This is a genomic window from Bacillus sp. MYb78, assembly GCF_002975115.1.
Taxonomy (GTDB): domain Bacteria; phylum Bacillota; class Bacilli; order Bacillales; family Bacillaceae_G; genus Bacillus_A; species Bacillus_A cereus.
In genome coordinates this window covers 444927-497930 of the sequence record NZ_PCOB01000003.1, presented here as the reverse complement: position 1 = coordinate 497930, position 53004 = coordinate 444927, and the positions used below count along the sequence as shown (strand labels likewise).

Sequence of the window (53004 nt, the reverse complement as noted above, 5' to 3'; positions counted from 1 at the left end):
TGAAAATGAATTCGCTAATTCATGATTTGAGTTTTGTTACGGCACTTGCATTATTAATGGAGACAGAATCAATTACTATTTCTTATGCAAACCCAGAGTTTTTAGAATTATTAAAGACATCATTTGATGAATTTGGAATAACAATAGAAGTGCAGGTTAATGACTAAAATTATTGCATGTGGAATAGACCAAGGTTTGGCGAACTTGGGATATGCATTTATTGAATATGATATAGATACAAATCAATACATGAAACTTGATACAGGAACGCTAAAAACAAAATCCAGTGAATTGTTAGAAGATAGACTACTTACCATCTATGAAATGATAAAAACTTACAATCTTAAATATAATACAGATATCATAGCTTGTGAAAAGCTATTTTATAATCCCAAACAAAAAAATGACAATAGAAATAAATCTGCATCAATTATGACGACAAATATGGTTACTGGTGTTGTATTTCTTGTAGCAGGAGAATTAGGTTTATGGATTAAAGATTTTGTTCCAGGTACAGTGAAAAAACACGTTGCAGGGTATGGGCGAGCAACAAAAGAAGACCTGCAAAAAGCGATAGAAGATTTTTGTGAACAACATGGGATAAAAGCCAAAACAAATCATGAAACGGATGCGATTGGTATAGCTTTAACAGCCATTAAAGCATATATCGAAGAATTTGTAAAAAAAGGAGCGTGAAAGTATGGATAGAACAAAAATGAAATATTTATTTCAAAAGCATAAAGATAAATTACTTGTAGGATTAAGTATAGCTGTAACGATTGGGATTGGAACTGGTGTGTATTTTGTTTTCTTTCATGACAATGAAACTAAAAGTAAAAATGAAACACTCTTTGATAAACATATTAAACTGGCAGATACAATTGTCACAGGAGACAAAAATGGGAAGGTGTCTTTATTGGATACAAAGAGTGGAGATGAATTAGACAATGTTTCTTTAGGAGATGGGAAAGGGAATGAATTTAAATTTGCAAGAAGTAAAAATTTAGAATCTGTGTATGCATACAATCAGAAAAATCACACGTTCTATGAAATCACAGTAAATGAAAAGCAGTTACATAATAAAGAGATTGTATCTGTTTCAGATGCTTTAGTGGATTTTGATTCATTCCAATCAGATGGAAAGAATATTGTATTCTTGTCAAAAGATAAAAAAGAATTAACGCATGTCAAAGATAAATCAACGTATAAAAAATATGCATCTACTGAAGAAGTAAGTGACTTTTTAGTTGATAAAGGACAGTTGGTATTTGCTACAAATAGTTTCATTCATAGTGTTGATTTAAAAGATGAGAAAGAAAAGAAAATTGAAATTGGTGATAGTACAACAGGTTTATTTGCAGTTAAAAACGAGATTATTGCCTATAACAAATTCGGAAATGGAAAAGAAGACTCCATTGTGTTACGTTTACGAGCAGATGACTTATATGTAAAAGAGATGCATAAATTTGAGTCTAATCGTGTAGAACCATTAGTCCCAGATGGAGATGATGAAACACTTATTTATTCGCAAAAAGTAAATGAGAAAACACATCCAAAACAACTCATCCAAGTTTTAAATAATAAGGATAAGTTTAAGAAAGATGTACGACCATTCCAGACTCCTAATAATCGTAAGATTGTTGATTATGAAAAAAGTAACAGTGTTGCTTCAAAGGGATATGTGTATTCTAAAAAAGGAACTCGTTTAGAAATTACAGATATTCGTGGCGAGAAAATTGCATATACATTAGATGTTCCAAAAGAATTTGCAATGCCTATCATTCAATAGTAACAAGGAAGACAAGTAGAATATATCGCTTGTCTTTTTTATTGACTTTAGTCAAAAAGTGATTTATCATTAACTTTAGTTATAAAAAACTTATAGATAAAATACAATACATATAAGTATATAAATTAGGTATTTTTATAAAATCAAATAAAATCTGAGGAGTGTTATTTATTATGGCAGAGAGAAAATATTATTCATTCGTATCATTTCGAAATACTGAGGAAAACAAAGCGTTTGGTGCAATTGAAGGTTACATTACAAAACCTGTGGAATTAGAGGATACTACTAATGGCAAGAAGGTAGCTAAAGTTTCAATGGTTTCTCAAAATGTAACGAAGAAAATTGGTAAAGCTTTAAAAGTCGAAGTACAAGAAAAAGACAGCGAATTTATCAACATTACAGGTTGGGAACAATTAGGTGAACGTATGTCTAAAGCAGTTCAAAAAGGTGACACTGTAATCTTTACTGGTGATTTAAAAAGTCGAGAATATAATGGCAACAAATATTTCGATTTAACAGCTTGGGATTTCACGATTAAACGTAAAGGTAACGGAAATCAAAGTTCTAATGAAGAGCCATCGGATAATAATATTGGTCAGCCGATTGATATTGCTGATGACGACTTACCATTCTAAGTAAAAGGGATGTACAAAGGAAAGAGAGTAAGGACAAGTCCCTTGCTCTTTTCTTTTGCATAATTTAAACAGGAAACGTTAAGGAGAGGTAATTATTATGAAAATGAATAGAGAAGAATTTATTGAAGAAGTTATTGCGAAGGTGAAACAACTTCCTATTTCAAGTGTGATGGAAACTCGCATTGATGTAGTGAGACGTGGACATTCATTTCAAGCCAAATGTCCATTTCATAATGACAATAAATTAGGTTCCTTTTCAATTAGTAATAAAAAAGGAATATTCAAATGCTTCTCCTGTGATGAAGGAGGAGATGCGGTAAAATTCATTGCGAAGTATGATAAGATTTCATTTGGTGCATCAGCAATTAAAATTGCACTGGAATTTGGTTTGATTACAAATGAAGAATATAAAGAAGCGTTTGGTGATAAAGCAGAGGTAGATGTTGCTGAAACAGTAAGAAAAACTTACATTGCATCTATGGATAAAGTGGATTATGAAGAAGAAAGAGCGGATATTGAAGTTCTTCATAATGTATTTTCTGTATTTAGCAAAGGGATTTCTTTATGTGAAGGACATGATAAGTTAACGGAAGAACATAAAGCTTATTTGAAAGGAAGAGGCTTATCGGATAAGGATATTGAAGAAGATGGTTACTTTTCATTCCCTGGAAGACATTCTGCTTTCTTGACAAACTTTTATAATACAATGTATGAAGAGTTTGGTTATACGCCAGAAATTTTGAAGGATATCCCAGGTTTCTTCTGTACAGAAAACTGTAAGATGGACTTTCAAACGAAGGATGGAGAAATTACAGTTCCGATATATGCATATAGAAGACAAGAAGGTATCTGTATCCCAATGAAGAATGCAAAAGGTCAAATTGCAGGAATTCAAATTCGTTTAGATGAAGTGAAAGATAGTTCCAGACGTTATATTTGGTTCTCATCTACATTTGCAGATGCAGAAGATAGAAGTAACATGTACATCAATGGAACAGGTGCAGGGGCTCCTTTAGATGTTGTTTATCCAGAAAAGATAAAGCATACAACATTATTTATTACAGAAGGACGCTTCAAAGCAAGAAAGATAGCAAGTACATATGGATGTATTGCTATTTCTGTTCAAGGTATTGGTAACTGGAGAAATATCGAAAAAGAAATCAAAGATATTGAGGAAAGAACGGGATATGATATTAAACATATTTGCATTGCTTATGATGCTGACATGTCATATAACATAAACGTCTATAATCAATTCAAAAAAATGACAGATAAATTAAAAGAAGAGTTTGATAAAAACATATATGTTTGTATGTGGGCAACTGAATTAGGAAAAGGGATTGATGATATTCTTGAGAATGATAAAGGGAATATGATTGATAAAATGGAAAAAACTCAATTTGACAGTTACTATGCTCAATATGTGAAGATGGTAACTGACAAAGAAGGGAAGAAGGCTTTTAAGGAAAAACCCAAGCCATTATTAAAAGCCTACTTTGATAGAGAAGTCCTACCTAAATTCAACAAATACAAAGATATTGTGTAGACCGCTAATATAATGCGGTCTTTTTTTTATTTAAAATATTATGTTTATAAAATGAAAATACTTTTCATTTTATATTGTTTTTCATATTAAATATAAAATTATAGATTTGTGAAATGTTATATAGATAACATTATTTTAATAAAATAAGAGGAATATATAAAACAGGTAAATGATGAATTTTAACTTAGGAGGTTAGTTTTCTTAGCAGGTTGTATTAAACAACAGGTATTCAATCAATTCTTGAAAATCCATCAATTTCAAGAGAATTTAAACAATTAAAAAGGGGAATTTTATTTTGATTAATGTAAATACGAAAGTAAAAGAACTAATTGTAATTACTCTAAAGGAAGAAAAAGATATGATTTTAGATAGAGTGAAAGGATATAGTCATACTATTAGTTCTCACGTATTACGTAAAATAGTTGCAGTTAATCCTTGTGTATTAAATGGGATTAATTACTTCATTAACACACATATTCATATGAATTAAAGTGATGTGCAAGACTATAAATTTATTATAGTCTTGTTTCTTTAGAAAGATATTTATAGTGTATAATAATAAAATCAGCAGGTATAAAGGAGTCAGTTATTATGAGTAATCTTGGTCATGCTTGGTTCGAAAAAAACAGTAATTCTACAATTGTTGAAAAAGACTTTATTCCATTAAAAACAATTTGTTCTATAGAAGAAAAAAATAGAGTACAAGAAATTGTGAAATTGGAAGTTCCTTTGTTTGATGAGGTTATTGAAGTTTGTGATGAATTCGGAATTAACCCTGAAAACATGTATGTTTGCAAGAATATTGCAGAACCCTTTTGGTATTGGGATGGTATTGTATTTGTTTCTGTAGTTCAAATAAGCGAACAGGCATTTATAATGATGGATATGGAAAAGAGAGTTAAAGCGAAAGAAAATTTGGTAAAAGAGGCATATAAGACAAAGGACTTTTATAAGGTTTTTAGCTTTACAGAAGACTTTTTAAAGCCATACATACTAAATAAGATTTATAGAGAAATCCCTTGTGAAGAGAGATATAAATTGTTTCGTGAAATATATACTTATATAAATTATAGTCATAAGGTCATAAAAAAAGAAGTAATAGATGAGGCTATTTCTTGTCAAACAGAAGAATTTAAAAAAGAATTAATGCTGAAATTAAATTCGTTAAGCAATAATGATTTCGTTGTTGTATATAGAGGAGAAGGTACATTCTCTGTTTCTCATGAAACTGCAATGAGTTGGACTACAAATATTCAAGTGGCCAGAAAGTTTGCAGTAAAAGGTAGTGTTTATAAAGGGGAAGTATTAAAGGAAAATGTAATTGATTATATAGAAGATAGGAATGAATCTGAAATACTTGTTTACCCATCTAATGTTATGAACATAACTGAAATCACAAAGAAAAAAGAGCTTGATGTAATGAAAGAATTAAATCTATTGCAAGACGAAGGGTACGTTGATGAATTTGCTACATATAGAGACACATTCATTTTGGATGAATATTATCATAACCCAACAAGTGTTCATGGTCCATTACATGTGAAAAGAGTGTTGCTTCTCGTATTATCTTTATCTCGAACTTTGAAGTTATCAAGTGTGGAAAGAGCAATATTGGCAAATGTAGCTATTTTTCATGATATTGGTAGGGAGCACGATGGCTATTGTACGAAGCATGGTGAATGGAGTATAGAAAAACATGAAGAATTAGTTGCTATTCCGTTTGTTGGCGTAAATTATGTTACACCTCGAACAAAAGGTCGTTTTGATTATGATTTGGAGTTTCTAACAGACGAAAATATAGAAATTATTAAATTCATTATAGAGTATCATTGTAAAGATGATGAATCAGCGAAAAAGCATTTAGAGAAATCTAAAGCTATTTCAAAGGGTACGAAAGAAATGACTTGGAATCTTTATGAATGTTTTAAAGATTGTGATGCTTTAGATAGAGTTAGACTTGGAGATTTAGATGTGAGTTATTTAAGGAAAGAAGAATCAAAAGAAAGAGTTGCATTAGCCCATCAGTTATTAACAGGTATTAGTTAAGAGAGATATTTCATCTCTCTTTTTTTATGTCCTCGAACAAAAATGATATTGAAGGGAGAGGGGGGATGTGTTATTTTTGACTAAAGTCAATGAAAAAATAGTGATTGAGAGTGGTGGAATTAAATGTGGCCTTTTAGAAAACAAGAAAATTCTCAAGTTCAATGGAAAGAACGAGTTAATATTAAAGACGATGAAGTAGATGAGTATGAAGAAGAAGAAGATGATGATAAAGAAACATTGTCTTTCCTAATTCATTTCACGAAAAGTAGAGTGTATGTGTATGTTGCAGATGATGAGTTCTATGAAGATGGAGGAGTCATGAAGACATGTGGTAAGGATTACTGTGTGTATCGCTTTATGGGAGAATGTGTTTCCTTGCAAAAGAAAGTCTTGGTTTCAAGAACTGATACAATTAATGAAGTTTTAGATATGTATGATTTGAAAGAGTCAGGGAATACACCATATAAAATTATAGAAATTGAATGCGATTCGGAATAAAATTGGAAGTAGTAGAGAATACTGACTTTATGGTTGATATGCAATCCATGTCAACCTTACATCAAGAATCGACAGAAAAAAGAGACTGTAGCAAACTACGGTCTCTTTTGTTTATTTAATATAAGAGTGCATTTCCATCAATGTCATTTCTGTATTCGTTGTTCGATTTAAATAGACAAGTTCTGCATTTGTCCTGTTAACTTCCTTCATAATTTTCTCGTAAAATGTATGATTAAAGTAATGTGTATTTACAAACACATAGTCCATGTTTTTAATAAATGAAATACTCTTGTTTAAACTATCAACATCTATTACTCGAACGTGAGGTAAAGACTCTTTTATTTTTAGTTGCCAATTCGGATGACCACCAAATACAGCTATTTTAACTTTCTTTAATGAATGGATAACGTCATCAAGTTTTATAGTGTCTTGAGGGATGTCACTATTCATGCCATAAATAAAGCTTCTTAAAGAAGAGAGTTCTTTCTTTTCTTTAGACAACGTTTCAACCTCTGACTCCAGTCGAGCGTTTTGTTTCTCTAATTCTTTTACTTGTTTTTCCAGTGCTAAATGTTGCTCTTTCGCCTCTTTTAATTTAAATTCCGTTGTTTTCTTCAGCTTCTGTAAAGATTCTTCTTTTTCTTTTAGCTTTTTCTCTTTAATTCTATTAGCAAGGTACGTCTCCTCTTGCTTGTCCTCTAAATACATCTTTTTTAAGTCCTTATACATTTTGGCCATAGCCATCATGAATAGGTATGTAGGGATTAATAATTCGAATTTATCGGAAATTGTATCATTTTCAATATCTGCAATTAACACTTCTTGGAATACTAATTCCATTTCTTCTCTTGATAGAAAAACTTTATTTTGTATTTCTACAGGATCTAAATCTAAGGTTTCTATCCAGTTGCCAAGTAACATAAGGTAAGAATTCATTTCTTCTTCCTTTTTAGGCAATACTTTTCCTTCTTTTTCACTTATCCTTTGCAGGTAGTTTACCGTCAACCAGTGGAATAGAGATTGATTAGCATCTATCTTTGTCGTTCCGAATTGATTCATACACTCTTTTACACCCGATTTATTCTTTTCTAAAAAGAATTTTTTTGATTGGTAAGAATGAGGGCTGTTTAACATTTCATCATATGTGTTTAAGAATTCTTCAGGTATCAACGCTCGTTTTTTCCACACTGATGCTAAGTAAATGCAAATAGCAACGGAATAAATAAATTCAACAGTATGTGGATTTTTCCCTCCACTTTTCTTCTTTAGGTAATCTGTATATTCAATAAGATTGAATTCAGACCTTTCATTCACAAAGCGATAAGCCCTACTATACCCCTTCTTAATAATTGTTAATAGAGGCTCCATTTTTCTTTCTACAGGTATATTTCGACTGTCATTTTTGCAGTAGGCATATATTCCAATAAGTTTTCGTAATACAGTTTCTGTTTCAATTAGATATATCTTTAATAATGGTTCTTTTGAATACGGACTTTCCTTATAAGCCTGATAGTATTCCCATTCATTTTCTTTATATTTGGAATGAATCAAAGAATGAGCGTTTGGAGCAGAGGCTAAAGCAATGAACATAATGAAGTCAATATCCAGTTTATTTCGTTGCATATAATAATAATTATTTAGTAAGGGATTGGTTCCATCGTTTAAATTGATGTGCATATAATCATCTCCAGGCATTAGTCATAACCTCATTGTATGAAGAACTGAAAGGTTCGTCAAACCAAATACAAAGCTGTTAGCTACTGAGGACTAACAACTTTGTATTCATGTATAGAAGTATCAATATTCTTTGCAGTTTTATCTGTGATGTTATTTGTATGATTTGAATAATTAATGACTAAAAACATAGAGAATGCAATGATTAGAGAACTGATAATCATAGATTCGATTGAAACATAACCTTTTTTATTTTTTAATGGATTCATTTTATCACCACTCCTTTTATTGTTTATGTATTATATGCAATTTAATCGGAAAAAACAGGGATTTAGGATGAATATATTTCTATCATTAGTAGCTTACTAAACACACATTTAATTGACTATAGTTAATAAATTTAATACTATAATAGTATACTGTTGAAAGAAAGGAGGCGGTATAGATGAATCCGAATGTTGCTATTTTTGTTATGATTGGTTGCTGTATTGGTTCGTTATTAATGGGGCTTATTTTTGGCTATTTAATATGGGGATTTAAAGCAAGCGATTTAAAAGATGAATTAGAGGAAGAACAACGATTAGCGAAGATTGAAAGAGATAAACAAATTGCTGAAGTGGAACAATTAAAGAAATTGAAGCTTGAAGCTGAAGCGAAGATTGCTAACCAAATTGAAAAAATGAAAGACATGGAAAGTGAAATGAATAGATATGAGAAAGAATTAACAGAGTTAAAATCGCAAAATTTCGTATATGAAAAGTTATCACAACAAAATCAAAAATAGAGTGGCTACAGTTGTAGTCATTTTTTGTAAAGAGAGGTGTTAGAGATGAATAAACAAATGTCTATTAATCAAAAAAGAGATTTAGATTTAGTGAGGCGAATTCAATACCAATTAGAACTATATGGAATTCGAAAGGATATGTCTCCAGAAGAGCTGTCTGCATTGTTAGAGGAATTGGCAACATTGTCAGTAGATGTTGTTAGAGAGATGAAAGAGTTAACGGAATAGAATTTTTATATGGAGGAATGGATAAATGGTGAGGAACTCAAATGATACAGTGGAAGCAGGAATGATATTTTTCGCGTGTATGATAGTTTTTGCTTCAGTTATAGTTGGGTATCTTTTTTTAACGAAAGTGTTAGACGAAGAGAATAAGAAGATTGAATATAAGCATGAGCAATCCCATAAGAACGCTGAAATATCAGAGGATTTAATAGCGAAAGAACTAAATACAGAAAAGAAAAAGTTTATACTTTCTGATAGAGGGGGAGAGGTTTTAGGTGAGTCTTATTCAAGTTCTTGGATAAATAAAGATTTGTCTGCAAATGTAAAAACAGATGATAATAAATACATCGTGTATTTTGACACAGAGCAGATAAAAAAAGAAGATGTGGAGATGTACAAACCAGTGAAAATAAAAAAGATAGTGAAGGAGGGATAAAGTGGATGGAAAACTAAAAAAAACGCTAAAGAAGATACATAAAGTACATAAAAAAAGAAAGCGACGAAAAGAAAATCCGAACAGGTTTTGGAATAAGTATGAAGGGTCAATTCAATTCCTGGTTATTTTCTTTTTTACATTCATAGTGCCCTGCATTGTTGTTTATGGAGCTATTCATCTTATTGAATGGATTAAGAGCATAATACATTTCTAATGAGAATAATTTCCCTGCACGTTCAAAATCAAAAACCTTATAGTTGTGTATAAAAATAGACCATTGTTTTCACATGGTCTATTTTTTAATGTAAATAAAATTGACTATAGTTTATATTAAGTTGTATAATTGACTATAGTAAATGAGAATGTGAGGGATGGAAATGTTATACGACTCATTAATTTGTAAGAAATTTGTAGAAGTTAAAAAGAAATTGATAAATAGTCCTGATTTTAAACGATTTCCTTTTATGGTTGCATTTGAATTAATGAAGGATGGTTTCGTTTGTATTTCTGAAAAAGATGGTATGAAATATACCGTTTTGAATGGTTGTCTAAATAAACAAAATGAATTTGGTGCTTGGGAAGTTAGTTTGTTGTCCGTGTGGCAAGCAGATGGACTTTGGTATATAGAGCCAAAAGAGGATTTGACTGATGAACAAGAAGATAAAATTGAATCTCTCTTTTCTTCAAGGGAGCTGATTCGTCCTCATATTTCTGATGAATCAGAATTGGACGCTATGACATTAAAAGAATTAAAAAACAAATTAGCAGAGATGAAAATTCTGTTTGATAAAGGAAATTTAATGAATGCAACGGACTTTGTTTCTGTAAAAATGCAGAAAGAAATCATTGAGAAATTAATCTCCAATATAGAGAATGACAAAAACAAATGGGAACAAATCAAAAGAATTGCATAAAGGAAGAGGATGTATTATGAAAAACATTACGATTGAACAACTACATGAATTAAATGCTTATGATTATGCATGGTTTGCTATTAAATTCATGGGTCATAGGAATTATAGAAATCCAGAATCTATGGATAAACAAGTTTCTAAGGCATGTACACCGAAGAAAATGAAAGAATTCTTGGAAAGACAAGGTGTAGTTTTGTTTGAAGAGTCAGATGATATTCATGCTCTTTGGGAGAAAGTAAAAGAAACAATTAAACAATTAAATAAATAGAAGGTTTGTATATATGAAAAAATCGTCAAATATGGGTTCGAGTAAATATGAATATCATCCCGAAAAACTTGAAAAGGATGTTCTAAATAATCAAAAGAGATATGAGGGGAAATCACAGGAGATTAAAGAGGAGCTTAGTAGATTACTAAAAAATGAGCCTTCTCGAATGAACGAAACATTCTCCATGATGCTTCAATCCTTAAGAGAATTAAAGGAAGAATATCATTTATAAAAATAGAAAAGGTGGTTGTAACGATATGAATATTGAAGTGGTTATTAATGAGGTACCTCTTACAGTTGTTGCTGATTTTGAAGGTATAAAAAAAGACCTGGAATTAAAGAAGGCAGAAGTACAAGAGGCAGAAGAACTATTTATGAAATTACATGAAGTTGATGAATATGCAACGAAAGAAGAATCTTTACGTGATATTGAACAAATGCTGAAATTTGTAAATTCTCTTGAGCATAATGAAGACGCATTGATTGAACATGTTCGTGATGTTCGAAAAAAGAAAAACGGGAAGTTTTGGTTGAATTCAGGGACAACACTTTCTCGATTAGAGTGTGTAACAGAGTATTTTACAGATTATACAAATGCATGGAGCACACCGCAATTAAGACTCGAAGTAATTGATGCTGATACATGTGAATTAGTCTTTAGAAATCGAACGGAAACATTATAAAAATGGAGTGAGAATTCATGGAACAAGGACAATATAAACATGTAAATGCATTGGTTGTGGAACGTTGTTTAAATTGGACAAAAAGAACAGTTCCTAACAATGACCAAGGACTTCCTTATTATGCAGAGTTTTGGGTAGATGAAAAAGGTGACAAGATGGAGCCTACAAACTTCTGGGGTCCTGCCTCTAATGAAGGTGATGGTATAAAATTCGCATCCATGCTATTAGGTATGGGATACATGGTAAATACATACAGGATTAGGGAACATCATACCATTGTTGAAATAGTTGAGGATAGGGAAGGTGGACGGAAGTGGACAGCAGAAGCAACTGTTTGGCAATTAGCTTTGTGTTTATGTGCACTAAAAACGAAAAATGTAGATGTCTCCGCATGGGAAGATAAAGAAAAGAAAGGCATTGAATATGGGATTGGGTTTTGTCAGTAATGTATTAAAAGAAGAAAGGTACTTTTCCTAAGATGCAATAAAATAGAAACTTCTGCGAGATGAATAATAAGAACAGTAGCTTTCTTTATGTATATAAAAGGAGCAAAGAATCATGAGAGGGAATAAGAAAAATACAATTTATCACTCTGTTTTTTATTTTGATAAAAAAGAAGAGTATGGAGTAGAAGTTAGCTTTGAACCATATGGACTTATCTATAGGGTTCTTTTAAAAACATGTAATGTCTTCAATAAAGAAGATAAATCACATCATTTTTACTTACTACGAAATCCATTTTCTTCTCAAATATTTACAGAGAGAATTCAAAAAAAAGTAAGTTTGCATCTAAGGAAACTTCATTCGCATTATAAAAAATGGGGGGTTCCAGAAGATATAGTTGGGTTTCCGTGGAAGCAAGAAGAAGAGAATTAAAGAGGTGGAAGTTATGAAGATAACAACAACATTCAAGGAGAAACGATTCAATTGTAAGTTTTGTGATAGAGAAGTGAATGTCAATGATAGAACATATAGAATCAACCCATTCTGCTCTCACTGTTACGAAGAGAGATTAGTTGCTTCAGGTGCTATAGACTTACGGGGGAATCATCAATCTCTACAAATGGATGTTGATTATTCAGAAGTGGTTCCAGTAGATAAAGAAAAAACATGGTGTAAGAAAGAATGAGTTACGTATGACAAAGAAAAAGACACATGAAGAATTTGTTAAAGAGGTTAAAACCTTTGTAGGAAATGATTATGTTGTTATAGGAACTTATAAGGGAAGTAAAGAAAAAATAAGAATAAAACACTTACTTTGTAATCATGAATGGGATGTATTTCCGTATCAATTTTTGCATAGGAGTAAATGTTCTCACTGTGGAAAAGGTAGAAAGACAAAAGAGCAATTCCAAAAAGATGTTTTAAATCAGTGGGGCGATGAGTATGTTGTTATCGGAGAATATATTAATAATCGCACAAAAGTAAAAATGAAACACTTGGTTTGTGGCAGGGAGTGGGCATTTACACCTTTGAATTTAAAAAAATGCAAGGGATGTACAACTTGTAATAGTAAACAAATCAAAAGATATAAAAAAACACATGCGGATTTCATAAAAGAAGTCTATGAAAATGTTAAAAATGAATATAAAGTTTTAGGAACTTATAAAAATAATAGAGAAAAGATATTAATGCAACACACTACATGTGGTAATGAGTGGTTAGTCACACCTAAGAACTTTTTAACAAATAATAGCAGATGTCCAGAATGCAATTCTAAACAAAAAGGGATAAAAGATTTTAAAAAGAAAGTAAATCAAATAGTTGGTGATGAATATATAGTTGTTGGTGAGTATATAAACAATAAGATAAAAATAAGAATGTTGCACAGAAAATGTGGTGAAATAGTTGAAATTGCACCTAATAATTTTTCAAAAGGTTGTCGTTGTTCTAAATGTTCATCTAAAAAGGCTAATATCAAAAAACGGAAAACACACGCAGAGTTTGTATCTGATATTTATCGGTTAGAAGGCGACAAATACAGTGTTATAGGTAAATATATTGATGTTAAAACTCATGTGTCTTTAAAACATAATGAATGCGGTCATATATGGGACAGTACACCTCATAATTTTTTTGCAGGTAGAAGATGCCCGAAATGTAGAGCAAGCAAAGGGGAAAAAGAGATAGAAAAATTCTTACAAGAGCATAATATCGTTTATGAATCCCAATATATTGCAGAAGGATGTAGATACAAAAGAGACTTGAGATTTGACTTTGGTATTTTCAGTAATAATAATCTTGTGGCCGTAATTGAATATGATGGGCAACAACATATTACGCCAGTCTCTATTTTTGGTGGGAAAAAAGCTTTTGAAACTTTGCAAAAACGAGATGAGATAAAAAATAATTATTGTAAGGTAAATGGGATTAGAATGTTTAGAATACCATTTTGGGATATAGAGGATATTAATAAAATTTTATTTGACCTATTTATACCTTTTATCAGAGAAACGGAACAAATAGCATAATGGTTATATATTTACATTGACTATAGTCAATGTAAATGAGAAGATGTTGCTAAGATACTTGTCATAAAATAAATAATAATTTTAGGAGAGATTTCATATGTTAGTAAAATTACCAGTTAATGTGACAGCAAATTTACCATTTAATGTGTTAGCAGATTTACCATTTCATTTATTAAAAGAACTACGAGTAAAACACTTTTCTCATAATGACTATGATGGGGTTGGTTGTGGCATTTTAACAAAATTAGCATTTAAGAACAGGAACGTTCGTTATTTAGATTATAAGCGAGTAGATGAGGAAGTTCAGACGTTTATTACCAATGGCTCTTACAAGAAATATGATGTTGTTTTTATCACAGATATTTTTATTAGTGAGGAGAACTGTAAGGCGTTAGATAAGTTACACAAGAATAAGGAAATCATTGTCATTTATATTGACCATCATTCAACAGAGAAGCGACCATGGATTCTTGAATACGAATGGGCTTTGATTGAATCAGCGACCTCTAAAACGAGCTTTTCTAAACCTGTAGATGAAAGAATGGACGCTAAAACATCTGCTACATCATTATTGTTTGAATACTTCATGTCTCAAAATGTAAAGTTCAATGCTAATCTAAAGGCTGTTAAGAAATTTGTTGAATCTGTTCGAAGATATGATACTTGGGAATGGCATAAAGTGTATGATGATATTGAGCCCAATAGATGGAATGCATTGCTATATTTATATGGTCGTAAGAAATTTGAGGGATTAGTATTGGAGAAACTACAAACAGAATATAAGTTTAATCAATTAGAATTAACAATTATTCAAATCGAAGAAAAACGAATTGAAAATTATATTAATGGTAAAGAACAAACAATCATTGAAAAGAATATTTTGGGACATTCAGCAGGAGTTATTTTTGCGGAACAGTATCATTCTGAATTAGGAAATGTTTTAGCTGAAAGAAGACCTGATTTGGATTTTATCATTATTATTAATCCATCTCGAACAATTAGTTATCGAGGTGTAAGAGATGATATCCATATTGGAAATGATATTGCTTATGTATTCCGTGGAGGTGGACATCCACAATCAGCAGGTTCTCCAATTGATAGATACTTGGTAAATACATTTATTGATATGCTATTTGGAGAGACGCAAAAAAGAGAGAATTATCCTTTATCGGAATAAGTAAAAATGCAGTAAATCTAAAAATAGATTAAAAATAAAAGAACTCTTTAGATATAAGGATTCTTGAGTATTTTTCGTGTTTTTATAAAAACATAACTAAGGATTCACTGCAAAAGTGTTCTGCAAAAGCTTATTATCATTGGCTTTTGTATAAGGGGTATAAAGGGAACTAAGTGTTATTAGAAAAACCGTTCTAATTAACTATGCTATTGAGATATGAAAGTATAAAGGGAACTAAGTGTTATTAGAAAAGCAATCCGATGGCATTGCAACAAGCTAAGGTACATACTTATATAAAAACTTCATGTTATCCTCACTAAATTAACTTTATATTTATACTAAGCATGAAAAAAGAAACAAATATAAATTAAAAAACTCACTGAATGATAGTGGGTTTTTATTTATGCTGAGTAGTTATAGCTTATTGGTTAGCAATCTAAAATAAAGAGACAGATTATAAAAGAGGTATTGAAAATCAATTATTTAAAAAGGGGAGTTTATAAAATGAATAACAAAATGTTTGATGTAAAAAAAATCAATACAATAGCTAAAGAAATAGGCATGGATGTAGAATTGAATTTGGATAATCATGGATTTTATTTCACGTTAAAAAATGGTGAGGTGCGAATTGTTTCTTATGAAGATGTTTTGATGGGTATAAATCTATTGCAAAAATTAAAAGAACTAAAAGAAGATGATAAGGCGTTAGAATTATTTGGTCCTATCACCTTACAAGAGCCATCTTATTTTAGATTTGTAAAGTATAAGGAGCAAGGGAAAATTTATATATGTGCAAATTACAAAAATGATAAGTTTGAAGAGTTCGAACAGTTTGATGAAATAGGAAAGAAATTAATGAAATGGATATTAGATATCTTTGAACTAAAAGAATGTTGTACATGCGAAAGATTGTATAGTAGAGCATGTATAGGTTATGAAGATAACTTATGCGAAGAATGTTATTGGGAAGAGCAAAAAATATTAGAGGGGATGGAAGGTGAAGAGGAATAAGAACGGAAAGTAATAGATATGTAATATTATTTTATTATTGATATAATAAGAGAAGATAAATAAAAAGGAGTTTTATTCTATGAAAAAAAGTAACCAAGAATTATTACATATATTAGACTATGTGTTTGAGCATTATATTGATGCGGATATTACTGATGAAACAAGAGAAGAAGTTAAATCAGGATATAAGCAAATTAAGGGTATGATAGAACAGGCGGATAAACAGGAGTTTCTGCGAAGTGTGATTGACGGAAAATGGTTTCAAATAAAAACAGAAAATAAACGAGTTTTCCTTGTAAAGATACAATTGGTTCATCCTGTGACATTAGGTGGTATAGGTAAAGAAAGAGAGTTAAAAACTTTATGGTTATCAAAAGAAGACCCTGAAGCGATGGCATTTAGCGATGTAAAAGAAAGTTCTTTTGAGTTCAACGAAGGAGTTTTAACAATCCATGAAGCATCATCTTATAATTTTGGTTCGATGGAGCCTGGTGATGATTGTATTTATGATGAAAATGGAGTGTTAGATGAATTTAAACTACAGAATGTTGTAGTTAGAAATAGTCGAGATGGTTTTGTTTATGAACCGGAATTTATTGAAGTGTGGAATAGATTAAAAGAATCTAATCTTGATGGGATTCCTGTATTAAAAACTAACTAATAGGATAGTAAAAAGTGTGAATATTAGTTTCGCAATTTTTTTATAAATAAAAATGGAAAGAGGTTGGACTATATGGAACTACAGGCGAATCATGTACAAGCATTAAGAGAAATAGATGGTGGAGCAACAATATTTGATTTTTTCCTTGCTAAAGACCTAAGAGAAGTACAAAAGGTAGATAGTGAATTGTTAACGATTGTAGACAATATGAATGAACTGAGTAAGATAACAGGAATTACATATAATGGGGCAGAACGTCTTCCTTATTTTGGGGCGATTTTAACTCGAAAGGGTAAGGATGTAATCTATAAATAGTATCTTTGATTATATATAAAAGAGCAGATAAAATGTCTGCTCTTTCTTGTGTTTATGCAATTTGTTTTAATTCATGAGAGTGGTTCCATGAATATACATAGTCATCATCATTCTCTTTAAATCCCATTCTCATCCAGAATGATTCTGCTTCAGATAAAGAGTAGAGTAATAGTGTTTTGCTTGCAAATACACCTTTTAAAAACTGAACGATAATATTTCCTATACCTTTTCCTTGATGTTTGTTTGCCAAAAATAAATTTTCGATGACTACAGTGTTTTCTTCATCATGAAAGAACGATAAATCAAACGGCATGTCATCTTCTCCATAATTCTTTTGAAATAGCATAGAATTGTATGGTTTTAACTGAAGAAAGCCAATGAATTTTCCGTTTAAATAAATCACTGAAATATTTTTAGATGAAATATCTTCCATAATCCTTCTTTGTATAAACTGAAAAACCTCTTTATCAAATTCCAAATCTAAATTTAAAGGTTTTAATGAGAGTCTTCCTTTTGTAAATGAATGAAAATTATGGTTGAATACATAAGTCATGATAGTGTCTCCTTTTTATAGAATCTAAATGATTACCTGTTTTATAAGTTCTATAAATCATATGTATTTATAAAAAGAAATATAAAAAACAGACCCCGAAAAGAAGAGTCTGTCTGTTGGTTGTTTTTCTTATAGTTCTGCATGAGTGATGGTCCCTGTTGAGTTTTTTCCGCTTCTATATTCGGTAGTATTACTTTCACTAAATGCTACCTGTGGTTGACTGTTTTCTGGGAGAATATATCGGATAGAAAAATCGCCATTCTCTAAGTGTTTAATAATGAGTTGTTTTTCTTTTACATCTGGTGAACTGCAAATGTCGATATAATAGTTAGATTCAGAAAAAGTAAGATATCCGTAATGTTTTATTTTGTCATTATCTGTAAATTTTGTGTCATTGGTTAATTCGTATGGAACTAAAAATTGATAAGTTCTTTTGTCTTGATTATCCGAAATGATATAAGAATGCTGAATGTCTGTATAAGTTCGCTCTTTCCCTTTAGGAATTGTGTCTAAAACTTTGCGAGTTAACTCACGAGTCATTTTATCGTACTTTGTATAATTGTTTATTTCTTTTTCTGCATCGTTAGATAGGTCATCTCCGCATCCACTAATAAGTAAGAGGGATAGGGTTGAAATGGCTAAAAATAAGGATTTTCTTTTCATTGTTTTAAATCTCCTTTATTAGATTAATGGATACGTGTTAATAGCATGAGTAGTTGATATTTTCCCATTTGAAACTGTATATTTAAGTGTTTGCGTAGAAGTGAGTAGCTTCTCATCTTTTTCAGGAACCAGGTATTGAACAAAATAGCGAGATTCTTCTATCCTCTTAATTACAAGTTTTTTTGTAGTTATCTCTTTTGAAACAAGAATATCAATAAATGCATTGTAATCATTTACAGTTAACTCTGTGTAATGCTTGCCTTTTGCATTGTCTGTTTCTTTTGCTTCTCCCGTAAAATCATAAGGAACTAAGAATGCGTATGTTTTTGTGCCATCTGAGTTTACAATTACTGAGGCATTTCTCACGTCAGGAATTTCTTTGGTATCTCCTATAGCAATACTATTCAAAATAGCTTTTGTCATAGTCGCTGAAATGTTTTCAAATTTTTGATATGTAATATCCTTTTTCTCTTCAACGGGTGGTTTGTTATCTATCTCGGTGGAGATAGAATCACATCCGTTCAGAGCAAGTAAGGTACCAATTGAACAAGCGTATACCATCACTTTTTTTAGATTCATTATAACTCTCCTTTATTTTGCGTTGACTATAGTTAATATAATATCATATAATTCAGATGGAATACATAATGGGTTTTAAAAAACAGAAGATAAAAGGTAGGAAAATACGATGAAAGAATTAGGACGATATTTTTATCAGGTATTTAGAAAGTCAGTCTTTGAACTATGTAAACGTGGATATACGACAACAGCTTATAGAGCAAATGCAGAATATAAGAGAAGCCCAAATAAATTCCCATTTATTGCTCCCTCTACACTGTATGTATTAGTGGGAGCAGAGGATTCAATAGATAATAATTGGATGGAGGTAGGAGTCGCTGAACAGCCGTTTATTGAATTGCTTTCGTATGTGATTACTTCTAAAAATAAAAAGAAAACATTTATGAGACTATTAAAAAGGTTAGATGAAAAACCAACACCAAATAGATTTGTAAATTTACTGCACTTCTTTAAAGCACTAAAATTTTCTTATGAAAAAGAAACGGGAAGTATAAAAGAATATGAGATTTTGCAGATTGATAATGTTGCAATGCATAACCAAGCCAATGCAAGTGTTGTTCGCATGAAATTAGAGAAAGAACAAGCGTTATATCAAGCTTGTTTAGATAAAGCGGAGTTTCACAAGCGAAATATCAAGATGTATGAAGCAAGTTTATTGAATGGGGTTAAAGAATGAATATAATTCTATTGATATAATACCGATAAACTGTTGATTTCTACTTAACAAACATTAATGTTATTTCTTACTTCGGCAAAGATACCTCTACTTTTATGAAACCCTATAGCTAAATTGTGACAGGTACTATTGAAAACTTGAAACGTTATAGCTATATGGTGGCTACAACTCTTGTATTCGAGGGTATAAGATATAGGTTTCATTATAAACTCTTATGTTATTTCTATAATAAAAAGAAAACATTATAGAAGGGAAGGGATACTATGAGGAAATCACCTGTTGCAACAACATTGAAGTGGGTTACATTTGGAGTAGAAGCCTTTTTTGCTATTCCGATTGTAGGTGGAACGTTTATCTTGAGCTTCTTATGGATACCACTATTTATTGCTTTGCTTTTACATATTGCAACAATTGTTATGTGTAAAAAGGAGGAATGTTCGATTGGAGGTAATGTGGTAGGTATTATCGCCTCTGTTTTAGGAGCTATTCCATTCTTAGGATGGTTATTACATTTAGTTACTGCAATTGTACTATTACTTGAAGGTATTAAAATGTCTAAATCAGAATAAGGCATAAAAAAGCAGGTTGTGAATTATTTCATAACCTGCTTTTCGTAGTGAATGATAAAACTACATTTCCATCATTCTTAACAACTCTGGTTTTTTACGCCAGTTTATTTTTTTAATTGTACCTTCTTTTGTATCAATCTTGAATAAGAAACCTTTGTTTGCTTTAAGCTTATCACGATATTGATACATAACTGCTTCTAACCAACTAACATCTTCATCTGCAATGATATGTGTTGCACACATTGAACACATCCAATAAAATTCATGTTCTTCTTCTTTAAAAGCCTTGGTTAATCGTTCTTTGTCATGAACCTCAAAATCATCCATATGAGACTTCATTACCTTTTTTACGATAGCTTCCATTTTTACGAATAAATTTTCCATTATAAAACGCTCCTTTAAAAATAATTTAAATAAATACCTGGTTTTTATAGTCTATTTATTTTATGCAAATGAGTTTTCTTTATAAGGATTACAATCATTTTTATAAAAAGAGAAAAAGAAAAGTAGAATAAGAAGAATTTATAAATTAGGTATATATGAACGTATAAAATGATAAAGGGGAGATTGGAATGTTAGTAGTGTATGCTTCAAAAACGGGTAATGTAAAAAGATTTGTGGGAAAGACAGGATTAGAAACTGTGCAAATTAGTGAGGAATTAATGGTTAATGAAAAATGTGTGCTTATTACTTACACGACTGGATTTGGTGCAGTTCCAGAAGAGGTGTCAGCATTTATGAAGAAGAACAATAAGAATGTAGTAGGGGTAGTAGCGAGTGGTAATCGAAATTGGGGAGATATGTTTGGAGCGAGTGCAAATAAGATTTCAAAACAATATGGAATTCCTGTATTGATGAAGTTTGAAATGTCAGGTACAAACAATGACGTAGAACTGTTTAAAACAAAAGTAAGGGAAGTATCTCATACCATTTTACAAGAAGCGGTTTAAGAAAAAGACTTCATTCTCTTTTTAGGAGAAGAAGTCTTTTTTATATTGAACAATTAGCTATTAATGAAATTCTTAATTTTCTCTACGGACTCTTTCTGATAAACGGTAATACTGGCAGTTGAGTATTTGTGTTTTCGAAGATATTTCTTATCTATATCTATTATAGATGAAATGGAATTCACTAACGATTCATAAAAAAGGGGCTCAGAATTAATAGTCAAATATCCCCGTTTGGATGCAAAGCTCGAAGAACCTTTTAGGTAACCTTTTAGAAAATGTTCTAAATATTCGTCTTCAAGAGTAGGGAATGTCATCTTACTTCTAAAATCTAATCCCAGGCGATTAAGAGAATTATATATTTTTAAAGAACAGATGCGGTCTTTATAGCAATTATCTACTGAGACATAAAGTAATTCTTCTGTCTTTTTGTTTGTCAAAGCCTGAAATATTTCTTCTAATATCGAGACTCTATCTTTTTTTACAACCATGGATAAGGAATAAGATTTGTAGTGCTCCAGTAAGTTTCCAGAACTAAATACCAATCCTAATATATAAGCTTTATAATCTGAGTCAATTTTCTCAAAAAACTCTTCATCGACTTCATATTTTCGAGAGGATTCACTATAGGAACGGATTTCAACTCCTGCATCATTTAAATAATCTAAGATACATTGTCTGGATACACTTGTCTTATCGCTAATATAAGTCAAGTCATATCCTTCTTCATATAAAGATTTGAAAGTTGGTAGTAAATGCATCAACTCTTTTTTGCGACCTTGCATCTCTACTCCTTTTTCAGTACGTAGGATTTTGCCAACAGATACAGCCGAAACGTTGTATTTTTTCGCAATAGCAGATTTGCTCCATCCTGATAAATAAAGTTCATACCATTCATCTGCATATTTCTTATGAGGAGCCTTTTCTCTAAAGGTAACGACACCAGTCAGATGCTTTCCTACAGTTGCTTTCGACACACCGTGTTTTTCGCCGATTTTTCGAAGGGATGCTCCTTCTTCATATTCTGCCTTCCATATATGAATTAATTCTTCCGTTATATCCTTTTTTGTCATACTTTCAACTCCTGATATACATCACTAATTAACTTTATTCATATAACTACACAATAAAATCATCACGTTATCTGAGATTAATCATAATGCATTATAACTTCTAATTCAAATACATAGAATACATTGATTATACAAAACAGGTATTTTAAAAATTTGATAAAACAGGAGATGTTTATAGTATGGTAACTTTATTTCATTGTTCAAATCGTGTATTTGATGAGTTTAAAATCAGTAAGGAATTAGCGGTTCATAAGGAACATATTTTAGTAGAAGGATATGGCATTTATATGACAAAAAACTATTCTGTAGCAAGTTCTTATGGAAATGTTGTTTATTCTGTTGGTATTAAAGAAGAAGATATTATTGATTGTACATCAGAGAGAGAATTATATGATTTCTTAGGAAAAGTAGGAAATGAGATAGGTATAGATTTTTCTGATTATATCAATATTGAAGATTTAATTATGTATGTCTTAGAAGGCGAGACGTCTATAACGAAGATATATAAAGAGATAAATCTACAATTAGACAGCAATGAATCTTTCTATTTTGATTTTGAAGACAAAATTACATACGAATCAGATTGTATACAGCGACAAATTGAGGATGTTGTAATAAAGAATCTTAATAGTGTAATTAAGTACAATGATAAATCTTTGGGAGAAGTGTATATTTGCCACAAAAATCCAGAGGTTTTAGAAATTGTTAATGTGCAGGAGAAAAAGTTTGTTGCTTAATAAATCGGGGATAAATTTTATATATAAATAAAAAAAGGCATTCGCTTATTGCGAGCCTTTTTATTTTTCGTTCAGTTTTTCTATCCCTTATTTAGCGTGTATAGAACAAAAGACATGATTGCCAATTGTAGTTACATATGCTCTTGTACGTTCCATCCAGTTATGAGGAGCGTATCGTGGGTCATAGAAGTACACAGTACCTTCAGGTAAATTCCTTACACCTTTGTCGAATACTTCTGCTACTGCACGTTTTGTTTCTTCACTTGGCGTTCGTTTGTAAATAGCACCATCCATCCAAGGAGAATACTGTTTAGGAGCTTTAATGACTTCCATCACTGTATCAGGAAACTCTGTTTTATCGTCTACTCGATATGCAATTGTTGTTGCAACAGCTACTTTTCCTTCATATGGCTCATCGGCCGCTTCAGCCTCTACCAACTTTTCTAACCAATAACGTTCATCTTCCGTCATCTCGATAGAAGCTCCTTTATTAATAATAGTAGTCTTCGAAACTTCTTTTTCTTTTGGTTGAGTTTCAGAGTTTGGTTCTTGCTCTACAGCTTGTGTCTTTTGAACTTGTTTTTTCTCTTGAACTACTTTTTTATCAACTTTTTTAACATTTTGATTTTCTTTTTTCTCTTCAATATGTTGTTCAGGCTTTTGAACCTCTACATTTTCGGTTTCTTGAGTGGTATCTTCTGGTTGTTGTACTGGTTGTGGTTCAGTTTGTTGTACTTCTGGAGCAGGTTCAGGTGGTGGTTCGGTTTTTTCATGATTAATATCACATTCAACAGGAAGAGGCTTTACCACCTCACAACCCTCGATAGGCATATATTTTTTAACCATATAATCCTCGATAATATTTTTACCTTCATCACTAATCTCGCAACCTTCTATAGAAGTATGTTTTTGTGTAAATGTTTTCTCTACATTATTTATGGGTTCTTTTTTTACAGATTCATGATTAATTGGTTCTTTTGATTCTGCATGAACGATATGAGGGAGTGTACATAGTGAAAATAGACCACATAATAACCATCTTTTTTGTAATTTCATTATTACCATCTCCTTTCTATGAATTAAAAATCCATACTTTAAGGATATGTATTTCATTGACAATAGTCAATGTAAAGTGGGTTCTACTATGCGGAATGTTTTGGGCTAAAATGCAGTACATTAATATGTATAAAAAATAAAGATTGGGGTGACTTCATGAAAAAACAGTTTATTATGCAATGCTTTAAACACACTATTTATGTATTATCATTCTTTTTTATGTTCTTAGCCTTTCAAGGGTCAATTCCTTTGTACGAGAAGTTATTCCGATTTGGCATCGTATTTTATTTAGTGGTTTTATTTAATTTATTTTTTGATAAAAAACCACCAACATATTTTGCTATTATACGATTCTTTTCAGATGAATATGAAAAAGAAAGCAACGAGGAGTATTTGAATAATTTAGTATCGATTTCTCACTGTGCATTAAGTGGAATGGGACAAGTACGTCAAAATAATTTATCAACAGAGGAAAAGAAAAGGGAATTTGATTTAAACATAAGAAAAGTCGAAGTGAGTTATGAAAGGATTTGCGAATTAAAACCTCCAAAAAAATATGCTGAGAGACATGATGAAATCATGCAGGATATTAAGGGCTTCTTATCTTTATATCAAAAAGACGAAATGTACACAGAAAGCAAGTAAGGAGGTGATACTATGAACATGATTATTGTATTCATCATTATAATTGCCGTTCTTGTTATAATTGGGTTTATCGTGAAAGAATTTGCGAAATTAGCTTTAGTCGCTATGGCGATTGTGATTTTATTTGGAGCGGGGTTTGTTTGGGGACCAAAAGACTTGAATGAAAAATTAGGATTATCTGAGCTTTTAACAGAAGACTCATCGCGAGAAGTAAATACATTCGCAACGGAATTTGATAAGAAACGAGAAGAAAATAAAATTGTTGATACACAACACATTGCAGATAAAGCAAATGAAACTGGTGAAAATGTAATGACAAAAGCAAAAGATAAAGTGGTAGAACTGCTCCATTAATAAAAATTTGAATATAAATATAATGAAATGTATATGATATAGGGTCATGACAAACAAGGTGCCAGGAGCGAATGAACGGAACGTCAAAATGGTTCTGACGCTCCTGCTCAATGTATTGTTATAACAACCGAAAGGGGGAGACTTCATGAAAAGAAAAAGAACGATAAAATTTTCAGAAGTAGTTCCTATGTTGTATCCCCTAACAGGAATTACAATTATTACATTTGATTTATTTACAAAACGAGAAAACGTAGTCATAGAATGTTATGGATTAGCATTTTTTTTATTTGTTTTCAGAATGGAGTATCTGACATTTAAAGAAAAACGCATGAAAAATAACACGAAGATGAACAGCACTTAATTATATAAGACGAAAGTAAAGTCAGCGAAAATGCGGGCTTTTTTTATTTGCCAAAAACAATAATTCATTGAATATCTCCTATGAAATTTAATTAATATAAAGGGAATATAAAAAACAGGTACTTTAATAACTTGAATCAATACTTAAATGTTAAAATTTGACATTTTTATTTTTGAGAGTTAGAATGAAGTTGTCTTCATAACTTTGGTTTAATCATCAAACAGGTATTGAAAATTAAAAAGGAGTGTACACAATGAAAACAGTTAACACAGTACAAACAGAAGAGATTTTACAAGGATTACAAGATGATGGAGTAAATGTAACCGTAGAAAATGTGGATGAATATTTACAGAAACAAGGTGTTTTAGTAAAAGTTCATGTGGGACGTTTACGTAACTATGTAGAAGTTACACCTGGATTATTTGGGGTAGATGTAAGTCAATCTGAAGAGTTGGGTTCTTTCTTTAAGAATTATATTCGAAATGGAAGATTGAATTTCATTCCAAACGATTATGAGAAAAAGCTAAGAAGCATTGAAGCAAAAGTGAGAAAAATGAAAGCAAGTATGGCAATTGGTTATGATAATGAATATTTACCAATTGAAATCTATAAAGATTTTTCAAAATACGTCAAAGAAGCAAGAGTTGAGTATTTTGAAGTGAGAGACAATATCTTAGCCAACTGGATTCAATTGATTAAAATCTTTGAAGAATCATTAGAGAGCAGTTTGGAACAAATGGGAGCTTTAAATAAAGAAGGCATTAAAAGAAGTATTATGAGTCGCATTCCATCAGAGGATAAATACGCTGAAAGCTTTTATTTGCGAACAAGCTTAAAAGCATTTCCTGTTATGGCGAATGTAAATTTATTTGATGATGATGTGGCAGAAGAAGTAAGAGAAAGTCTTCGTCAAGAAAGTGTAAGAAGTGTATATGAAATTATGGGTAATGTATTAAATGATGCATTCCAAGTTGTAAATCGTTCATTATGTGTTTACGAAGAGAATCATCGTGTAACAAAAACAACATTAAACAGTATTAAAAATAATTCATATCAAATTAAGAAAAAGAATTTATTTAAAAATGCTTTTGTAGATGAGATTGCGAATGATATGTACACTTTATCTGGTACACCTCAATCAGACCTTTCGGAAGCAGGGGAGATTTTGTTAGCTAAAATTTATGGGTATGCTTATGAAATTGGTGTTACAAATGAAATAGACCTGAAGAAGAGTATCTTATCTGAAGAGGAATTGGAGATTTTATGTAGTACATTTAGTCAACAAACAAAAGAAGCAATGAGCATGTAAGAATATAGCGAAAAAGACTTTGACATTTGTCAAGGTCTTTTTTTGTTGTCGCTGATTAAACGAATAAAATCACTCAATTTTTCTATAATGAATTAAATAAATTTTCAGATTGGAAAAGAGGTGATGGGCATGAATCATTGTGTGCTTTTTTCAACGATTTCTGCATTGGCTTATAGTGGTTATATTTATTCTTCAATGAATTGTGCATCTATATTTACGCAATTTGTATTTCTTTCAGTTAGTATTGTTCATGTATTGTTTGCAGTATACTTCTTAATTAAAGAGGCTCAAATGAATTAAAATATATTGACTATAGTTAATTTATGATTTACTCTTAATATAGATTAAATAGATGGAGAGTGAATAGGATGCAACAAAAATTAAACAAAATTCTTGAAGAAATCAAAGTAGAAACAAATAAATGGAAGTTAAAAGCTTTACATGAAGAAAAAGCATCTATTTTAGAGGAATTAAAGCCTTCCACAAAAGAACGTATTATTTGCTTTGAGGAATCGGAAGTAGCATTTGTTCCAACTGGATTTACAAATATGGAAGCAATTATTGATGCTATGCAAACCGTTCCTGTATTAGTGGACCGAAGAAGTATCCTTGAATACAATGCGGTGCAAAGACATCCCATTCCGTATGTAATTGTAAAACATCAAAACAAATACTTCTTTATTATTCGAGAAGGTAATAGTGGTGAAATTCGATTGATTGGAAAAATGGGGATGCTTGGTGGTCATGTAGGTGAAGAAGATATCCACGTAAGCAATAAGGATGTAGACCTGTTTAAAACGATTGAGAATGGTTTGTATCGAGAGTTAACGGAAGAAGCGGGAATTACTTCAGAAATGATTGAATCTATTCATTTAGAAGGGTTAATCAAACTATCTGGCGGTGTAGAAGATGACCATTTAGGATTTGTTTATATGGTAGAATTACGTACAGATGATATTCAAAGCCAAGAAGAAGGCGTGATTAAAGGGCTTTGGGTAGATAAAGAAGGCCTACCATCTATTAAAGACAAGTTAGAAAATTGGTCTAAAGTTGTATACGAAGAAATTCTCCAGAAAAAATAAGCACTGATAGTATCCGTACAAGAGACTGCAAATATTGTTTTGTGGTCTTTTTTACATGATAAAAGTTTTATAGTGTGAATAAATTTTGTAGATAATTAGAATGGGAGAGTGGAGTTTATGAAATTAAATGAACAGCAAATGAATTTATTAGTAAAGATACATAGCAATAAAGACCTCTTGGTAGGTTCTCCTAAGTATTTGGCGATGGATGATGATGGAGAGTTAAGGTCTTATGTAGGAGGTATTCCTACAAAAAACATGCATGGTTTTTGGGGGAATTCTTGGAACGCTATTCCGTTTGATTCATATTCTCAAGCAGATGCAGATATTTTGTCTTTTATTCAAGTGAATCATGACGTTCCGTTTGATATCGAAAAAATGCTGAAAACTGGTTTAGTAAAAACAATAACTCCTCATCCTTTATTAGACGTACTTAACGAGTGTCAACTCAAAACGTATAAGAAAGAAAAGAGTGATATAGGTGGTTTTATTGAAGAATGTCTTTGTTATGATGAGGTAACAATTTTTGGGGATGAAGATAAGTTTTTCCCTGATGGATGTAAATCGAATGTTCACTTTTTTGATAAAGAAATTTTTCAGAATTCGCTTAGTAAAGGAGTGATTATGTTACTATCTCGCTCTAAATTAATTGTTGTAGATGCTACTTTGCAGAATCAAGAAAGTTCAATAACATTGAAAAATGCTAAGGAACTAAATCGAATTGGTCATTCAATTATATTGATTGAAGAACAAGAATAAACAAGAATTTTTCTTATCACAAAGGTCTTACATGTATTGTATAAGACCTTTGTTTGTAATAATTAGATTTACATAGTAGCTTGTCGTTTTAAAAGTGTGGTTAGTCCATCTAATTGATTAACCACAACACCATCAAAACCTAAGATGTTATCTTGTGCTAATTTTTTCAATTTATCGTTAACAACACCTGACATTAGACAATTTTCAAAGCAACCTAAGTCTTTATTATAAGCACCAAGAACTATAACACCATATTCAGCTAACATGCTATCAAACTTTTCTTCAATGAAAATTTTCCCATAATATACATCGTTCATAGTTAACATAGAAATCCCTCCTGATTGTATAAGGTTACATATTTTCTGCATCTCTTTTTAATAAAGTTTTCCATAGAAACGCCTTATTTAATGTGTACTTTATATTATATATTCGAAGGTGCTGAAAAATAAGAGAGTGAATGAGGATTTCGTTTGCAAAGGGAAAGATATATAAATATTTCTATTAATTTGATTATAAAAAATAAGGGGGAAACAAAAGTGAAAGGGTTTGTTTGTATTACATCATTTGAGAATTTACACGACTTTGACCCACACCCATATGCTGTGCGTCTGCATATTACCCGAAGCATAAAACAAGGGATTATGGTTGGAAAAGGATTTGTTCATGTACCACATCTATCTCCATCCTTACATCTCTTTTTTCAAACAAAAGATAAATGGAAAAAGTTAAAATTTACAGAGGAAGAGAAAGAGAAATTAAAAAAAGGAAATACAGGGACATGGTATGATTTGTATGAAGAATCGTTTATTAAAGAAGCAACAGAAAGAAAGGACTTTCAAAAAGCGTATAAGCGTCTTAAAGAGCGTTTAGAGGCAGGAGAAAATGCAGTATTGGTTTGTTATTGCGAGAATAAAGATAAGTGTCATAGGGGGATTGTAGGGCGTTTATTAGAAGAAGATGGTTATCAAGTAATCTATCAATAACAAAGATGAGAAGGTGAACCCATGCGTTCTAAAATTGTGCCGAAAGAAATGATACCTGAGATTACAAGAGGAGTATTTGTCGAATATGAACCAGAGTTGCCATATCCATTTGTTCACTATCCTACAAGAATGGGAGTATTTCATGCCTTTCAACAAGAGAAATATGGCCCCTTATTTTATTGTTCGTGTCAAAAGCAAGGTGTTGAAAATTATTTAAAAGTAAAAGAACGTTTATCGTTTAGTGGTCTTCCGAAAGCATCACAGTTGGAATTAATGGAAATCTTTATTCAAAACATTAAATTCGAAGATAACTTATGCCATATCTGTAATAAAGTTTGTCCGAAGTATGGACATGGAAAAACAATGAATGAAACAAAGTTTTATTCTATTTATGGATATTATATAAAGGCATTGTCCTATTCTTATGGATTAGATAATAGATTTAGAGATATTTGCTACCCAAAGCATATTCCTGGGGATATTGTCCCGCTTCTAATTGCAGAAGAGCAATATGGGGGACGACTGGTTCTGGACGAGCAATCCTCTAAAGATTTTAAACGATACTGTGAAAATGTTATAAGAACTCGAATGGGGTACTTTGCAATAGGGAAAAAGTGGACATCTGAAATTAAACTTTTAGAATTAATTAAAGAAATGTTTCCTGGATACACGGTTATTCATCAATATGAGTTAGACCATCTAAAAGCGGATATCTATATTGAAGAATTACAGCTTGTCATTGAATATCAGGGGGAACAACATTACAAACCTATTCCGTTCATGGGTGGTGAAGAAGGACTGAAGAGAAGGCAGGAAAGAGATAAGGAAAAAATAGATTTATGTAAGTATTATAATCTGGATTTAGTGTATGTAACATACTTAGATGAGTTGTCAGAAAAAGTGATAAAGAATAAAATATCTCCTTATTTGAGGGAGAGAATAAATTGAACGCAGGTTCTGTATAGAATCTGTGTTTTTATTTGATTTATTGTTAAATAATCCTCTATAAAGATGATTTTGTTAATAGAGGATAACAAAAAGGCATATATTCTATAAAACTTCTTTTTATTGACTTTAGTTGATAAAATAAATAAAATTAAATAAGGGAGTTGATATCGTGAATAAAACTGCAAAAAGGTGTCTATTAGGGATTCTAAGTATAGGTGTGTTAGCGATTTCTGTAGGTTGTGAAAACAATGAAGAAGAACAAAAAACACAAACTACAAAATTAACACAAGAGCAATTGCAAAAAGTTTTAGATTCTCAGAATAAGAAAAAAGATAAAACTGAAGAAAATAAAGATGGTAATGCATCTGACGAAAATAAGCAGAAAGAAAAGCCAAAGTTGGAAAAAGATAAGTTTACAAATGAAGTGAATTTAATGATGGGTGGGGAATACATTAAAAAAATTGATATTGCTGATACTCATGCTACCTTAACCTATTATGATTCATATCAAGCGGTCATTTCTGAAAACTCTTCAATGAAAGATTTAAAAGAAGAAACATATAAAGAGTATTGGAGTACAGGAGACAAGATTGATAAATTATTTGTGATTGAAACAACAAGACTATTCAAAAAGAATCCAGTATTAGAAAACTTAGAAGTTATCCTTCCGTTTGAAGGGAAAACATATGAGGCTTCTATCAATAAAAAAGAATTAGAAAAAGTTCTGAAAGTAAAAATGGATACTTTGAATGAAAGTACAAACTGGAAAGAGTTTACGGATAAATATGCCTATGGATTAGATAATGTAGAAAGACAAAGGGTATTTAAACACTTTGTTACGATTGAATAGGCGTATGGAGAGACTGAAAGGATGTGGTGTATATGAGAAAGATGCATCAACAAAGAGTGAGAATTCCTCATTTCACAGTCCATTAGGTGGACCAAATAATGGTCCCTAAGAAAGGGATGTGATATGTATGAGCAGAAGTTATAAAAAAGTACCATGTGTAAAAGATAATCAAAAAGCAGAAAGAAAATTTGCCAATCGAAAGGTTAGAAAGTTTAAAGGTGAGATTGCAAACGGAAGTGCATATAAAAAACTATATGACCAATATGACATTTGTGAATGGAAAGTTACCTATTATTACAATACATATGTTAAAGATAAAGGAGCTGAAGAAAAATCATTATTAAATAGTGGGCAAAAATGGTCTTATTGTGATGATTATTCATATAAGGATTGGTACAAACGATACAAAAGAAAATAAAGGAGCTAATACATGAAAACAGTTCACGAAATACAGGACGAAATGAGAGCTTGTTTTAAAACGATTGAAAACTATAAAAATGCTTTTTATGAAAAACGAATTCCTAAAGATGTTTTCCAGACTGTCGTTATGGAAAATGAATCTATGATAATATCATTTAATTCCGTTTTAAAAATGAAAACAGAGCAGTGGATAAGAGATAAGATTAAGGATTTGGATACCACCGAAGATATTATACGAGATTCTTACAAGAAAAGGGAAATAGATAGGGAAGCCTTTCGTTCCCAACTGCTACAAAATAGCTCGCAAATTTCAGCTTTGAAATGGGTATTAGGAGAAAATGATAGATTTGATTAAAAGAACAGTAAATTACTGCTCTTTTTTATTATGTATAAATACAGATGCAATAAAACCAATAGTGGAGCTTATAAAAACAGTTGTACATAAAACACTTACTCCTATGATAAACCAACCGTCAAAAAGGAATGCAGAGATATAAAAGGTTAAGCAGGACATAGCAATAAGAATTGTAGGTAGCACAAATTTTAGACCTTGTTTTTCAGGATATTTTTGTTCGATAAAAGCAGAGAAAGAAAGAATCAATATAAATAAAATAAGACCAAGAAGAATTAGCTCGAAAAATCCATCCATACTATCAACTCCATTCTGTACAGTTATACTTATTATATGGGGAATCAACGAAAGATAGATTGTTTTTTTGAAATAGTTACCACATAAAAAGAAAAAAGCACCAATAGGTGCTTTTCTTCGCTAACTTGTAAGATAGAGTACAAGCCAAGGTATCAATATAACAGATGCAATAAATACTCCTACATGAGTGAATAAACTGCCTATATTTTTTGTATTGGAACGTATTAAGTAAATAAAATAAATAAGAGAGAGAACAGGGAATGCTAATACGAATAAACTAAACATGGATTTATTCTCCGCAAAAGGAATTACAAGAGCAAAAATTCCTGATATCCCCACGCCCCCACCTAAAATCATGGTTACTAAGAAATGAATAAACTTGATTTTATTATTCATTTCTTATTTAAGATTCTGCATCGCATGTAACTGCTCTTGTGATAGAATCATTGTTCCAATACACTCATCGTTCTTAAATGCGAAAAGAATGAAAGTTCCTTCAGAAAATTCTTTAGAAAGAATTTCATTATCATCGTGTACACCAACACTTTTATATCCTATCTTTATTAAATTCTCATACATTTTCTTTCCGTCAATTGCTTCGTTCATTTATGACACAACCTTTCGTTTTTTCTTTTTTAATTCTTCATTTTCTCTTATCAAATTATTAATATACTTCTTTATGATTTCTTCACTTGTAGGGTTTACACAATCTTCTTCTAATAATCTAAATATTTCACGTTTTTTTGACATAAATTTCTCCGTAAACTGTCTAATACTTTTCCTTCAGTAATGTTAAAACTCTATGTATCTCATCATTTGTTAGTTCTTTTATATTAGGAGCATATCCTAATGCTTCATTCATAACGAAATATTTTTCAGGAAGTGTAAAACCACGTTCTTTGAACTGTTTCTGAACTTCACGTCTTAGGTCATGTGTATTTTGAAAGAACTCTACCAGTAACATGTTGTATCCTCCTTTTATTTATAAGCGGTTGATAAACGTCTTTTTATCCAAGTGCTTATATTGTTTTGGGTCGTTGAATCCATTTCTCTTCTTTCAACGTAAATACATAGTGTTTTAACGTCATATTTTCGGTTTTCAAGCTCTTTTAAAACATTCTTGAAGTAATCATTACCGATTAAGTCAAATGCAATGAGAGAGCCATCTGACTTATCAGGATAGCGAATCATCCAATCGTTTGTCTGGTAGTTCCAGTAAACGGCCAGAACATTTTCCTTTCTAAAATGGCTTGTTCGTTTTCTCGGATGTGATTCAGAAAATTCGTTTGTATGAACTCGGAACAAAAAAGTAGAGAGGTCATAATCTCTATTTAACAATTCCTGTAATAAAGAGAGAAAGAAACGTCTTTCAAGCAGTTGAGAATGTAGATAAGAACCACTTCCTGACCTTGGAAAATAAATCATCCAATCATTCTCTTTTTCTGACCATTTAAAACCTAATGTAGTCTTCGAATTAAGAGAGTAGTTCATCGCACTTTTACTCCAAACTCTTCTTCAATTCGTCTTTCCATAATCTGAACTTCTTCACCTTCCGTCATATCATATGCCCATCCTGAAAATAATCTTTTTAAAATCTCTTCTTTTGAGGAGAGGGCATTTTGGAAAGCTTTATTGCTTTTCTCCTTCATTTCTTTCAAGTGTGTTTCTGCTTCTATTTTGTCAAAGGAGTAGATTTTTCCAATATAATTCGTATCAAACCCGATGCTAAAATACTTCTCTTCCTCAGATAAGCATTTTAAGTTCCATTCTATAGAGTTATTCAGTGACTTCCTTACTTTACAGGGTTCAACTTTTTCACCTCTGCATGAAGGTATAATTGCGTAAATAATCATGCCTTCTTTTATCTGATATTCTTTTGTCATTTCATTCACTCCACTCTTTTTCGTTTCGGAACTTTCTATTTAATGTACTTGTAGAAAGGGTACTAAGGATGTCTATTAATGTAGAGCATAAATCATCTGCATATGGGGAGTCTTCATGCTTTAATGTCTCTTGAAGAGCCCAAGCATCATAATCTAAATAAGGGATATCCTCTTTAGAAATAGGTAGTTTTGATTTGATAGTCTCTAAGTGAGAAAGCCCCTTGTCTAACATCCATTCCGTACATAATTCTGCTGAACGAGGCATCTCTAATTTTTTCACCTGTTCAAAAAAGTTCGTTATATTTGTAGATGTATGAATGTTGTAATACTTCATGAGTGCTGATTTATATAAGCGTAAAAGATTATTGAATGAAACATCGCCTGAATGTAATAAGTTAGATGATGTTGAGATGTTGAACCAATCCCTAATATCATCATCTTTTACTTCTATATTCTCTTTAATATTTATCCATATCACTGCACCGAGAGGGTGAGAGTAAGGAATCGGTTTTGGAAAGATAACAGGATTTCTAAAGACCCATGCGTGAGTTTTTTTATAAGGTGGTTCTGTATCTCCAGTCACAGGGATTTTGTGATGTTCATGATTGCTATTAAAGGCTTCTTTCGTTAAGGGAATGCAATCTACTAAATCGACAGTTCCAAATACCATGCCTGAACCACTTTGAATCAACGCAATTGTTCCTCGGATTTTTGCATTTTTTCCTCGAATTTCCCAATCTTTTTGACCGCTTAATATAAGATTTATCCAATGTTTCTTAATTACAAGTCCTTTCATAACCTTCTTTCACCGTCCTTTTGTTGATAATATTATAGTAACAATTTAATTAACTATAGTCAATGAAAAAAGCAACACCTATTAGGTATTGCTTTCATTCTGTTATGCTATTTTTTTAACACTTTGATGAAATTCAAAGTATTCTTCAGGTTTTAACTGATGTGGAGAATCTAATAAGGTAGCACTTCGATAAAAACCGTTAGTTAATAAGTAATACATTACTCTATTATCTACTTTCTCATTTTCATATCTATTTAAATAATATTGAAGTGAAGAGTGATTTTCCTTTTGCTTCGTTGGATGCTTTAATTGTTCTTGAATTGCATCACATAATTCTTTATTTCCCCAAAATGCATCCTCTTGTGCGAATAACAGATGAGCATAAGAGGCACCTTGTAAATACGGGTTACGTTCTAATGCCACTTTGAAATACTTCTCAATGATTTGCATCAGATTTTTATATCTTGGGATACCAAAAACCTGCTTGAATAGATTTTGAGCACAGATAAAATTATCTCCTTCGATTTTATCAGCTTTTTCTTCAATCAGAACACCATTCATATAGTGTCTAAAATAGCCTGTATCCGTTACGCTATGGAAATGGAAGACTATGAAATCCTGAAAAGGAATTCTTTCTGATAATTCCTTTGCTAATGTCTCATCAGCAAATGGTGTAATCTCGTGATTCAAAATGCTTCCGTAATTGATAACCTTGAAATTATATTTTTCATCTACAGGTAGCGTGACTAAGCACTGACTTCCGTAGTTAACTTTTAATTCGTTATCCTTTAAAATTTCTAATGTTTTTTCTGCTAATACTTTGTTTGAGATAGAACCATGAACCATGATTCCGTAATATTGTCTACTCATATATTCATCCTCCTTCATTTTATGATGCGGTTTCTAATGGTTTATATTGATGATTCAGTTTTAATACACAAGGAAACAATTTATCTACTTGCATGAACTGGTCGATAGGAAGTCGATGAAGCTCTAATTGAGAGGTGAAAATTACTCGTACACCTTTTTCATTTAATCGTTCAACAAACTTTATAAATGAGGGGAAAGGTACTTCATTTAGTAGTTGCATTCCTTCATCAATCATTACCGTTTTTATTCCACTTTGAATTATAGTTTCAAAACTGCTTACAAATTCCATGAATGAATGTTTGACTTCATCTAATGATTGTGAAAATGGATTAATTTCAACGATTTGAAATAAAGAACCATCAATATCATTATTTATTTTAGTAGAAGAAATTGTTCTTCCATTAAATGTTGTAATAGGTGTTTTAAATTCATTTATATTAGGTGTTAATAGTAGGGTGTTTTCGCATTTTGTTAATAAATCCATAAGTGATTCATTTAAGAAAAAAGTCTTTCCCACTGCGATACCGCCTGTAACCAGTAAGTTTTGATTTAAGATATGTACTCTGAACACAAGAAAAACCTTCGATGTGTATTTATAAGTTATATTATAAATAAATTATTAACTATAGTCAATAAAATTAAAGGAGGTTTGCTCGTGTGTATTAAATTGTAAGATTTCTATAATCCGATGTTAATTGGAAATAATTATTAGGTGATAGATAGGTGGGAGCATCTTTTAATGTTGCGTCACCCTCGAATCCATTCGTAAACAGATACATTTTTTCTAACGCTATATTTTTATTTGACTCCATTATGTAACGTTGATAATAAGGTCGAACGATAGAAGGAGGGAAACTGTGGGAACCTTTCAATGTACCTAATTCTTCATCCGTTACATTAGGATTTTGAATCAACGCTTGTACTTGTTCATACAATGCTCTACGCATCGGTCTTTTTTCGGATACAGAAGAGAAATGCAGGTGAGCATAAGAGATAAGAGAATAGGGATTTCTCTCATGCAGAAAAGAAAAATAAGAATCAATTGATGATAGGATAGATTCAGAAACAGGGAAGTGTAAGGTATCAGTTAATAACTGTCGTCCTATTTCTAATTTATCGAGTTCTGGACTTTCAATTTTTTGCACAAGGCATCCATTTCTAAAATGCGAGATTAACCCTTGGGCAGTTCCGTCGCAATAATTGGCAATGATAAAATCCTCATTTCTAATTACGTTTGATAATTTCAGTGCGAATTCCCTGGGTGTAAAAACAGGAGATTCATAATTTCCAATAGAATCTAATGAGATTTTTTTGAAATAAAAATCAGGTGAGGGTGGGGCTACCATTAAAACATGGCTGTCCATTATTATCTTTGGTTCATCCTTAAGTATTTGATGCGTTGATTGAATTAAGTCTTCATTTTTAATTGTTTTTGGTAGTAATAATACTTCAAAACGCCAACCCATTTCTATTCATCCTTTCTAATTACTGCTTGGTTTCATTTTCTTCCTCTATTTTGCGAATGATAGAGGAGATACTAATGTATGTATCTTGTGTTATTTGATGAAACTCTTTGATTAACTGTCTTGCTCTTTGATAGCAAGAAGGGCAAATATAAATAAATGTACCTCGATTAGAAGGGATTACACCCCATCCTGCATCTATTAGTTCTTTATTTAGAGAGTTTTTATTTGCCTCTATACTATGCTGTCCACATGTACAAGTTACTTTATGCATCATTTAATCTCATCTTCTAAGAATTGGTCTATAGATATATAAGGCTTTTCAAGAAGTTGATGTATGGCTACAGCATGTTCTTTTGCTTTAGTCCAACATGTAGGGCATAAATGAATGCACTCTGCATCAAAAGTAAATATAGTTTGAAATCCTGTATCTGACTACTCCCTCGGCTAAAGCAGTGGGGTTCTTATGTACTTAAGAGAATCGTTACAAAGCTCTCCACAGATGGTGTTACGATATTCTGTGTACAACATCTTTGATTTATCTTCTGTTCCATAAGACTTTCTTATTTACACAACCGATGTTGTGTTGGCAATAAGTTTTAACGAAGGCAGGTAGCTCTACCTACGAAGGAATGGTTCCTTATTTTATAGGATACCCATGCTGAGTGGGTATTTTTTCTTTGTTTGTTGTAATGCTTCTATGTGTTGATTATGTAGATGTACAAAGGTATCGAATGTTTCGATACAGCGTTCTTGATTGGTTTGTTTTAAATTTGCATCACTATTCATTAATAAAAAAGCACTATATAAATCTCGTTGTACGAGATGATTTCCGATTTGACTCCATCGTTGATGGAGTTTTTTCTTTTCATAGCTATTTGTTACATGATTATATTGACTGGCTCTAAAAGTTATCGTATTTACTTTTTGTATCTCTTGTTTACCATACTTCAATTTTTGATTGATGATGTTCACTAACATGGCAGGGGCATGATTCCCAATACTTTTCCCAAAACGCTTTTTGGATTGGAATCTGCCTTGTTGATTTGTTTTTGTCTCTTTTGTACGTTTTGCTAATCCTTTAAAATGCATGGTTTCAATATACACTTCATCACCTAAAGATAAAATGTGATTTGCTAATGCACCATGTTTTTCTTTGATATAAGAAGCTTTTTTTCTGTACAACTCATTTAATAATTTTTTTGTTTTTTGATAGTTTTTACTACATATCCAATGAAGCTTGATGCCACGTTTTATTGTGCCATTTGTGTTAAAGTTATTTGGATTTGTACGTCTACGGCTTCTATCTAACTTGCGTAATAAACGTCTTTTTTGATTCTCAAATAAAGGAACATCAGGAGCAATTTTTTGGATAGAAACGGTTTCTTCCGAAACAATGGCAATGGTAGAAGGACCAATATCTATACCTACTCGCTTTTTCTTTTGGTAGGAATGTCGAAATGCTCCTGTTTTATTGATTCTCTTTGCAGGGGGAATGCCACCCATAACAAGCTGTACATAAAACGTAACTTTTCCACGAATTACTTTTTTGACAAAACGACAATATTTTATCGTATGAAGGGCGAGAGATTCTTTTATAAATAAATCATTCTTGCGAAAATGAACAGGAAGGAGTAATCCATTCCAATAGACCCTGTTTTCTTTAAATCGAATACCCGTTTTATTCGATTTCCCTTCTACCGAATGAAGCATTCCGTATGATTTAAAGTGTGCTTTTGCCCCTTTAAATATCACATCTTCCATCGCTTTCCAAACGGTAGAAGCAATTTTTTGAGAGGTATAGCTATCTATGTGTTTTTTATAATTATGTTGGTGTTTTTTTATATAAGCGTGAAGTTGATATTCACTTAATCCAAAAGATTGACGAATACTATCTAATTCTTTTGATATTTCTTTCCATTCTTTTGGGTGATTTGCTTTTTTTGCCTTTTGATAGCAACGTATTTGTTTTCTATAAGCTTTTGATTCTTTCATGAGCCTATATTGTTTCGTTGCGTAAGATAATGTGGTGTTATAGAGTTTACGGGCAATTTCAAAACGTTTACATAGAATATCCGTTTGCCATGTATCCAACATTAATTTTAGTTCTACAATAAAACAATCTTTCTTTGGTTTTGTCATTGCCCTTCACTCCTTTCTTTTTTGTTTATGCATATTATATAATGTAAACGTATGTTCTATAAAGGAAAAAGAACTTCATTCCTCCCACCACTAAAGAAGTGGGAGGAATGAAGCTCACTTCGGTAAGAAGATATCTCCAACAGATGCGATACCGCTGTCAATGGTTTTCTTCTCTCCGCATTTACATGTAATGGTTCTCATTAATAACTACTTCCTTTATTTACATCTCTTTATTTACATCTGTTAAGCAATCAGATGGAATAGGGGAGCTCAACCACACCTCGTCACCTGCATATTCAACAGTTACGCCAAGATTCTTGGCCATAATGGTATCTACTTTTAATAAAACGGGAAACTGATTACGTTTCGCAGATTTATTTGCAAAAAAGGTTGTTTCTGATAAATGAACATTTACTCGTTTCATTGGCAGTAACCCCAATTTTTGAATAGAGTCCAAATGTTCCATACCAGTACCATGATAAAGAATATCTGGTAACACTCGATTTTGCTCTTCATCACTTTTCACCGCAATACTATGACCGTATCGAGCTTTTATTTTTGTTCCTGTAGAGTCGAGTTTGTAACGTTGTTTTTCGTCTGTTTTAACAACCTCTAAAATCATCTCAACAGTCACAAGATTAACCCATTTTTCATTCGAAGAAATGGCATTTAATAGTTCATCAATTGGTGCATAACCATATTCATCTAAAGAAACATGGAATTGAGAAGGGGAATGACGAAGGATTTTACAAAGGAATCCACCGAGTTTATTTGCTTTTGTTTTTGATAAACGAGCCATGTGTAAAAGACAATCCTTTCTTTAGTGGGATTTTTTATTTGGTACAAAGAATATTAATAAGGGCATAGTAATAAAACAGACAAAAACATTCATTGCCAGTGCATAATATAAAAATCTTTTATGAAACAAAAAAGATTCAAGTTCTTTATCATTCATTAACAAAAGAAAAAGGGAGCTGAATAGTACAGCCAATGTTGTCTGTAATAAAGTAAGATATGCATTTTTACTGCAAAAGTATAACTTTATTAATTGAATTCTATCATTTATAGAAGTCACGTCCTTTATCAGTGTTACTCGTATATAGCTATTGTAAAACACAATTAAACTATTGTAAATAAAATATATAAAATAAGTAAAAAATATATTACTTAAATAGACAATTATTATTGTTTTTTGAGATTATATAAAATAAAAAACACCGTATTACAGTACGGTGTTTTTGTAAGAAGTATATAAGTTTATACTCCTATCTCCATATCGGATGTTTACCAATTAATCAATATTATATCTTACTGCAAAGAGAAAAACAAATGTTAGTTAACCTTGATTTTTCCGTTTTTCTTTAAGAAACGTAGTAATTTTCTTTCTTTTCTTTCAAGAACCTGTTTTTCGGAGTTATTCATATCAAAATTATAGTTAAATTGAGAACCTGAAATTGTTTTGTTAATTCCTGTTAACGTTGTTTCAACTATGTAATTATGGCAATTTGGACATTCTTCTTTAACTGAGATTAACACACTACTATAATTAGAAGATTTCTCTACTAATGTAGAACCACAAACCATACATACATTTTGTTTTATTTGTTTTTTCTTAATTCTCTTGTTCATATGCTAAAACATCCTTTCAATGTATACAAGCTGAACAATGTATACACTTTCTTTTTTCAGCATATCGAGAAGAAACTTTTTCGTCAACTAATTTATTGTATAGATGTATTAGATTTATGAGATTTTCTCTAAGTTTTTCATATGTAAAGTAGAACCATTCTTGCTTTTGAATTGCCCGTTGCCTACATAACTTTCAATGACATGTGTTTTGCCACTTCTTTTGTTAAGAACTGAATCCCCTTTAAAAAACGGATATTTATCAGAATTATCTTCTTTAGGTTCAAAAGTTTCTAAAATACGGATGGCGAATTCAACTTTTTTGCTATTTAATTCGTTTTTAGGAATTAATAAATTTTGAATAATTTCCGTACTTGTAGGATTTTCCCGTGCTTGTTTCTTGTAATTCTCGATATCTTCTTTTATACACTCCAAATGTTTATTAAGTATCATAAGAGGTGCATCTAATGTACCCATTCTATTCACTTCCTTATTGTTTTTAATAAATTTACAAAAAGGCATTTGGATGAACTGGAATGCCTTCTTTTTAGTTATTGAGTTATTCTTTTAATCAGTTCAGGGATAGGAGGGAGCAATACAGGTAGTTTTTCTTTAAACTCCTGCCAATTGTTCACTCTCGTAATATCCGCTGATACCTCTTGGTTCCATGGTTGATTCATACATACAGTAACACGCCCTAATGAATGAAACTCTTCTAAATTATGAGGAGCATCATCAAATAGTAATGAACCTGTTACTAAATATTTTGAAGAAGTAAAAACAATGTTCTTTTGCTGAACAAAGGGCAAGTTTTTCTCCACCCATTTTCTTTTATCGTCAGCAGGGTTAGAAGTTTTGCAATACTTGTGGCAGTGTGCCTCACCATTAGCGTGTCCTCTTGGGCTTGCTGAGACTAATACGATTTCATAGGTATCAGATAGCTCTTGCAATACGTCAACGGCTCCAGGGAATGGCTTAGGATAGTGTAAGTATAATCCTGGATGTTTTAATAAGTCATATATTTGTGCCCCGCAATAATCTTTCGTGTAATGCTGAACATCCCAACTTAACAATTGTTCTTTTTTTAAATTATCTTGATAATGATTGTTATATACAGACAACCATTCATCTACGAAATTAGCAATCGTATCATCCATATCGAATAATAAGATTTCTTTTCCTTCACTTGTAAAAAAACGTTCATTACCTTTATAAAATACTCTTTTAATCATACTTCCTTCCTTTCTCGTATCCATACAATATCTATTTAGAAAAGCAAAGAATTCACTACTCCTAATAAAATATCTGCTTCAAAAACAAGTTCTTCAGATGAATTCCCCATGCCTAATTCGAAAAAATCTTCTTCTTTATTATAAGAAATATGTAATGGTTCTGTAGGATAGGGTGTGTTAAATGAATCAGATTTTACAGTAACACTTACTTTGTTATTTGTAGTTTTTGCAAGAAATAACATGCGTTGTAATAAATCTGATTGAATGCAAACTTCACGTTCAGAATGACCGTCTACTTCAGAATCATTTTCGCTTTGAAATACGAGTTCAATATTCTCACTTTCTAAGTAATGAATCACTGTTACAAGGTAGTGATAATCATATATATGTTTGCTTTTATTCTCTAAAGTTACGGTTATTTTTTGAGTCATTCTATACCCTCCTGTTTTTAATTACTCTACTTATTCCATTTAACACCAATATAAATATTGAGAAAGAAAAAACAGATGATATTTAAAGAGAATGAAAAGCATTGGTAGTATGGACTATTAATATGAAAATGCGAACCGCAAACTGCAATTAAAACAGTAAAAATAAATAAAAAAATTAAAATCCATTCAACTAAAGGGCTTTTTAAGAAAAACTCTCTCTTAAATGGGAGGTTAATATAAGCTTTTTCATTATCTTTGAATAGTGAAATTAATCTCATTTTTCATATCCTCACAATCTATTTATTGTAAGTAACATTATAATATTATATTTAACTATAGTCAATGATATGTTATACTTAAGTAAATAATATTTTACGAGGCGAGGATGCTGAAAGAACTTATATATCTAAAAGGTGAAAACAAGACTGAGATAACAGCCATGCATATTGCACAAGAATTAATTAATAAAAGTAAACCAAATACGAACGAGTCTATCACACATCTAAAATTGCAAAAATTGCTGTACTATGCACAAGGATGGAATTTAGGGATTCATGGAGAGCCGATGTTTACAGATGATATTCACGCATGGGTAAATGGGCCAGTTGTTCCAACCATTTATAACCGCTTTAAGCGATATGAGTATTTTGAAATCGGGAAAATTAATTGTTTCTGGGATGAAAAAACAAATAAACCCTTTGTAGACCATGAATTTAAACGAATTTATTGTTCTAAAGAATTATGGTGTCACATGATAAAGTCTGAAATTGAGAATAAGTCGGAGGAGCGAATCTTTCATTTTGGTAAAAAGAAAAGTGGAGAAGAGAAGAGCGAGGAAGTTAAAAGGGAGTTGAAAAGATATAAGGATTATAATTTTTATCCAGAAGGAAGAGAAATAATATGATTAAACCACTATTATATAAAGGACTTACAAAAGAAGGGAAATGGGTGCGAGGTAATTTAGTATACACAACCGATTGCGAGAAAGAGCATCAAGCTATTATTATTCCTACTGAAAATAATGGTATGTATACACAAGGAAATACTTCATATCCTGTTTCAAAGAGTGATAGAGAATACCTAAGAAAGATAGGAAAGGACAAGTTTGAAACGAATGATTTAGGGTTTGAAAAATGGTATCCAGTTGATATTAATACTGTAAAAGTTATTAATAAGATAGAAAACGAAAGTAACGCTGACCTACTCATGAAGAATGACAAAATAAAAGTTACGAAAGAAATTGCTGATGCATTATCTGAACTATTAAATATGTGCAGAACTGATATAGTTTGTGCAGTAAATGAATATTTTGATATGCGTTTTGAATGGGAGGAGCAAGGTGATGGACTTAAAGTTCTTACTGAATTAGGGACAGATAATTTTATAAAAGCGATGTACTTCGGTTATGAAGTTAAAAATGAAAAAGCAGAAAATTGAGTTGAATAGAAGTTGTTTGTAAATAAACTTAGTACAGTAACCAGTATCCTTAAACAAAAAAATCACTTCCTCAATTATAGGAAAGTGATTTTCAAGGAGAATATGTTATACTTCTTGTAATGTGATTATTAACCTAATACTCTGGCAATTTAAAGTGATATCGGTGCGCTTGATATACTTATGCGTAGAATTAGACTATTTATCCATTATAATCATAAAAACAATTTATAACAATGATTAATTTTTATATATTTATAATAAAATTTATAAATTTGTTGCAAGCTTACAACAACCACAATCGTACAAATAATAGTTGTACAAAAACAAGGGGCTAATTAGGCTCCTTGTTTTTGTTTTGCAACTAAATCTTCTGCGTAATAGGGTCTCAATATATCTTCAATTGTAAATTCTTCATTTTTATCTCTATTGAAAAACAGTTCGAATGGTGTTTCAGATGGTCTTTCTAAACGTAATTCAAATGTATATGGTGCTGTCATGATACTTACGGCACAATCACTGCCGATATAGCTACCGTTATCTGTTTGGATATGCTTTACAAATATTGATAGAGTCAGTAATAACTGACTGTTATGTAAGTATGCATCTAAACATTGATATAACTGTTCATGAACGGAATGACCATTGTCTTGATATTCTGCTTCTGTAATTAAATCAAAGTTATCTTCATAAAAATGAATGAGTCGAGGTAGCCTATCTCCTAAGTACATTTCCTTCCATAATAAATTTGATTGCAATAGAAGTGGCTTGTGATTTGCATGACGATTTCGAATTGATTTTATATGTGAGCCATAACCAGTCCCTAAATTATCAAAATCAAAATCAATTAAATTTTCTTCACCAAAAACACGCAATTCATCGTTTTGCAACTCGTATATATCAAAGAATAAACCTGCGTAAAAAGCGAGTTGAGATAAATCAAGTTCCTTTCCAACAACTGCTTCAATAAACATCAAAATATGTTCTAATTTTTCTCCAGTCATTTTTGTAACAAAGACCTTTTTCATTTTAGGTTCAGTTTGATGAATTGTAAATATTTTAAACTTATTTCCATATAATCTTTTTCCATTCACTGTTTTCATGACAGGGTTTAGTCCTCTGTAGTAGGAGTATATAGCATGAAGGTTTTCTCTGATGCATCTTGCTTTGTTATCATCTTCTTGTTGAAAATAATTACTTGCTTGTATGTACCGTTGTAAAATTTGCTTATAGGATTCCTCAGAAAAGGAATCTAATGATATATCAATCCCTTTTAATATCGTTTCTTTTGCTATTTCATGAACAGAGAAAAAAGACGACTCTTCTAACTGGCTATATTTCATATTGAATTCTTTAATTAATTCAAGCATTTCTTTATCCATTATCATCACCTCAATTTTAGTTTTTATATGTTATTGATAAAGATAAGTGAATATTCCTCATGCATTTCTCTATCACATATTTATAAATCAAAGGAAATGTTCTTTCAAATTAAATAAAAAAGAACCCTTGGTACTACCATTTGGGCTCTTTAATCTGGTCTTTTATGGTTGCTACAAATAAAAAAAATATTAAAATACTGGCACTTGAGAAATAGGAGATGTCAAAATATAGATTTTCTCTACAAATTCTCATAGAAGAGCAGAGAACTAAAATGAAATAGATAAAAAACAGAAGTTTAATAGAAGAGGGGAAGCCCTTGATTTTTTGTAAATCTATTTTGTCTTTCATTTTTATAGATTCCCTAACCGATAATAGTTTCCATCACGCTTTGCCCTTAAATCCCATACTTTAGAATAGGCTTCCTTGAACGTTAAACCTTTTTCTAATTGTACAACTTTTCCTGATTTGTCTTGCATGAGAATCCCATATTTTTTTGGTTCTGTCATGTTATTCATCCTCTCTGATATATCTAATCTATTAAAATTATAAACATAATTATTTACTATAGTCAATTAATAAACTTAATCAAGTAAGGTATTTTTGATATTAATAATTGTTTCAAAGATGCGTTTTCTAATAAAAAAGACCTTTTCTATGAATATAGAAAGGGTTTTTTAACAAAAATTCATGCCGTTATTTGGCTGGAAGAAGAGTATATGACGGCATATTCTTTTTTCGTGTAAAGATATTCATATCGAGCGTTGGTAACTGCACCGATTAAGGAAAGGGTATTGCCACCTTTGTATTTTTCCTTGCTCTTGATATTAGACGTTTTCGGTAGTACTGTGCCTTCTATATGGACAGTTGTATATATCCATTATCTTTCCTTACAATAACGTGTACACCATCCCAATTCGAAATCTCTGAATGCATTTTGTAAACGGAAGCATGTTCTGATTTACTGAGTAAATGAATCAAATCAACCATTTTTATTCTCCTTTTTTTCAGAATCCTTATTTTTATATACAAAGAAAAATGCAAGAATGCAAAGCCACCATAGGAATATAGCAACTGCATAACTCTTTACAGCATCTTTGAAGTTAGAAGCTCCAAGCATAAGATTGATACCTGATTTTTCTTTCATAGTTCGTGCAAAAATCATAGATAATAAAAATAAAAACCCTGCCAGTAAATATAATTTCCCGATAAACACCAACATAAATATCCATCTCCTTTCCTATTAAACCCATCCACCACGTTTAGACATGCAGATGAATACAAATAAACAAAGCCACCATAAGAAAATAGCGAGTGCATAACATTTTATTGCATCCAGGTAAGTGTCTTCTCCGATTTTAAAATCAGGTTTTTCCTTATCTCTAATAGCCTTTGTAAATATCATTCCAAATGTAAAAATAATTCCTAAGGATATATATATGATGCAAATTAGTTTAAATAATTCCATTCCAATCACCTGCTTTCATATTTTTTTAAAGCCATCTACCACGACTATGTGCAATAATGGCACAAGCAATGGCGATAGGCCATGCAAAAATGGAAATGCAATAGACTTGTATAATATCCACGAGTTTTGTTTCGCCAAATGTAAAATCTGGTTTTTCTCTATGACTAATGGAATTAAGGATAATACCTACTAATGGAGTTAGACATCCAATTAATAGATAAGTTTTTGCAATGAAAAAGAATGTATCCATATACATCACCTACTTTCTATTCTTCGTTTAGCTTTTTCAAAAATCATGTCAAATCTCATTTTCGCCAGTCTTCTCTGTGCAATAAGGATATTAATATTATTTATTATATGTAGATTACGTTCTAATGATTTTATTTCTTCAATTGATACGTAAACCTTATTTGTCATATCTATCCTCTACACTTTCACGTACTCGTTTAATATCCATATAAAACGTTCCTAAGAGTGGGTCTTTCGAAACAATATAGACTCTTGTTCCCGCATATGTCACGTTTTTAATAGATTCATTATCTCTCAATAAATCGGATATTTCTTCTGCTAAATAAGACCGATGATAAAGAGAGTTAATAGATAAGAACTCGCTTTTTGTAATTCGAGAATCTTCACGGTGATTAATTTTTTTAAATAAAATAGAATCATCCTCATACGAAATATTTAATACCTCTGCCCATTGTTTAGGAGTCAAGATAATAGGGGAAGAGGGTATATCTGTCCCTGAATTTGTGACATTCACTTTCTTTTTACCTAAAATAGATTTTAAAAATCGAAACATCAGAACCAACGCCTTTCCATTAAATACAAAACCCCTCCGAAACATAAACCTATATACTTAAATATTTTTTCTTAAATTGAATTTATTCAAATAAAACATAAAGAAACTATTTACATAAAAACAATATAAATAGAAAACGTTTTTTGTTATTTCTGGATAAATTAATATCCTTATAAATAGATTACTATTTTTCATTGACTATTGTCAATTTAATTTAGGTCATAGAAATAAAAAAGTCCTTCACTTAAAAAGGTGAAAGACTCATTGAATAATTTATGGTAAATGTTATTCAGTAAGAAAAGACTCTTTTTCTAAAGAGTCTTTTCTTACGAACTTGTGGTAGATTGTATTTTCGTAGCCCAGAAGTTTTTAATACGCTTTTATGAACACTTTCATACAAATTATAACATTTTTAATGAGTGACATTCAACAATATTTCCTTTATATATAAAGTGTCTTTATTCTGAAATTATTTCTTTTTTCGTATTGAAATTTGATGATTGCATTTCTTTCAAAAACGCAGGTAAAATACAACTCAAATTCCCATCATCGAATTGAATAACCAGTGTATTTACATTTTTTTCTTTGCCAGATTCTTGATAACCTGCAATTGTTACAACAAACTGTTTGTTATCTCTTTTGTATAGGAAATCTTTCTTTGGTTTTGTGTTAAATAATCCCCATTCTTTACACTTTTCGACGTAATGTTCTTTTGTTCCAAAAGAAATATATTCGCCTGTGGGAGGGATGTATTGAGTTGGAATATGTTCATCCATTGTAAATAAATTGTATTCCATGTTTTTTCTCCTATTCAGTGAATGTAGCATAAAGAGTTTCTACTTTTTTCAAATGTTGTTTATCCATCACACGACCAGTTGTATTCAGTTGAATGAAATATTCTAATTTCTGTTTTTCTGTTAGTTCATTTTGACTTTCGGCTAATGAAATAGAGTAGTTCCCAAAATGATTCTGGTCCCGTTGTGTTAATTGGCTAAAGTACTTTCCTCTGTAAGTGAATCTATCTTCAAAAAACTCTTGTAATGCAGATAGCCGTTGTTTTCCATCTAACACTTCATACATATCGCCTTCATATCCTTTAAAAACAAGAACGAATTTACCAATTTCAATGTGATTAAAAATGCTATCAATTAAAGATTCTTTGTCTTCTTGAGACCATACATAATCTCTTTGATAAAAAGGTGATGTATCAATACCTAAATGGTATAACTTGTGAAGAAGAGAATTGATAGTTACTTGAAAAAAATCCAAACGAACATTATCTTCTTTAACAAAATTCGTTGCAGATTCATCAGGAATAGCTCTTACCTTCATCCACTCAAACCAAGCGATTCTCTCTGTATATTTATGTTCTCCTCCAACTCTAAAACTTTTCTGATAAGAAATTTCATAAAAACGACCATCATCGTAAACAGCTTCTACTTTTGCATTTCTTAAATGACTAACATTTACGGTATCTCCAATTTTATGTTGATAAGTAGGAGTGGGAGTGAATGCCCGACCTGTTCTAAGCTTATGTAGCTCTATTTCTCTTATTTCTTCAATTGTTAATGGTTTGCTTTCTTCTGTTTTTCGAGTTTTTCTTGGCATGTTTATCACTCTTTTCTTTACTAATTAACTAAGTAGTATCCTTAGTGCAAATACCTCCAAAACTTTTTCTGGTGTATCTGGGTTGCAAGGAACAAAAACTTTATATTTCTCATTTTTAAAAATAATATTTACATATTTTCCGTACATGTTATCTCCTTGTATCTATCTGTAAAATCTAAGGTGATTATCAACGATAGTTCTGTTTGTCACTTTATATTTATGATATAATCATTAAAAACTATAGTCAATAATTTTATGTGTAATAGTAAAAAATAAATCACTAAAATAAGTAGATAGAATGGAGAGGTATTCATTATGAATGAAAATCAGACAAAAGCAAAAGAGTATATTAAGAAGCTATCAAAAGGATTAGTAAAATCTTTTTGCTATACGATATTGGTGAAAAGATTCAATCTATCCACGCAAGAAGCCACTGAAGTATGTGAGGAGCTTGTATCTGAGGGATTATTAGTTCAGAAGAATGATATTTTATGCTATGAATGTTATCGAGTAATGGACTCGTATGTAGAAGGTGAAAAATCAAAGATTTCATTTCCCTATGATTGTGATTTATGTGGATTTGAACATGAAGAAATAGAGGATGCTTTAGAAAAATCGGATTCTTATCAGTTTGTCAAAAAGGGGGCGTGAGGGATGAAAGAGTTTGCATTTGATAAAGAAAAAGCAATTGCATTAGCTGAACAATTAGGTCTTACAGTTAAGTTGAATTCGGATACGCCTGGTATTTACTGTAATGGTAAAGAAGTGGATGTAAAAGAGATATTCCCTGAATTAAAGAAATTAGAAGAAGATAAGTGTCTAATTTTATCAGAAGATGAAGCGGTAAAACATCAATCAGAATGGGAATACCCTGTTCTAATTCGCATTGCAGATAAAGATGGGGATTTACCTCCACTGGATAATCAGAAGCAATACAAAGGAATATTAGAACTATATTTCTATGATTTACGAGTAACAGAAGATGAATGGAGAAATAGAGGATTAGAAAAGTATCCTATTTTTACGGACTTACAAGCATTTCAGCTATTTTCATTTATTGAGAACCATAAGAAAGCAGATTCTTTTGTTATTCATTGTGGAGCGGGAGTGAGTCGAAGTCCTGCAATTGCAATTGGAGTAGCAAGATATTTAGGGGATACGGATTTGGCAAAAAGGATTATGGACAACAATAGATATTCTCCTAATCAACATGTATTAAATGTGGTTAATAAAAAAATGGATGAAACCATGTTGTGAAGATAACTTCAGAAAGAAGTTTTATTTAAGGTAGTTTATAAAACGTTTAAGAGGTGCTGAATATGACAACAAGCAAAAATAAAAACAGATTAAAAGAAATTGGAGAGGAATTTTTTCCGATTAGTAGTAAATTGCATGTACCTATTTTTGTGAGCCAACAAAACAAAATAATTATACGAGATAAAACAGGTGTATATATAAATCAATTTCTTCCGTTTCCTACAAACTTACTGGTTGGTTCTGGCAAGGAGTGTACTTTAAACTGTATAGGTAAATCTTCAGATTATGAATGCGTACTTAATTGAAGAAGTTAATAAACAAACAATGCTCTTTCTGTTGATTATGATATAATAATGTAAAATTTAACAATTCAGGAGGTCTATATGAATAAAGATGAGAATGTAGAGTTAAGTAAGATTATAGAGAAATATCAATATGAGAAAAGCATTCGCAAACATGCAGAGAAATATTTTGATTATTATCAAAGAAGTAATATTCACAGTAAAATTAAGACCAATGATGATGTGTTATTGGAGAAAAAAGGGATTGAAAATAGACTGCAAAGTTATAAAGAAGTATATCCTCTTGTTGCCGAAGACATCGCTGATATGGAACGGTCATTAGCACTATATGAAATTGCAATAGGGAAGGTAATCCAATGTCCTTCGAAATTCTCTTTTACTGGACAAGAATTATTAGATTTAATTTCAAATATATCAGTATATGAAAAAGAAATTGCAGGTTTTCGTATGAAACGTGCTTATCATGATTAACAACAGATTAGAAGAGACCTGAGTAGGTCTCTTTTTATTTTCTATGAATTAATGGTTTCAGTGCAAAAACCGTTTATTCCAGGACATTTTATTTATGATTAGAGCAACTACATGGGTTGTTAGAGCAGAAAAAAGTTATAACATTCCTCTTCTATTTATATTATTAACTAAAGTCAATAATTAAGAAGGGGGAATTAACATGAAAAATAATAGTTTGTTTGTTGGAACTGATAAGGAGAAGAAAAAGAAAGTCTTTTTAAAAGAATCGAGTAGAGGACTTAACACCTTGATTGTAGGCAGTGTAGGTACTGGAATATCAGGGATGTTTCACATACCAATGATAAAACAAGATATAGAACAAAAGAATCATGGTGTCACAGTCTTTGATAACCAAGGGGATGTAGCAAAGGTTGCTTATACATTAGCAAAAAGTAATCGAAGAAACGTGATTTATTTTAGTCCCTATCTTAAAAATGTGAAATTTAACCCATTAAGGGGAGAAGAAGAATTCGTTATTAATCTAATGAAAAAAATAGTGAAATGGGAAGGGAGAGATACCCCTAAATTTTTCTTAGACACACATGAACGTATATTAGAAGCATCTATCAAAATTCTAAACAAAATTTTTGATAATCATATTACATTACAAGAATTAAGTGATTTTGTTAACAATACAAATAGAAAAGGAAAAGAGTTATTTGATTTATATTGCTCATTAGAGGATGCTGATAGTCTTACTGTATTGTATATTGGAAAATATTTTGAAGAAGGAAGTAAAGCATTTGAGCATAATAGTGGATTGAGAATGATGTTGTCTCGCTTAACATCAAACGCTAAAGTTTCTCACATTTTTAATACGAAGGAAAAAGGTGAGTTTGAGGAAATTGATTTTGTTAAACACATCAAAAACAAAGAAGTTGTTATCTTTAATTTGGAAGGGTATTCATTAGATAGGGATATTGCGAGAATGCTCCCACAATTAATATCTGGTGTATATAAACAAGCATGTATTTGTAACAAACGAAATAATGGAAAGAATAACAATAATTTGTACGTTAAAGATTTAAATGCTTGGATGAATGGCTTTGAGGATTTCTTTTCAATTAATTATGCAATGGATGTTTCAATTATTGCCGATATCCAAAGTCTGTCATTACTAAAAATGAATGTTTCTGATTATGAGAATTACTTAATTGCTAATTTTAAAAATTTCATTTTAATGCCAGGTCTAAATCCTCAGGATATAAATGTATTCAAAGAATATTTTGTAATGGGTAATGAAATTCCTAAACTATATTTGTTAGAGCATGGTGAATTCTTCTTTTATCATTTCAATGATGAAGTTCCAGGGTTTGTAGAAAAAAGATTTTGTAAAGGAAGCCTTTTATCAAAGGAAGACCATGTTTTTATTGACAAACGTTGGAAACGATACAAAAGGGAATTTGAGAAATTAGAAAAAGGAATTGCTCTATAAATGAGTAATTCCTTTTGTA

81 protein-coding genes (1 of these 81 cut by a window edge) are annotated in these 53004 nt (G+C 31.1%); 46 read left to right on the top strand and 35 right to left on the bottom strand.

Features of this window, described 5'->3' with window-relative positions; all coding sequences use genetic code 11:
* The 8 genes from CQ064_RS10725 to CQ064_RS10690 all read left to right on the top strand — a co-directional run.
* Positions 1 to 167, top strand: partial view of a hypothetical protein gene (locus CQ064_RS10725; RefSeq protein WP_001033964.1) — the end only. The gene continues 643 nt to the left of window position 1, outside the view; the window shows 167 of its 810 coding nt (coding positions 644-810); its start codon lies beyond the left edge, outside the window; its stop codon occupies positions 165 to 167.
* Positions 160 to 696 carry a crossover junction endodeoxyribonuclease RuvC gene (locus CQ064_RS10720; protein WP_000161251.1) on the top strand — a complete coding sequence of 179 codons (537 nt, stop codon included), beginning with the start codon at positions 160 to 162 and terminating at the stop codon, positions 694 to 696. Before CQ064_RS10725 ends, CQ064_RS10720 begins: the two co-directional genes overlap by 8 nt.
* 4 nt (positions 697 to 700) lie before the next feature.
* Positions 701 to 1789, top strand: a complete 1089-nt coding sequence (locus CQ064_RS10715) for a hypothetical protein (RefSeq protein ID WP_000376231.1) — start codon at positions 701 to 703, stop codon at positions 1787 to 1789.
* A 173-nt stretch (positions 1790 to 1962) separates the two neighbouring features.
* Entirely contained in the window at positions 1963 to 2424 is a 462-nt protein-coding gene (locus tag CQ064_RS10710; RefSeq protein ID WP_000840826.1) for a single-stranded DNA-binding protein, read from the top strand.
* A gap of 97 nt (positions 2425 to 2521) precedes the next feature.
* Positions 2522 to 3970 carry a CHC2 zinc finger domain-containing protein gene (locus CQ064_RS10705; protein ID WP_000783481.1) on the top strand — a complete coding sequence of 483 codons (1449 nt, stop codon included), beginning with the start codon at positions 2522 to 2524 and terminating at the stop codon, positions 3968 to 3970.
* Between the two features lie 295 nt (positions 3971 to 4265).
* Positions 4266 to 4460, top strand: coding sequence for a hypothetical protein (locus tag CQ064_RS10700; RefSeq protein ID WP_000611380.1), 195 nt, complete (start codon positions 4266 to 4268; stop codon positions 4458 to 4460).
* 101 nt (positions 4461 to 4561) lie between these two features.
* Positions 4562 to 6016, top strand: a complete 1455-nt coding sequence (locus tag CQ064_RS10695; RefSeq protein WP_000067227.1) for a hypothetical protein — start codon at positions 4562 to 4564, stop codon at positions 6014 to 6016.
* A 123-nt stretch (positions 6017 to 6139) separates the two neighbouring features.
* Positions 6140 to 6514, top strand: a complete 375-nt coding sequence (locus CQ064_RS10690) for a hypothetical protein (RefSeq protein WP_000267595.1) — start codon at positions 6140 to 6142, stop codon at positions 6512 to 6514.
* Between the two features lie 111 nt (positions 6515 to 6625).
* Here CQ064_RS10690 and CQ064_RS10685 read toward each other — a convergent pair whose 3' ends face one another.
* Positions 6626 to 8191, bottom strand: coding sequence for a hypothetical protein (locus tag CQ064_RS10685; protein WP_142389146.1), 1566 nt, complete (start codon positions 8189 to 8191; stop codon positions 6626 to 6628).
* Between the two features lie 80 nt (positions 8192 to 8271).
* On the bottom strand, positions 8272 to 8457 hold the full coding sequence (locus CQ064_RS10680; protein WP_001068725.1) for a hypothetical protein: 186 nt from the start codon (positions 8455 to 8457) through the stop codon (positions 8272 to 8274).
* A 176-nt stretch (positions 8458 to 8633) separates the two neighbouring features.
* On the opposite strand from CQ064_RS10680, the gene CQ064_RS10675 reads away from it, so the two are divergent.
* The 15 genes from CQ064_RS10675 (at position 8634) to CQ064_RS10600 (ending at position 17133) form a co-directional block, all read left to right on the top strand.
* The gene (locus CQ064_RS10675; RefSeq protein ID WP_001069286.1) at positions 8634 to 8972 is read left to right on the top strand and encodes a hypothetical protein; all 339 of its coding nucleotides are present in this window, start codon (positions 8634 to 8636) and stop codon (positions 8970 to 8972) included.
* Between the two features lie 45 nt (positions 8973 to 9017).
* Entirely contained in the window at positions 9018 to 9200 is a 183-nt protein-coding gene (locus CQ064_RS10670) for a hypothetical protein (protein ID WP_001041490.1), read from the top strand.
* Positions 9201 to 9225: 25 nt separating this feature from the next.
* Complete coding sequence (locus CQ064_RS10665; protein ID WP_000252092.1) at positions 9226 to 9633, top strand: hypothetical protein; 408 nt, start codon at positions 9226 to 9228, stop codon at positions 9631 to 9633.
* A 377-nt stretch (positions 9634 to 10010) separates the two neighbouring features.
* Positions 10011 to 10547 carry a hypothetical protein gene (locus tag CQ064_RS10655; protein ID WP_003320177.1) on the top strand — a complete coding sequence of 179 codons (537 nt, stop codon included), beginning with the start codon at positions 10011 to 10013 and terminating at the stop codon, positions 10545 to 10547.
* A gap of 16 nt (positions 10548 to 10563) precedes the next feature.
* On the top strand, positions 10564 to 10815 hold the full coding sequence (locus tag CQ064_RS10650; RefSeq protein WP_000790424.1) for a hypothetical protein: 252 nt from the start codon (positions 10564 to 10566) through the stop codon (positions 10813 to 10815).
* A gap of 13 nt (positions 10816 to 10828) precedes the next feature.
* The gene (locus CQ064_RS10645) at positions 10829 to 11047 is read left to right on the top strand and encodes a hypothetical protein (protein ID WP_000749786.1); all 219 of its coding nucleotides are present in this window, start codon (positions 10829 to 10831) and stop codon (positions 11045 to 11047) included.
* A 25-nt stretch (positions 11048 to 11072) separates the two neighbouring features.
* Positions 11073 to 11498 carry a hypothetical protein gene (locus tag CQ064_RS10640; RefSeq protein WP_001019814.1) on the top strand — a complete coding sequence of 142 codons (426 nt, stop codon included), beginning with the start codon at positions 11073 to 11075 and terminating at the stop codon, positions 11496 to 11498.
* A gap of 17 nt (positions 11499 to 11515) precedes the next feature.
* On the top strand, positions 11516 to 11944 hold the full coding sequence (locus CQ064_RS10635; protein WP_000434835.1) for a hypothetical protein: 429 nt from the start codon (positions 11516 to 11518) through the stop codon (positions 11942 to 11944).
* 112 nt (positions 11945 to 12056) lie between these two features.
* Positions 12057 to 12374 (top strand): hypothetical protein, encoded by a 318-nt coding sequence (locus CQ064_RS10630; RefSeq protein WP_001214850.1) that lies wholly within the window; start codon positions 12057 to 12059, stop codon positions 12372 to 12374.
* A gap of 13 nt (positions 12375 to 12387) precedes the next feature.
* Positions 12388 to 12627, top strand: coding sequence for a hypothetical protein (locus CQ064_RS10625; RefSeq protein ID WP_000705667.1), 240 nt, complete (start codon positions 12388 to 12390; stop codon positions 12625 to 12627).
* A gap of 7 nt (positions 12628 to 12634) precedes the next feature.
* Positions 12635 to 13969, top strand: a complete 1335-nt coding sequence (locus CQ064_RS10620; protein WP_000162685.1) for a PDDEXK family nuclease — start codon at positions 12635 to 12637, stop codon at positions 13967 to 13969.
* Between the two features lie 97 nt (positions 13970 to 14066).
* A complete protein-coding gene (locus CQ064_RS10615) occupies positions 14067 to 15146 on the top strand; it encodes a DHH family phosphoesterase (protein ID WP_003273415.1) in 1080 nt (359 codons plus the stop codon).
* Positions 15147 to 15650: 504 nt separating this feature from the next.
* Entirely contained in the window at positions 15651 to 16157 is a 507-nt protein-coding gene (locus CQ064_RS10610; RefSeq protein ID WP_001060580.1) for a hypothetical protein, read from the top strand.
* A gap of 79 nt (positions 16158 to 16236) precedes the next feature.
* A complete protein-coding gene (locus tag CQ064_RS10605) occupies positions 16237 to 16818 on the top strand; it encodes a hypothetical protein (RefSeq protein WP_000749492.1) in 582 nt (193 codons plus the stop codon).
* 72 nt (positions 16819 to 16890) lie between these two features.
* Positions 16891 to 17133 (top strand): hypothetical protein, encoded by a 243-nt coding sequence (locus CQ064_RS10600; RefSeq protein WP_000422659.1) that lies wholly within the window; start codon positions 16891 to 16893, stop codon positions 17131 to 17133.
* Positions 17134 to 17185: 52 nt separating this feature from the next.
* On the opposite strand, the gene CQ064_RS10595 is transcribed toward CQ064_RS10600, so the two are convergent.
* The 3 genes from CQ064_RS10595 to CQ064_RS10585 all read right to left on the bottom strand — a co-directional run bounded on the left by CQ064_RS10595 (position 17186) and on the right by CQ064_RS10585 (position 18928).
* Positions 17186 to 17686: a GNAT family N-acetyltransferase gene (locus tag CQ064_RS10595; protein WP_000222809.1), complete on the bottom strand. Its 501-nt coding sequence runs from the start codon at positions 17684 to 17686 to the stop codon at positions 17186 to 17188.
* Positions 17687 to 17815: 129 nt separating this feature from the next.
* On the bottom strand, positions 17816 to 18349 hold the full coding sequence (locus tag CQ064_RS10590; protein WP_000824160.1) for a hypothetical protein: 534 nt from the start codon (positions 18347 to 18349) through the stop codon (positions 17816 to 17818).
* 18 nt (positions 18350 to 18367) lie between these two features.
* Complete coding sequence (locus CQ064_RS10585) at positions 18368 to 18928, bottom strand: hypothetical protein (RefSeq protein ID WP_001049700.1); 561 nt, start codon at positions 18926 to 18928, stop codon at positions 18368 to 18370.
* A 109-nt stretch (positions 18929 to 19037) separates the two neighbouring features.
* On the opposite strand from CQ064_RS10585, the gene CQ064_RS10580 reads away from it, so the two are divergent.
* Both CQ064_RS10580 and CQ064_RS10575 read left to right on the top strand, forming a co-directional pair.
* Positions 19038 to 19604 (top strand): hypothetical protein, encoded by a 567-nt coding sequence (locus tag CQ064_RS10580; RefSeq protein ID WP_000661204.1) that lies wholly within the window; start codon positions 19038 to 19040, stop codon positions 19602 to 19604.
* 263 nt (positions 19605 to 19867) lie between these two features.
* Complete coding sequence (locus tag CQ064_RS10575; protein ID WP_001232324.1) at positions 19868 to 20173, top strand: hypothetical protein; 306 nt, start codon at positions 19868 to 19870, stop codon at positions 20171 to 20173.
* Positions 20174 to 20233: 60 nt separating this feature from the next.
* On the opposite strand, the gene CQ064_RS10570 is transcribed toward CQ064_RS10575, so the two are convergent.
* Positions 20234 to 20557, bottom strand: a complete 324-nt coding sequence (locus CQ064_RS10570) for a hypothetical protein (protein ID WP_000429206.1) — start codon at positions 20555 to 20557, stop codon at positions 20234 to 20236.
* A 188-nt stretch (positions 20558 to 20745) separates the two neighbouring features.
* Between CQ064_RS10570 and nrdI the strand changes: the two genes are divergently transcribed.
* A complete protein-coding gene (gene nrdI, locus CQ064_RS10565) occupies positions 20746 to 21123 on the top strand; it encodes a class Ib ribonucleoside-diphosphate reductase assembly flavoprotein NrdI (RefSeq protein WP_000964117.1) in 378 nt (125 codons plus the stop codon).
* A gap of 53 nt (positions 21124 to 21176) precedes the next feature.
* On the opposite strand, the gene CQ064_RS10560 is transcribed toward nrdI, so the two are convergent.
* Positions 21177 to 22193: a hypothetical protein gene (locus tag CQ064_RS10560; protein WP_000161921.1), complete on the bottom strand. Its 1017-nt coding sequence runs from the start codon at positions 22191 to 22193 to the stop codon at positions 21177 to 21179.
* Positions 22194 to 22372: 179 nt separating this feature from the next.
* Between CQ064_RS10560 and CQ064_RS10555 the strand changes: the two genes are divergently transcribed.
* Positions 22373 to 22930, top strand: coding sequence for a hypothetical protein (locus CQ064_RS10555; protein ID WP_000256989.1), 558 nt, complete (start codon positions 22373 to 22375; stop codon positions 22928 to 22930).
* 87 nt (positions 22931 to 23017) lie between these two features.
* Here CQ064_RS10555 and CQ064_RS10550 read toward each other — a convergent pair whose 3' ends face one another.
* Positions 23018 to 23986 carry a cell wall hydrolase gene (locus CQ064_RS10550; RefSeq protein WP_000776000.1) on the bottom strand — a complete coding sequence of 323 codons (969 nt, stop codon included), beginning with the start codon at positions 23984 to 23986 and terminating at the stop codon, positions 23018 to 23020.
* A 156-nt stretch (positions 23987 to 24142) separates the two neighbouring features.
* Here CQ064_RS10550 and CQ064_RS10545 point away from each other — a divergent pair, with 156 nt between their 5' ends.
* The 7 genes from CQ064_RS10545 to CQ064_RS10520 all read left to right on the top strand — a co-directional run bounded on the left by CQ064_RS10545 (position 24143) and on the right by CQ064_RS10520 (position 28496).
* On the top strand, positions 24143 to 24631 hold the full coding sequence (locus CQ064_RS10545; RefSeq protein WP_000743855.1) for a hypothetical protein: 489 nt from the start codon (positions 24143 to 24145) through the stop codon (positions 24629 to 24631).
* A 12-nt stretch (positions 24632 to 24643) separates the two neighbouring features.
* Positions 24644 to 24985 (top strand): hypothetical protein, encoded by a 342-nt coding sequence (locus CQ064_RS10540; RefSeq protein WP_001055965.1) that lies wholly within the window; start codon positions 24644 to 24646, stop codon positions 24983 to 24985.
* Between the two features lie 145 nt (positions 24986 to 25130).
* Entirely contained in the window at positions 25131 to 25346 is a 216-nt protein-coding gene (locus CQ064_RS10535) for a hypothetical protein (RefSeq protein WP_000824136.1), read from the top strand.
* Between the two features lie 253 nt (positions 25347 to 25599).
* Positions 25600 to 26655, top strand: a complete 1056-nt coding sequence (locus CQ064_RS10530) for a hypothetical protein (RefSeq protein ID WP_000859801.1) — start codon at positions 25600 to 25602, stop codon at positions 26653 to 26655.
* Positions 26656 to 26784: 129 nt separating this feature from the next.
* Positions 26785 to 26955 carry a hypothetical protein gene (locus tag CQ064_RS33595; protein ID WP_001015071.1) on the top strand — a complete coding sequence of 57 codons (171 nt, stop codon included), beginning with the start codon at positions 26785 to 26787 and terminating at the stop codon, positions 26953 to 26955.
* A gap of 68 nt (positions 26956 to 27023) precedes the next feature.
* The gene (locus CQ064_RS10525) at positions 27024 to 27737 is read left to right on the top strand and encodes an NUDIX hydrolase (RefSeq protein ID WP_001186326.1); all 714 of its coding nucleotides are present in this window, start codon (positions 27024 to 27026) and stop codon (positions 27735 to 27737) included.
* 117 nt (positions 27738 to 27854) lie between these two features.
* Entirely contained in the window at positions 27855 to 28496 is a 642-nt protein-coding gene (locus CQ064_RS10520; RefSeq protein ID WP_000772906.1) for a hypothetical protein, read from the top strand.
* A gap of 68 nt (positions 28497 to 28564) precedes the next feature.
* Here CQ064_RS10520 and CQ064_RS10515 read toward each other — a convergent pair whose 3' ends face one another.
* A complete protein-coding gene (locus CQ064_RS10515; RefSeq protein ID WP_000957072.1) occupies positions 28565 to 28822 on the bottom strand; it encodes a hypothetical protein in 258 nt (85 codons plus the stop codon).
* Positions 28823 to 29032: 210 nt separating this feature from the next.
* Between CQ064_RS10515 and CQ064_RS10510 the strand changes: the two genes are divergently transcribed.
* The 5 genes from CQ064_RS10510 to CQ064_RS10490 all read left to right on the top strand — a co-directional run bounded on the left by CQ064_RS10510 (position 29033) and on the right by CQ064_RS10490 (position 32052).
* Positions 29033 to 29479: a DUF488 family protein, N3 subclade gene (locus CQ064_RS10510; RefSeq protein WP_000675764.1), complete on the top strand. Its 447-nt coding sequence runs from the start codon at positions 29033 to 29035 to the stop codon at positions 29477 to 29479.
* 21 nt (positions 29480 to 29500) lie between these two features.
* Complete coding sequence (locus CQ064_RS10505) at positions 29501 to 30427, top strand: hypothetical protein (protein ID WP_001256704.1); 927 nt, start codon at positions 29501 to 29503, stop codon at positions 30425 to 30427.
* 169 nt (positions 30428 to 30596) lie between these two features.
* Positions 30597 to 31277, top strand: a complete 681-nt coding sequence (locus CQ064_RS10500) for a hypothetical protein (protein WP_001043841.1) — start codon at positions 30597 to 30599, stop codon at positions 31275 to 31277.
* Positions 31278 to 31404: 127 nt separating this feature from the next.
* A complete protein-coding gene (locus CQ064_RS10495; RefSeq protein ID WP_000091670.1) occupies positions 31405 to 31695 on the top strand; it encodes a hypothetical protein in 291 nt (96 codons plus the stop codon).
* Between the two features lie 12 nt (positions 31696 to 31707).
* The gene (locus tag CQ064_RS10490) at positions 31708 to 32052 is read left to right on the top strand and encodes a hypothetical protein (RefSeq protein ID WP_000859467.1); all 345 of its coding nucleotides are present in this window, start codon (positions 31708 to 31710) and stop codon (positions 32050 to 32052) included.
* 12 nt (positions 32053 to 32064) lie between these two features.
* Here the strand turns inward: CQ064_RS10490 and CQ064_RS10485 are convergent, their stop codons facing one another.
* The 17 genes from CQ064_RS10485 to CQ064_RS10405 form a co-directional block, all read right to left on the bottom strand.
* Positions 32065 to 32346: a YesK family protein gene (locus tag CQ064_RS10485; protein WP_000348605.1), complete on the bottom strand. Its 282-nt coding sequence runs from the start codon at positions 32344 to 32346 to the stop codon at positions 32065 to 32067.
* Between the two features lie 399 nt (positions 32347 to 32745).
* Complete coding sequence (locus CQ064_RS10475) at positions 32746 to 32952, bottom strand: hypothetical protein (RefSeq protein ID WP_001001056.1); 207 nt, start codon at positions 32950 to 32952, stop codon at positions 32746 to 32748.
* Complete coding sequence (locus CQ064_RS33590; RefSeq protein WP_000039109.1) at positions 32953 to 33096, bottom strand: hypothetical protein; 144 nt, start codon at positions 33094 to 33096, stop codon at positions 32953 to 32955.
* Positions 33097 to 33115: 19 nt separating this feature from the next.
* The gene (locus CQ064_RS10470) at positions 33116 to 33310 is read right to left on the bottom strand and encodes a hypothetical protein (RefSeq protein ID WP_000927822.1); all 195 of its coding nucleotides are present in this window, start codon (positions 33308 to 33310) and stop codon (positions 33116 to 33118) included.
* A gap of 14 nt (positions 33311 to 33324) precedes the next feature.
* Positions 33325 to 33837: a hypothetical protein gene (locus tag CQ064_RS10465; protein WP_001109822.1), complete on the bottom strand. Its 513-nt coding sequence runs from the start codon at positions 33835 to 33837 to the stop codon at positions 33325 to 33327.
* Positions 33834 to 34229, bottom strand: coding sequence for a hypothetical protein (locus CQ064_RS10460; RefSeq protein ID WP_000159907.1), 396 nt, complete (start codon positions 34227 to 34229; stop codon positions 33834 to 33836). Before CQ064_RS10460 ends, CQ064_RS10465 begins: the two co-directional genes overlap by 4 nt.
* Position 34230: 1 nt before the next feature.
* Positions 34231 to 35025, bottom strand: coding sequence for an ASCH domain-containing protein (locus CQ064_RS10455; protein WP_000677467.1), 795 nt, complete (start codon positions 35023 to 35025; stop codon positions 34231 to 34233).
* Between the two features lie 102 nt (positions 35026 to 35127).
* Positions 35128 to 35895 carry a hypothetical protein gene (locus CQ064_RS10450; protein ID WP_000091003.1) on the bottom strand — a complete coding sequence of 256 codons (768 nt, stop codon included), beginning with the start codon at positions 35893 to 35895 and terminating at the stop codon, positions 35128 to 35130.
* Positions 35896 to 35914: 19 nt separating this feature from the next.
* Positions 35915 to 36466, bottom strand: coding sequence for a hypothetical protein (locus CQ064_RS10445; RefSeq protein WP_003320158.1), 552 nt, complete (start codon positions 36464 to 36466; stop codon positions 35915 to 35917).
* Positions 36467 to 36557: 91 nt separating this feature from the next.
* Positions 36558 to 37361: a hypothetical protein gene (locus tag CQ064_RS10440; RefSeq protein WP_000539830.1), complete on the bottom strand. Its 804-nt coding sequence runs from the start codon at positions 37359 to 37361 to the stop codon at positions 36558 to 36560.
* A 19-nt stretch (positions 37362 to 37380) separates the two neighbouring features.
* Positions 37381 to 37632 (bottom strand): hypothetical protein, encoded by a 252-nt coding sequence (locus tag CQ064_RS10435; RefSeq protein ID WP_238546631.1) that lies wholly within the window; start codon positions 37630 to 37632, stop codon positions 37381 to 37383.
* 371 nt (positions 37633 to 38003) lie between these two features.
* Entirely contained in the window at positions 38004 to 39500 is a 1497-nt protein-coding gene (locus CQ064_RS10430) for a hypothetical protein (RefSeq protein WP_000165578.1), read from the bottom strand.
* Between the two features lie 220 nt (positions 39501 to 39720).
* Positions 39721 to 40299, bottom strand: a complete 579-nt coding sequence (locus tag CQ064_RS10425; RefSeq protein ID WP_000113349.1) for an RNA 2'-phosphotransferase — start codon at positions 40297 to 40299, stop codon at positions 39721 to 39723.
* 533 nt (positions 40300 to 40832) lie between these two features.
* Positions 40833 to 41129, bottom strand: a complete 297-nt coding sequence (locus CQ064_RS10420; protein WP_001042278.1) for a hypothetical protein — start codon at positions 41127 to 41129, stop codon at positions 40833 to 40835.
* A 114-nt stretch (positions 41130 to 41243) separates the two neighbouring features.
* Entirely contained in the window at positions 41244 to 41603 is a 360-nt protein-coding gene (locus tag CQ064_RS10415; RefSeq protein ID WP_000536907.1) for a hypothetical protein, read from the bottom strand.
* A gap of 74 nt (positions 41604 to 41677) precedes the next feature.
* Positions 41678 to 42358, bottom strand: a complete 681-nt coding sequence (locus tag CQ064_RS10410; RefSeq protein ID WP_015055218.1) for a 5' nucleotidase, NT5C type — start codon at positions 42356 to 42358, stop codon at positions 41678 to 41680.
* A 35-nt stretch (positions 42359 to 42393) separates the two neighbouring features.
* On the bottom strand, positions 42394 to 42789 hold the full coding sequence (locus tag CQ064_RS10405) for a hypothetical protein (RefSeq protein ID WP_000192253.1): 396 nt from the start codon (positions 42787 to 42789) through the stop codon (positions 42394 to 42396).
* A 385-nt stretch (positions 42790 to 43174) separates the two neighbouring features.
* Between CQ064_RS10405 and CQ064_RS10395 the strand changes: the two genes are divergently transcribed.
* Both CQ064_RS10395 and CQ064_RS10390 read left to right on the top strand, forming a co-directional pair.
* Positions 43175 to 43693: a Panacea domain-containing protein gene (locus CQ064_RS10395; RefSeq protein ID WP_000910601.1), complete on the top strand. Its 519-nt coding sequence runs from the start codon at positions 43175 to 43177 to the stop codon at positions 43691 to 43693.
* Positions 43690 to 44226, top strand: a complete 537-nt coding sequence (locus CQ064_RS10390; RefSeq protein WP_000595034.1) for a hypothetical protein — start codon at positions 43690 to 43692, stop codon at positions 44224 to 44226. Before CQ064_RS10395 ends, CQ064_RS10390 begins: the two co-directional genes overlap by 4 nt.
* Before the next feature lie 335 nt (positions 44227 to 44561).
* On the opposite strand, the gene CQ064_RS10385 is transcribed toward CQ064_RS10390, so the two are convergent.
* From CQ064_RS10385 to CQ064_RS10355, 9 genes are all read right to left on the bottom strand, one after another.
* The gene (locus CQ064_RS10385) at positions 44562 to 45605 is read right to left on the bottom strand and encodes a hypothetical protein (protein ID WP_000356902.1); all 1044 of its coding nucleotides are present in this window, start codon (positions 45603 to 45605) and stop codon (positions 44562 to 44564) included.
* Between the two features lie 351 nt (positions 45606 to 45956).
* Complete coding sequence (locus CQ064_RS33585; protein WP_000138674.1) at positions 45957 to 46112, bottom strand: hypothetical protein; 156 nt, start codon at positions 46110 to 46112, stop codon at positions 45957 to 45959.
* A 346-nt stretch (positions 46113 to 46458) separates the two neighbouring features.
* Positions 46459 to 46593: a hypothetical protein gene (locus CQ064_RS34030; protein WP_015055219.1), complete on the bottom strand. Its 135-nt coding sequence runs from the start codon at positions 46591 to 46593 to the stop codon at positions 46459 to 46461.
* The gene (locus CQ064_RS10380; RefSeq protein WP_000959892.1) at positions 46586 to 46825 is read right to left on the bottom strand and encodes a hypothetical protein; all 240 of its coding nucleotides are present in this window, start codon (positions 46823 to 46825) and stop codon (positions 46586 to 46588) included. Before CQ064_RS10380 ends, CQ064_RS34030 begins: the two co-directional genes overlap by 8 nt.
* A gap of 21 nt (positions 46826 to 46846) precedes the next feature.
* Positions 46847 to 47071 carry a hypothetical protein gene (locus tag CQ064_RS10375; RefSeq protein ID WP_000418552.1) on the bottom strand — a complete coding sequence of 75 codons (225 nt, stop codon included), beginning with the start codon at positions 47069 to 47071 and terminating at the stop codon, positions 46847 to 46849.
* A 25-nt stretch (positions 47072 to 47096) separates the two neighbouring features.
* Positions 47097 to 47321 carry a hypothetical protein gene (locus tag CQ064_RS10370; protein WP_000379305.1) on the bottom strand — a complete coding sequence of 75 codons (225 nt, stop codon included), beginning with the start codon at positions 47319 to 47321 and terminating at the stop codon, positions 47097 to 47099.
* A gap of 156 nt (positions 47322 to 47477) precedes the next feature.
* Positions 47478 to 47873, bottom strand: a complete 396-nt coding sequence (locus CQ064_RS10365) for an SAM domain-containing protein (protein ID WP_000488236.1) — start codon at positions 47871 to 47873, stop codon at positions 47478 to 47480.
* A gap of 458 nt (positions 47874 to 48331) precedes the next feature.
* Positions 48332 to 48670, bottom strand: coding sequence for a hypothetical protein (locus CQ064_RS10360; RefSeq protein ID WP_000456197.1), 339 nt, complete (start codon positions 48668 to 48670; stop codon positions 48332 to 48334).
* 10 nt (positions 48671 to 48680) lie between these two features.
* The gene (locus tag CQ064_RS10355; RefSeq protein WP_003273355.1) at positions 48681 to 49481 is read right to left on the bottom strand and encodes a DUF262 domain-containing protein; all 801 of its coding nucleotides are present in this window, start codon (positions 49479 to 49481) and stop codon (positions 48681 to 48683) included.
* Positions 49482 to 49796: 315 nt separating this feature from the next.
* Here CQ064_RS10355 and CQ064_RS10350 point away from each other — a divergent pair, with 315 nt between their 5' ends.
* The 5 genes from CQ064_RS10350 (at position 49797) to CQ064_RS10330 (ending at position 52985) form a co-directional block, all read left to right on the top strand.
* The gene (locus tag CQ064_RS10350) at positions 49797 to 50132 is read left to right on the top strand and encodes a hypothetical protein (protein WP_001004992.1); all 336 of its coding nucleotides are present in this window, start codon (positions 49797 to 49799) and stop codon (positions 50130 to 50132) included.
* 3 nt (positions 50133 to 50135) lie between these two features.
* Complete coding sequence (locus CQ064_RS10345; RefSeq protein WP_000657179.1) at positions 50136 to 50738, top strand: protein-tyrosine phosphatase family protein; 603 nt, start codon at positions 50136 to 50138, stop codon at positions 50736 to 50738.
* A gap of 62 nt (positions 50739 to 50800) precedes the next feature.
* The gene (locus CQ064_RS10340) at positions 50801 to 51043 is read left to right on the top strand and encodes a hypothetical protein (RefSeq protein ID WP_000213570.1); all 243 of its coding nucleotides are present in this window, start codon (positions 50801 to 50803) and stop codon (positions 51041 to 51043) included.
* Between the two features lie 78 nt (positions 51044 to 51121).
* Positions 51122 to 51511 (top strand): hypothetical protein, encoded by a 390-nt coding sequence (locus tag CQ064_RS10335; protein ID WP_001030601.1) that lies wholly within the window; start codon positions 51122 to 51124, stop codon positions 51509 to 51511.
* A 199-nt stretch (positions 51512 to 51710) separates the two neighbouring features.
* Positions 51711 to 52985, top strand: a complete 1275-nt coding sequence (locus CQ064_RS10330; protein ID WP_000794841.1) for a type IV secretory system conjugative DNA transfer family protein — start codon at positions 51711 to 51713, stop codon at positions 52983 to 52985.
* The last annotated feature ends 19 nt before the right edge of the window (positions 52986 to 53004 follow it).

What these genes read in the sequence shown, in the direction of transcription:
- CQ064_RS10675 (WP_001069286.1), top strand. Translation starts at nt 8,634, where the DNA reads ATGAATCCGAATGTTGCTATTTTTGTTATGATTGGTTGCTGTATTGGT.
- CQ064_RS10415 (WP_000536907.1), bottom strand. Translation starts at nt 41,603, where the DNA reads ATGGGTACATTAGATGCACCTCTTATGATACTTAATAAACATTTGGAG.
- CQ064_RS10570 (WP_000429206.1), bottom strand. Translation starts at nt 20,557, where the DNA reads ATGGAAAATTTATTCGTAAAAATGGAAGCTATCGTAAAAAAGGTAATG.
- CQ064_RS10525 (WP_001186326.1), top strand. Translation starts at nt 27,024, where the DNA reads ATGCAACAAAAATTAAACAAAATTCTTGAAGAAATCAAAGTAGAAACA.
- CQ064_RS10710 (WP_000840826.1), top strand. Translation starts at nt 1,963, where the DNA reads ATGGCAGAGAGAAAATATTATTCATTCGTATCATTTCGAAATACTGAG.
- CQ064_RS10560 (WP_000161921.1), bottom strand. Translation starts at nt 22,193, where the DNA reads ATGACAAAAAAGGATATAACGGAAGAATTAATTCATATATGGAAGGCA.
- CQ064_RS10625 (WP_000705667.1), top strand. Translation starts at nt 12,388, where the DNA reads ATGAAGATAACAACAACATTCAAGGAGAAACGATTCAATTGTAAGTTT.
- CQ064_RS10435 (WP_238546631.1), bottom strand. Translation starts at nt 37,632, where the DNA reads ATGCATAAAGTAACTTGTACATGTGGACAGCATAGTATAGAGGCAAAT.
- CQ064_RS10620 (WP_000162685.1), top strand. Translation starts at nt 12,635, where the DNA reads ATGACAAAGAAAAAGACACATGAAGAATTTGTTAAAGAGGTTAAAACC.
- CQ064_RS10340 (WP_000213570.1), top strand. Translation starts at nt 50,801, where the DNA reads ATGACAACAAGCAAAAATAAAAACAGATTAAAAGAAATTGGAGAGGAA.
- CQ064_RS10350 (WP_001004992.1), top strand. Translation starts at nt 49,797, where the DNA reads ATGAATGAAAATCAGACAAAAGCAAAAGAGTATATTAAGAAGCTATCA.
- CQ064_RS10555 (WP_000256989.1), top strand. Translation starts at nt 22,373, where the DNA reads ATGGTAACTTTATTTCATTGTTCAAATCGTGTATTTGATGAGTTTAAA.
- CQ064_RS10615 (WP_003273415.1), top strand. Translation starts at nt 14,067, where the DNA reads ATGTTAGTAAAATTACCAGTTAATGTGACAGCAAATTTACCATTTAAT.
- CQ064_RS34030 (WP_015055219.1), bottom strand. Translation starts at nt 46,593, where the DNA reads ATGGTTGATTTGATTCATTTACTCAGTAAATCAGAACATGCTTCCGTT.
- CQ064_RS10680 (WP_001068725.1), bottom strand. Translation starts at nt 8,457, where the DNA reads ATGAATCCATTAAAAAATAAAAAAGGTTATGTTTCAATCGAATCTATG.
- CQ064_RS10460 (WP_000159907.1), bottom strand. Translation starts at nt 34,229, where the DNA reads ATGACAAAAGAATATCAGATAAAAGAAGGCATGATTATTTACGCAATT.
- CQ064_RS10380 (WP_000959892.1), bottom strand. Translation starts at nt 46,825, where the DNA reads ATGTTGGTGTTTATCGGGAAATTATATTTACTGGCAGGGTTTTTATTT.
- CQ064_RS10390 (WP_000595034.1), top strand. Translation starts at nt 43,690, where the DNA reads ATGATTAAACCACTATTATATAAAGGACTTACAAAAGAAGGGAAATGG.
- CQ064_RS10720 (WP_000161251.1), top strand. Translation starts at nt 160, where the DNA reads ATGACTAAAATTATTGCATGTGGAATAGACCAAGGTTTGGCGAACTTG.
- CQ064_RS10470 (WP_000927822.1), bottom strand. Translation starts at nt 33,310, where the DNA reads ATGTTACTGGTAGAGTTCTTTCAAAATACACATGACCTAAGACGTGAA.
- CQ064_RS10430 (WP_000165578.1), bottom strand. Translation starts at nt 39,500, where the DNA reads ATGACAAAACCAAAGAAAGATTGTTTTATTGTAGAACTAAAATTAATG.
- CQ064_RS10580 (WP_000661204.1), top strand. Translation starts at nt 19,038, where the DNA reads ATGAAAGAATTAGGACGATATTTTTATCAGGTATTTAGAAAGTCAGTC.
- CQ064_RS10690 (WP_000267595.1), top strand. Translation starts at nt 6,140, where the DNA reads ATGTGGCCTTTTAGAAAACAAGAAAATTCTCAAGTTCAATGGAAAGAA.
- CQ064_RS10640 (WP_001019814.1), top strand. Translation starts at nt 11,073, where the DNA reads ATGAATATTGAAGTGGTTATTAATGAGGTACCTCTTACAGTTGTTGCT.
- CQ064_RS10395 (WP_000910601.1), top strand. Translation starts at nt 43,175, where the DNA reads ATGCTGAAAGAACTTATATATCTAAAAGGTGAAAACAAGACTGAGATA.
- CQ064_RS10455 (WP_000677467.1), bottom strand. Translation starts at nt 35,025, where the DNA reads ATGAAAGGACTTGTAATTAAGAAACATTGGATAAATCTTATATTAAGC.
- CQ064_RS10650 (WP_000790424.1), top strand. Translation starts at nt 10,564, where the DNA reads ATGAAAAACATTACGATTGAACAACTACATGAATTAAATGCTTATGAT.
- CQ064_RS10575 (WP_001232324.1), top strand. Translation starts at nt 19,868, where the DNA reads ATGAGGAAATCACCTGTTGCAACAACATTGAAGTGGGTTACATTTGGA.
- CQ064_RS10540 (WP_001055965.1), top strand. Translation starts at nt 24,644, where the DNA reads ATGAACATGATTATTGTATTCATCATTATAATTGCCGTTCTTGTTATA.
- CQ064_RS33585 (WP_000138674.1), bottom strand. Translation starts at nt 46,112, where the DNA reads ATGACAGAACCAAAAAAATATGGGATTCTCATGCAAGACAAATCAGGA.
- CQ064_RS10370 (WP_000379305.1), bottom strand. Translation starts at nt 47,321, where the DNA reads ATGGATACATTCTTTTTCATTGCAAAAACTTATCTATTAATTGGATGT.
- CQ064_RS10645 (WP_000749786.1), top strand. Translation starts at nt 10,829, where the DNA reads ATGAAAAAATCGTCAAATATGGGTTCGAGTAAATATGAATATCATCCC.
- CQ064_RS10330 (WP_000794841.1), top strand. Translation starts at nt 51,711, where the DNA reads ATGAAAAATAATAGTTTGTTTGTTGGAACTGATAAGGAGAAGAAAAAG.
- CQ064_RS10550 (WP_000776000.1), bottom strand. Translation starts at nt 23,986, where the DNA reads ATGAAATTACAAAAAAGATGGTTATTATGTGGTCTATTTTCACTATGT.
- CQ064_RS10360 (WP_000456197.1), bottom strand. Translation starts at nt 48,670, where the DNA reads ATGGAATACAATTTATTTACAATGGATGAACATATTCCAACTCAATAC.
- CQ064_RS10365 (WP_000488236.1), bottom strand. Translation starts at nt 47,873, where the DNA reads ATGTTTCGATTTTTAAAATCTATTTTAGGTAAAAAGAAAGTGAATGTC.
- CQ064_RS10425 (WP_000113349.1), bottom strand. Translation starts at nt 40,299, where the DNA reads ATGGCTCGTTTATCAAAAACAAAAGCAAATAAACTCGGTGGATTCCTT.
- CQ064_RS10595 (WP_000222809.1), bottom strand. Translation starts at nt 17,686, where the DNA reads ATGACTTATGTATTCAACCATAATTTTCATTCATTTACAAAAGGAAGA.
- CQ064_RS10545 (WP_000743855.1), top strand. Translation starts at nt 24,143, where the DNA reads ATGAAAAAACAGTTTATTATGCAATGCTTTAAACACACTATTTATGTA.
- CQ064_RS10520 (WP_000772906.1), top strand. Translation starts at nt 27,855, where the DNA reads ATGAAATTAAATGAACAGCAAATGAATTTATTAGTAAAGATACATAGC.
- CQ064_RS10530 (WP_000859801.1), top strand. Translation starts at nt 25,600, where the DNA reads ATGAAAACAGTTAACACAGTACAAACAGAAGAGATTTTACAAGGATTA.
- CQ064_RS10715 (WP_000376231.1), top strand. Translation starts at nt 701, where the DNA reads ATGGATAGAACAAAAATGAAATATTTATTTCAAAAGCATAAAGATAAA.
- CQ064_RS33590 (WP_000039109.1), bottom strand. Translation starts at nt 33,096, where the DNA reads ATGTCAAAAAAACGTGAAATATTTAGATTATTAGAAGAAGATTGTGTA.
- CQ064_RS10515 (WP_000957072.1), bottom strand. Translation starts at nt 28,822, where the DNA reads ATGTTAACTATGAACGATGTATATTATGGGAAAATTTTCATTGAAGAA.
- CQ064_RS10535 (WP_000824136.1), top strand. Translation starts at nt 25,131, where the DNA reads ATGAAAAGAAAAAGAACGATAAAATTTTCAGAAGTAGTTCCTATGTTG.
- CQ064_RS10600 (WP_000422659.1), top strand. Translation starts at nt 16,891, where the DNA reads ATGGAACTACAGGCGAATCATGTACAAGCATTAAGAGAAATAGATGGT.
- CQ064_RS10495 (WP_000091670.1), top strand. Translation starts at nt 31,405, where the DNA reads ATGAGCAGAAGTTATAAAAAAGTACCATGTGTAAAAGATAATCAAAAA.
- CQ064_RS10485 (WP_000348605.1), bottom strand. Translation starts at nt 32,346, where the DNA reads ATGGATGGATTTTTCGAGCTAATTCTTCTTGGTCTTATTTTATTTATA.
- CQ064_RS10405 (WP_000192253.1), bottom strand. Translation starts at nt 42,789, where the DNA reads ATGACTCAAAAAATAACCGTAACTTTAGAGAATAAAAGCAAACATATA.
- CQ064_RS10440 (WP_000539830.1), bottom strand. Translation starts at nt 37,361, where the DNA reads ATGGGTTGGCGTTTTGAAGTATTATTACTACCAAAAACAATTAAAAAT.
- CQ064_RS10490 (WP_000859467.1), top strand. Translation starts at nt 31,708, where the DNA reads ATGAAAACAGTTCACGAAATACAGGACGAAATGAGAGCTTGTTTTAAA.
- CQ064_RS10685 (WP_142389146.1), bottom strand. Translation starts at nt 8,191, where the DNA reads ATGCACATCAATTTAAACGATGGAACCAATCCCTTACTAAATAATTAT.
- nrdI (WP_000964117.1), top strand. Translation starts at nt 20,746, where the DNA reads ATGTTAGTAGTGTATGCTTCAAAAACGGGTAATGTAAAAAGATTTGTG.
- CQ064_RS10590 (WP_000824160.1), bottom strand. Translation starts at nt 18,349, where the DNA reads ATGAAAAGAAAATCCTTATTTTTAGCCATTTCAACCCTATCCCTCTTA.
- CQ064_RS10670 (WP_001041490.1), top strand. Translation starts at nt 9,018, where the DNA reads ATGAATAAACAAATGTCTATTAATCAAAAAAGAGATTTAGATTTAGTG.
- CQ064_RS10635 (WP_000434835.1), top strand. Translation starts at nt 11,516, where the DNA reads ATGGAACAAGGACAATATAAACATGTAAATGCATTGGTTGTGGAACGT.
- CQ064_RS10655 (WP_003320177.1), top strand. Translation starts at nt 10,011, where the DNA reads ATGTTATACGACTCATTAATTTGTAAGAAATTTGTAGAAGTTAAAAAG.
- CQ064_RS10450 (WP_000091003.1), bottom strand. Translation starts at nt 35,895, where the DNA reads ATGAGTAGACAATATTACGGAATCATGGTTCATGGTTCTATCTCAAAC.
- CQ064_RS10505 (WP_001256704.1), top strand. Translation starts at nt 29,501, where the DNA reads ATGCGTTCTAAAATTGTGCCGAAAGAAATGATACCTGAGATTACAAGA.
- CQ064_RS10695 (WP_000067227.1), top strand. Translation starts at nt 4,562, where the DNA reads ATGAGTAATCTTGGTCATGCTTGGTTCGAAAAAAACAGTAATTCTACA.
- CQ064_RS10630 (WP_001214850.1), top strand. Translation starts at nt 12,057, where the DNA reads ATGAGAGGGAATAAGAAAAATACAATTTATCACTCTGTTTTTTATTTT.
- CQ064_RS10420 (WP_001042278.1), bottom strand. Translation starts at nt 41,129, where the DNA reads ATGAACAAGAGAATTAAGAAAAAACAAATAAAACAAAATGTATGTATG.
- CQ064_RS33595 (WP_001015071.1), top strand. Translation starts at nt 26,785, where the DNA reads ATGAATCATTGTGTGCTTTTTTCAACGATTTCTGCATTGGCTTATAGT.
- CQ064_RS10605 (WP_000749492.1), top strand. Translation starts at nt 16,237, where the DNA reads ATGAAAAAAAGTAACCAAGAATTATTACATATATTAGACTATGTGTTT.
- CQ064_RS10385 (WP_000356902.1), bottom strand. Translation starts at nt 45,605, where the DNA reads ATGGATAAAGAAATGCTTGAATTAATTAAAGAATTCAATATGAAATAT.
- CQ064_RS10610 (WP_001060580.1), top strand. Translation starts at nt 15,651, where the DNA reads ATGAATAACAAAATGTTTGATGTAAAAAAAATCAATACAATAGCTAAA.
- CQ064_RS10375 (WP_000418552.1), bottom strand. Translation starts at nt 47,071, where the DNA reads ATGGAATTATTTAAACTAATTTGCATCATATATATATCCTTAGGAATT.
- CQ064_RS10355 (WP_003273355.1), bottom strand. Translation starts at nt 49,481, where the DNA reads ATGCCAAGAAAAACTCGAAAAACAGAAGAAAGCAAACCATTAACAATT.
- CQ064_RS10335 (WP_001030601.1), top strand. Translation starts at nt 51,122, where the DNA reads ATGAATAAAGATGAGAATGTAGAGTTAAGTAAGATTATAGAGAAATAT.
- CQ064_RS10665 (WP_000252092.1), top strand. Translation starts at nt 9,226, where the DNA reads ATGGTGAGGAACTCAAATGATACAGTGGAAGCAGGAATGATATTTTTC.
- CQ064_RS10345 (WP_000657179.1), top strand. Translation starts at nt 50,136, where the DNA reads ATGAAAGAGTTTGCATTTGATAAAGAAAAAGCAATTGCATTAGCTGAA.
- CQ064_RS10585 (WP_001049700.1), bottom strand. Translation starts at nt 18,928, where the DNA reads ATGAATCTAAAAAAAGTGATGGTATACGCTTGTTCAATTGGTACCTTA.
- CQ064_RS10705 (WP_000783481.1), top strand. Translation starts at nt 2,522, where the DNA reads ATGAAAATGAATAGAGAAGAATTTATTGAAGAAGTTATTGCGAAGGTG.
- CQ064_RS10410 (WP_015055218.1), bottom strand. Translation starts at nt 42,358, where the DNA reads ATGATTAAAAGAGTATTTTATAAAGGTAATGAACGTTTTTTTACAAGT.
- CQ064_RS10465 (WP_001109822.1), bottom strand. Translation starts at nt 33,837, where the DNA reads ATGAACTACTCTCTTAATTCGAAGACTACATTAGGTTTTAAATGGTCA.
- CQ064_RS10475 (WP_001001056.1), bottom strand. Translation starts at nt 32,952, where the DNA reads ATGAACGAAGCAATTGACGGAAAGAAAATGTATGAGAATTTAATAAAG.